This is a genomic window from Kitasatospora sp. NPDC058478 (genome assembly GCF_042720345.1).
Lineage (GTDB): Bacteria > Actinomycetota > Actinomycetes > Streptomycetales > Streptomycetaceae > Kitasatospora.
Window position 1 is genome coordinate 118,888 of the sequence record NZ_JBHXML010000001.1, and the last position, 57,671, is coordinate 176,558.

Here is a 57,671-nt window from a genome sequence, read left to right on the forward strand (position 1 = left end):
TGGAAGTCCTGGCACGGCCCCCTGACCGAACTCGGCCGGCGCGACCCGGTGGTCCGGGCCCGCCTGCTGGAGCTGATGCCCGACCCGGCCGGCACCGACGCCGCCGTGAACGACACCGCCTGGCTCGTCCTGCTCGCCGAGACCGGGGCCGAGCAGCTGCTCACCGGCCCGCGCGCCGAGGGCGCCGAGCCCGCCGCCGCGTGGCTGCAGCGCTGGTGCCACCACCTCGGGCGCGGCTGGCGCTCCCGGCCCAGCTGCGCCGCCACCGTCGCCCTGGCCGGCCGGATGGCCGAGCGGCTGCGGGCCGACGGTGTCCCGGTGGACCTGTACACCGGCGTCCACAGCAGCCAGACCCAACTCGACCTGCTGGACCGGCTGCTCGCCGACGGCGTGCCCGTCGCCGACCCGTCGGCCACCCTCCGCTTCGACCTCAAGGACTGGGTCGACCAGTGCGGCCCCGACAGCGCCGGCCTCGCGGCCGTCGCCGCCGACCCGCGGTTCCGGCCCGTCCTGCGCGCCGCGACCCCGCCCGCCTGGGAGACCGCCGTCAAGCGGCAGGTGCCCGCCCTGCCGCTGCTGCGCCGCCTGTTCGAGGAGTGGGCCGAACTCCGGACCGACGAGCTGACCGCCGCCCGAGGCCTGGCCGGCGCCGCCGACCTGGTGAGCTCGCTGAGCCCGTACCGCACCGCCGTGCGGGCCGTCGCCCCGGCCGCCGCCGAGCGGATCGCCGCCCTCGACGTCACCGCCCTGCTCGCCGGGGCGCTCGGCGCCGGCATCCTCGACGAACTCGGCTGGCCGGCCCTGGAAGAGGCCCTGGCCAAGCTCGCCGACCCGGCCGACCCCGCCAAGCCCGTGGACCCTGCGGACCTTGCCGGCCCCGACTCCGCCGTCCCCGACTCCGCCGGACCGGACTCCGAGTCGCCCGACACCCCCGGCCTCAACGGCGGGCGCCTCACCGGCCTGATCGTCGAGGACGCCTGGCCGCACCTGATCCTCGCCCGCCACGACCAGGCCGTCGTGGTCGGCCCGCAGGGCGTCCTGCTGGAGCACACCCTGCGCCTGCCCCCGGCGAAGGAACGCTGGAACCAGCCCCGGCTGCGCTTCGTCGACGGCGAACTCCTCGTCGCCTGGCACCAGGACGGAAAGCAGCACGCCTACTGGTCCAGCCAGCCCGGCGAGGTCGTCGAACTCACCGGCGAGACCATCACCGGCTACCACTACGGCGACCGGGATCCCGAGCCCCCCTCCCTCCCGCTGCCCGGCGGCGGCCGCACCACCGGCGAACGCCCGCTGCACCTCGGCGACACCCGGATGCCCGCCGAACACCGCGTCCTCGGCGACGGTACCGGCCACTGGACAGTGCGCTACGGCCAGGACGGCGCCGTCCTGCGCGAACTCGACCCGCACACCGGCGCCCTCGGCCGCGCCGCCGAACCACCGGTGATCGCCGCCACCGCGGCCGCCGGCCGACTGACCCTCACGCGCGCCCGACTGCTGCCGCTCCAGCCCGGCCTGGAGCAGACGCCGCTCGGCACCGACGGCACCGTGCTCGGCAGCTGGGTCCGGGTCGACCTCGACCGTGCCGTCACCACCACCACCGCCGACGGGCAGGTCATCGTCCTGCCGATCACCGACGGCCACCCGGACCACGTCCCGGTCGGCCGCCTCACCCTCCCCGGCCAGGCGCAACCGGTCGTCACCGAGGCGCAGCGCGACGGCCTCGCCCTCACCCTGCCCGACCTGGCCGTCGAGACCGACCGCACCGTCGACCTGCGCCCCTGCCGCCCGGGGGACTTCGCCGCCGCCGGCACCGCGCTCGTCCCCCCGCTCGACCACTGGCACGCCCTGCGGCCCCGCGACGAGGCGGGCTCACGCGTCCTGCGGGCCGTCGACACCGAGCAGGCGGCCCGCCTGATCGACGCCGCCTGGCCGACCGACAGCCGGCCCGTGCCCGAGGACGAGCAGCGCTGGATCACCGCCCAGGGCGTCCGACGCCCGCTGGCCCAGTCCGGTGGCGCCCGCCGCGTCCTGCCCGTTCAGGCGGTCGGCACCGTCCTGCCCGGCATCAGCCACCCGCTGCTGCTCGCCGGGGTCGCCGGGCTCGCCCGCACCGCCGCCGACCTGCTCGACCGGATCGCCCGGTTCGTCCCGCAGCCGGAGGCCGAGAAGCCGTCCAAGGCCGAGGCCGCCGAGTACCGGCCCGAGCACGGCCGCGACCACGAACTGCGCGAGGCCGTCACCACCCTCCTGCCCGACGTCGCCTGCTTCGGCCCCAACTGGGGCGGCGGAGACCGGTGGCGGGTGCTCAACAACCTGCGCGCCGTCACCGCCGTCCTGGCAGACCCGCCGGCCGCCACCGGCGAGGGCTGGAGCACCCCGGCCACCGTCACCCTGCAATACGGCGGCACCCACCACGGCTGGCTGCACCTGCTCGGCCGTCTCGACACCCTCGCCTACGCGGTGGCCGCCCCGCTCACCGAACCGGCCCACCGCTCCAGCCTCGTGCTGCTCCTCGGCGAACTGACCGAGGGAGTGCTCGCCGACCGCGGCGCCACCCTGCGCGAGATCGTCCTCGGCGAACCCGCCGACCGCGCCAACCGCCACCAGCCCGCCGTCCCCCGCGAGGGGCAGGTGCTGCGCCACGGCGACCGCACCGTCGTCATCCTCGGCCACCGCCGGCACCACGAGGGCACCGAGCAGTGGTACGCCGTCGACCACGACCCGAGCGGCGCGTTCGGGCCCGTCGCCCACTTCACCACCGTCAAGGAACGCGGCACCGAGGAGCGGGTCGGCGCCGCCTGGATCGCCGCGTTCCGGCAGGCGGCCGCGCTGCACGGAGGCGCCCCCTGGCAGCTCGACCGCGCCACCGCCTTCGGCGGGCTCACCGGGATCGGCGCCGCCCGCGCCGCCCTGCTGCTCAGCCCGCCGCCCGGGCTCTTCCAGTGGCACAGCGCCGTGCTGCCCGCCGACCGGCTCGCCGAGTACGGCCTCAAGTCCACCGAGGCCAAGGCCGCTCGGGACTGGCTGCGCGGCCGCGACCGGGACGCCCTCGCCGACGTCTGGGGCGCCCTGCTGCCCGCCGACCCGAAGACCCTCTGGACGGAGGGCCCCGACCTCGACGCCGGCGCCGCCGCCTGGATCCGGCACTTCGGCCGGCTCGTCACCCTCCCCGAGGCCGCCCAGGCCACCGTCAAGGGCGCGCAGATCGAACACATCGAGGCGGTGCTCAACCCCGCACAGACCCCCTGGCTGACCGGCACCACGGCCTTCCGGCTCAGCGACGGCGGCGGGTCCACCCCCCAGCTGCTCGCAGAGGACCAGAGCGCCGCACCCGCCTCCGGCGACCTCGGCCGCGCCGTCGACGCCCTGCGCTGGCTCGCCTACCACCTGCCCGCCGACAGCCCGCTGCGCCCGCTGCTGCCCGCGGCCGCCGCCGCGCTGCGAAGCCGCCTCGCCGACCCCGACCTGCTGCTCGACTTCCACCTCGTCCACACCACCAAGGGCGCCTCGATGTCGGCCGTCCTGCGCACCCACTTCGGCCTGCCGGCCGCGGGCGGAGCCGACCCGAACGGACTGGTCGACTGCGGCCCGGCCCTCGTCCTGACGCCCTACCACGACGAGTACGAGCGGGTCTGGCTGCGCCCGTCCGGGCTCACCGGCCCCGACGACCCGGTGCTCGAACTGCTCGGCGGGCTGGGGGCCAGCTACTGGCTGGAAACCGAGCGGGGCGCCATCGAGGCCGTCCTGCGCGGCGAAGTGGAGCGCCTGGCAGCCGCCACCACCGAGGCGGTGGTGGCCGCCGACGGCCAGACCTGGCTACAGCACCCGCAGCTCACCGTCCCCGACCTGGTCGCCGAGGCGGCCCGGGCCCACGGCCTCGGCGAGGACGCCGCGGTGCTCTACCTCCAACTGCTGGCCCTGCCCGACCCCACCGACCGCAACGTCGCCCGCTGGACGGGCTGGAAGCCGGCCAGGCTCAAGCGCGCCCGCGTCGAACTCGCCGCCACCGACCTGGTGCTGGAGGCCAAGCGGGCCCGGGCCGGCCGCACCCTCTTCCTGCCCGGCGGCTGGCAGGAGGCCAAGGCCCCCGCCCTGCCCGCCGAGACGTGGAAGGCCGCCCTCTACGAACTGCCCACCCACCGCGTCCCGCTGCCCCACCTGCCCGTCCCGGAGCTGTTCGCCCGGGCCTGGCAGCGGACCCTCGACGGCGACGCCCCCGGCTACGAAGAGCTCCAGACCAGCAAGCGCAGGAAGGCCCGCCGATGAGCACCACGCCGATGAGCGCCACGCCGACGAACAGCACACCGACGGGCAGCACACCGACAGGCAACCCGAAGGCGAGCGCCGACACCGCCCCCGCGAGCCGGCAGATCATCCCGCCCGAGGAGAAGCACGCCGCCGAACTGGAGTTCCTGGCCGCGTACGACAGCGGCCCGCGCCCGCCCGGCTGGCGGCTCACCCCGCGCGCCGTCGTCACCTTCGTCATGGGCAGCGACGGCGAGAAGCTCAAGGCCGGCCGCCGCGGCCTCGCCATCGAGCAGAAGTTCGTCGGCGAGCGCGCCCTCGTCGAACGCTGCGTCGTCACCCTCGCCGGGGAGCGCGGCCTGCTGCTCGTCGGCGAGCCCGGCACCGCCAAGTCCATGCTCTCCGAACTGCTCGCCGCCGCCGTCTGCGGCACCAGCGCGCTCACCGTCCAGGGCACCGCCGGTACCACCGAGGACCAGCTCAAGTACGGCTGGAACTACGCCCTCCTGCTCGCCAAGGGGCCCAGCCGGGCTGCCCTGGTGCCCTCCCCGGTGCTCACCGCGATGACCACCGGGGCGGTGGCCCGCGTCGAGGAGGTGACCCGCTGCCTGCCCGAGGTGCAGGACGCGCTGGTCTCCCTGCTCTCCGAACGGCGGCTCTCCGTCCCCGAGTTGGCCAGCACCCCGGACGGACAGCTGCACGCCGCCGCCGGCTTCACCCTGATCGCCACCGCCAACCTGAGGGACAAGGGCGTCAGCGAGATGTCCGCGGCGCTCAAGCGGCGGTTCAACTTCGAGACGGTCGGCCCGATCGCCAGCCTCGCCGCCGAGGTCGAACTCGTCCGCCGGCAGTCGACCGTCGCCGTCGCCCGCGCCGGAGCCCCCTACGCGGTGGACGACGCCGTCCTGGAAGCCCTCGTCACCGCCTTCCGTGACCTGCGCACCGGCCGTTCCACCGAAGGCTGGGACGTCGAGCGCCCGTCCACCGTGATGAGCACGGCAGAAGCCGTCTCGGTCGCCACCGCGCTCGGGGTCACCGCCGCCTACCTGCCCGACGGCGGCGACCTGCTCGGCCGCCTCCCCGGCCAACTCATCGGTGTCGTCCGCAAGGACGACCCGGCCGACGCGGCACGGCTGCTCGGCTACTGGGACGGGCCGGTCCGCCGGCGCGCCGAACAGGGCGCCGGCACCTGGCGCACCCTGTGGGACCTCCGCTCGGCCCTGGAGGCATGAGGCGATGACCAGCACGGTGACGCCCGCCCCGGCCGGCCCCGATCACCAGGCCGGCCGCGACCACCAGGACGGCCCCGTCCGTCCGCTCCGCCCCGGCCACCTGGACGGCCTGGACGACCCGCGCCCGGCCGTCCGGGCCGAGGCCGAGCGGCTGGCCGCCTCCGGCACCGGCCGGCCCGGGCCCTACCTGATCGGCGTGCGGCACCACGCGCCGTCGCTCAGCGCGGTCCTCCCCGCGCTGCTCGACGCCGTCAAGCCCGAGGTGGTGCTGGTCGAACTCCCCGCCGAGTTCCAGCCCTGGCTCGGCTGGCTGGCGGACGAGGACACCCAGGCCCCCGTCGCCCTCGCGGCCGCCCCGGCCGGCCGCGAGGGCGGCCGGGGCCCCGCCGCCGACTCCGGCCCGGGCCGACTCGCCTTCTACCCGTTCGCCGACTTCTCCCCGGAGCTGGTCGCCCTGCGCTGGGCCCGGCGCAACGGCGTCGAGACACTCGCCTGCGACCTCCCGCTCGCCCACCGCACCACGCCCCACGAGGAACAACAGCCCGCCCCTGGGGCCCCCGGCGCCCCCGGTGTCGCCGACGCGCTGCGCCACCGCCTCACCGGGCGCGATTCCGACGACGACCTGTGGGACCGCCTCGTCGAGACCGCAGCCCCCGGCTCCACCCCCGACGCCGTCCGGCGCGCCGCCCTGCTGGTCGGCTGGGCGCTGCGCCGCGACGCCGAGACCGGCCCCGGCGTCGACCCGTACGACCTGCGGCGCGAAGCCTGGATGCGTGCCCGGATCCGGGCCGCGGCGGCCGACGGGCGCCGGGTCGCCGCCGTCGTCGGCGCCTTCCACGCGCCCGCCCTGCTCGACGGGCCCGCCGCCACCGAGGAACCGCCGCACCCGGACCACCTCGGGCACGCCCTCTCCCTGATCCCCTACACCTACCCGCTGCTCGACGCCCGCTCCGGCTATCCGGCGGGCATCCGCGATCCCGAGTGGCAGCACACCGTCCTCGACGCCGGCGGCGACCCCGACCGCCTCACCCGGGCCCTCACCACCACCGCCGTCCGGATCTGCGAAGCACTGCGCAGCCAGGACCACCCCTCCGGCCCGGCCGACGCCCGCGAGATCGTCCGCCTCGCCGGAGACCTCGCCCGCCTGCGCGGCCACGCCGCCCCCGGCCGCGGCGAACTCGTCGAAGCCGTCCAGACCGTCCTCGCCCAAGGCGAACCCCTCGGCCGCGGCCGGGCCGTCGCCCGCGCCCTCGAACGCGTCCTGGTCGGCACCCGAACCGGCCGCGCCACCCCCGCGGCCCCGCGCAGCGGGCTCGCCCCCGCCGTCGAAGCCCTCCTCGCCGACCTCGGCCTCCCCGGCCCCGCCGACCCCGAGCCCCGCGAACTCCGCCTCGATCCGCTGCGCACCCCCCTCGACCGCCGCCGCGAGATCCTCCTCCACCGCCTCACCGCCTGCGGGGTCCCCTACGCCGACCCCGTCACCACCACCGGCGCGGGCGGCACCGAAGCCATCGGCACGCGCTGGCGCCTCCACTGGACCCCGGCCGCTGCCGCGATGCTCACCGTCGCGGGCGCCCGAGGCGTCACCCCCGCGCAGGCCGCCGAAGGCACCCTGCGCGAACGCCTCCGCCGTGAACAGCAGGCCGACGGCCCCACCGCCCGCGAGGTCCTCCAAGGCCTCACCGACGCGGCCGCCTGCGGCCTTCCGGCCCTCGCGGACACCCGCCTCACCCAACTCGCCACCGTCCTCCCGTCCTCCGGCACCCTCCCCGAACTCCTCGACGCCCTGGCCCTCCTCGACCGCCTCGCCGCCGGCCACCTCCCGGGCTACCCCCCACTCGACACCCCCGACACCCGAGACACCCCCGGCGCCCCCGGGGCTCTCGCGCCGTCGCCCGACCTGGGCGCCGCCCCCGGCGGGTCCGCCGAGCCCGGCCGGCAGGAGCCGGCGCACCTCGCCGCGTTCCCCGACGGCTCCGCGCCGTTGCCCGGTGCGGGCGGGGCGTCGGCCGGGCCGGCGGGGCGGTTGGGGGCGGTGGGCGAGGTGTTGACCGTGGCAGCCGTGCGGCAGTTGGAGGGGTTGGGCGGGTCGGACGATCCGGCGGATGCGCGGGCGCTGGTGGAGCTGGCGCGGCGGGCGGATCTGGACGGCGGGTTGCGGCTGGGGCACGTGCTGGCCGAACTCGCGGACCGGGGGAGTCCGTTGGTGCGAGGCGCAGCCGGAGCGGTGCGGGTGCTGCTGGGGCGGGAGCGGGCGGAGACGCTGGGCGGGCGGGCGGCTTCGTGGGTGGACGGGGCGACCGGCCCGGAGGCCCGGCACGCGCTCGGGCGGGGGCTGGTCGGCCTGCTGACGGCGGCGGAGGGCCTGTTCGCCACCGCGCCGGAGGCGCTGGAGCCCGTGCTGGAGCGGATCACCTCGCTGCCCGACGCCGCCTTCCTGGACCGGCTGCCGGCGTTGCGCGGGGGCTTCGACACGCTCAGCCCGGCCGCCCGGGACCGGTTGCTGGTCCTGGTCGAGGAGCGCCTGGGCACCCGGCTCGCAGGCCTGCCCGAGGAGGTCCCGCCGGCGGTGGTGGCCGGCTGGGTCCGCGCGGATCTGGCCGCCCGCGCGGCGCTGGCCCGGCGTGGCCTGCTGCCAGCGCCCGGGGGCGATCCGGCGCCCGAGCCACCGCACCGCGTCGAGCCGCTCCCTTCCGTGCCCGTCGCCACGCGGCACGCCCTCGCCCCGGCCGAGCGCTGGCGGCTGCTCCTCGGCCGCCCCGGCAGCGGTGGCCTGAGCGGGCGGTGCGCCCGACTCGCCACCGCCCTGGACGAGTTGTACGGCAGCGGGCGAGGCGAGGGCTCCGGCCCGGGCCTGGACGGGCGGTCCGGGCGGGGCGGCCGCGAGGCGCCCTTCCCGGGGGTGCGGGAGTGGGCCGAGGAACTGTCGGCGCTGTTCGGGCCGCGAGTCCGGGAGGAGGTGCTGGCGGCCGCTGTGGCGCAGGGTCGGACGGACGTCCTGGAGGCGATCGAGCCGGGTGCCGTCCGCCCGTCGGTCGACTTGCTGCGCACGGTGTTGGAGCACGCGGGCGGCCTGCCGGAGGCGAGGGTGGCGCGGCTGCGTCCGCTGGTGCGGCGTCTGGTGGACGAGTTGACGCGCGCGTTGGCGACCAGGCTGCGTCCGGCGCTGACCGGGATCAGCGTGCCGCGGCCGACGCGTCGGCCGGGTGGCGGACTGGACCTGGACCGGACCATTCGCGCCAATCTCGCCACGGCCCGCCCGTCGGGGGACGGCGGCACACTCATCGTGCCCGAGCGTCCGGTGTTCCGGACCAGGGCCCGGCAGGCGGCCGACTGGCGGCTGATCCTGGTCGTGGACGTCTCCGGGTCGATGGAGGCGTCGACGGTCTGGGCGGCGCTGACGGCGTCGATCCTGGCCGGGGTGCCTTCGCTGAGCACCCACTTCGTGGCGTTCTCCACCGAGATCGTCGACCTGACCGAGCGGGTGGAGGATCCGCTGAGTGTGCTGCTGGAGGTGCGGATCGGTGGTGGCACCAGCATCGCGGGCGGGCTGCGGTATGCGCGGAAGCTGGTGACGGTGCCGTCCCGGACGCTGGTCGTGGTGGTCAGCGACTTCGAGGAGGGCGGCCCGGTGGGCGGGTTGCTGGCCCAGACCCGGGCACTGGTGGATTCCGGTGTGCACCTGCTCGGCTGCGCCGCGCTGGACGACACGGGGACGGCCCGCTATTCGAAGGCGGTCGCGGGCCAGTTGGTCGCGGCCGGTATGCCCGTGGCGGCGTTGAGTCCGCTGGAACTGGCCCGCTGGGTGGGGGAGAAGGTGCGATGAGCGTGGCGGAGCGGACGAGCGGCTGGCCGGCGGTCCGGCCGGAGGTGGTCGCGGAGGTGGTGGCCGGGTTGAGCGCCCGGTTGCAGAAGCGGCTGGACGGCGCGGCGGCGAAGCTGGCGGAGCGGCCGGTGACCCGTTGCGGTGACGAGTGGCGGGTGGAGGTGGACGAGGAGACGGCGCTCGTGCTGCACGCCCCGGGCGCGGTGGTCGCGGATGCGGCCGGCGTCCGCTGCGGCTGCCTGCTGGCCCCGGCCTGCGTGCACCGGGCCGCTGCGGTCATGCTCTGCCCGTTGGCCGAGCTGGCCGATCTGGCGGAGGAGCCCGAGGAGCCCGAGGAGGTCGCGCCGACCGAGGCGGCCCCAGCGCCCTCGGAGGAGCCGCAGGAGCGACGGGAGCCACGGGAGTCACAGAAGTCACAGGAGGCGCAGCCCGAGGCCGGGCCCACCCCGGTGGAGGTGGCGGCGGCCCGCCACCTCCACCGGGCCGGGTGCGCCGTGCTGGCCGCCGGGGTGAGCGGCGCGGGGGCGGTCGCGCAGGCCGAGTTGCTGCGGGCGGCCCACCGGGCGCGGCTGGCGGGGTTGTACCGCCCGGCGGCTGCGGCGGTCGTGGTGGTGACGAGGGTGCGCGCGGCCCGGTCCGGGGCGCCGGAGCACCGGCTGGCGGACCTGGTGGCCGGTCTGCGCGAGCTGCTGGACCTCACCACCGCCCTGAGCACCGGCTCCGGCCCGGTCGCCGAGCTGCGCGGCACCGCCCGCCAGGCGTACGGCGAGGAGGGCGGTTTGCGGTTGTACGGGCTGTTCACCGAGCCGGTGCTGACGGCCACGCATGCGGGGGTGGTGAGTTGGGCGGTGGACGCCGGGGGCCGGCTCAGCACGGTGGCCGAGGTGATGCCGCACGGTGACGTGGCGGCCGCCGCCCCGCAGGCGGTCGGGGCGGGCAACCGGACGGTCCGGCTGGGGGAGGCCCCGCTCAGCCACCGGGAGTTCAGCCGTGCCGGGCTGGCCGTCCAGGGCGCCACCCGGTCCGCCGCCGGGCGGCTGGGCGCGGGTGCTTCCGTCCGGGCGGTCCGGGCGGCGGGCGCGGCGTGGACGGCGGAGCCGGTGGCCGCGCTCTGGGCCGAACCGGTGGCCGCCCAGGTGGCGCGGGCGCTCGCGGCGGAGTCGCTGCCGTACGAGGGCCGCCCGGCCGGGAGCGACCTGCTGTTCCTGGACGTGACTCTGCTGGGCCCGGCTCCGGTCGGCCCGGGCGGGTCGCCGAGGCTGCTGGCGCGCTGCGAGGGCGGTGCTGATGGCGCCGACGGCGGCTTGGAGGTCGGTCTGTGCACGGGGCACGAGCACCCGGGGCTGGCCTTCCGGGCGAACCTCGCACTGCTCGCCACCGCGCCCGGCCTGCGGCTGCGGGTGATCGGCCGTCTGGAGCGATCGGACCGTCCGGAGCTTCGCCTGCTCGCGATCGGCACACCCCCGGAGCCCTCGACGGCCCCCGAGGCCCCCGGCCTTCCCTCGCTCGCCGTCCCCGCGGACCGGGCCGACCGGGTCAATCTCGGCCTCGAACGCCTCCAGACCGCCGACCTCCAGACCGCCACCCCCACCGATGCCGTGCCCGGTTTTCCGGTCGGTCTCCCGAGCGATGCCCCGTACGGGCCGCCCGTCCACGTGCTCGGCCGCCGGGTCGAGCAGGCGGTCACCACCGGGCGCCATGCCCTGGCCCCGAGCGCGGCCACGGCGGCCGCCGACGGGAGCCTGCTGCGCGCCGCCGGGCTGGTGACGGCCGCCGAGCTCCTGGACGCCCTGCGGGCCGCCGCGGCCGACCGGCGCCGCGACGTGTTCGGCCGGGTTGTCCCGGACGACCACGACGCCTTCGCCGGGTCCTGGCTGGCGGCCGCCTCCTACACGGAGGAACTGGCCGCCGCGCTCTGCGCCGCCGCCTGGGCCGGGGAGCCCGCCATGGACCGGCATCGAGGGGAGGTATAAGGAAAACTATTTGCACAGACAGCTAATCCGCGCCGGCTGGCATACTTGTCCCAGGGAAGACGTCACGAGACGTGCAGGGAAGTGGAAGGGAAGGCGAGCGATGGGTATCCGCGACGACGCGGCCGAGGTCCGGGCCCGTGGCTGGCGGACTCTCGCCGCGCTGCACGGGCTGATCGACGCGGCGCTGGAGAAGGCGTTGCAGGCGGAGCACCGGCTCTCGGTGGTCGAGTACACGGTGCTGGACGCCCTGTCGCGGCAGGACGGGTGGCACATGCGGATGCAGCAGCTGGCCCGCGCCGCGGCGCTGAGCAGCAGCGCGACGACCCGCCTGGTGACCAGGCTGGAGGACCGTGGGCTGCTCAGCCGCTACCTCTGCGCCGACGACCGGCGCGGGATCTACACCGAGCTGACGCCGGAGGGCCGCACCCTGCTGACGGCCGCCCGCCCGGTGCACGACGCCACCCTGGAGGCGACCCTGGCGCAGGCCGCCGAGGTGCCGGAGCTGGCGCCGCTGGTCCACGCCCTCTCCGGACTCGACGACCCGGCCGCCGGCCGCACCCCGACCAACGCCTGAACCTCGACCAACGCCTGAACCCCGACCCCGGCCCCGACCCCGACCCCGACATCAAGTCCGGCGCCACCCCCGGCGACCCCGCACGGCCCGGACGCTCAACGCCGCCCGGCGGACAGGGCGTTGCGGTGCACCTGGTCGAGCAGGGCGAGCAGCAGTTCCTTGCTGGACGCCCGCTCCCGCACGTCGCAGAGCACGATCGGGACCTCGGGGCCGAGGTCGAGGGCGCGCCGGACGTCCTCGGGGCTGGCGTCGCGGCGGCCGTGGAAGCAGTTGACGCCGATCGCGAACGGGATGCCGCGCTGCTCGAAGAAGTCCACGGCGGCGAAGCTGGATTCGAGCCGCCGGGTGTCGGCGAGGACGATCGCCCCGAGGGCGCCGAGCGCGAGGTCGTCCCACATGAACCAGAACCGGAACTGGCCGGGTGTGCCGAACAGGTAGAGCACCAGGTCCTCGCGGACGGTGATCCGCCCGAAGTCCATCGCCACGGTGGTGGTGGACTTGCCCTGGACGCCGTCGAGGCTGTCGACCCCGATGCTGGCGCGGGTCATCCGCTCCTCGGTCTGCAGCGGTTCGATCTCGCTGACCGAGCCGACCATGGTGGTCTTGCCGACGCCGAAGCCGCCGGCGACGAGGATCTTGACCGCGCCCGGCACCAGGCTCTGGGTCGTCAATTCGGGTCTCCTGGAGTGGGACTGAGAGGTGCGGGGCGGTCGGGTCCGCCGGGTCAGAGCCGGCGGACGCCCTCGATCACGGCCTGGATCAGCGAGATGTCCGGCGCCTCGGCGAGCTGGACCGGGGCGCGGGTGAGGATCAGCCGGGCCTCGGCGAGGTCGTCGAGCAGCACCTTGACGACGCTGACGGGCAGGTCGAGGGTGGCCGCGATCTCGGCCACGGCCAGCGGGCGTTCGCGGCACAGGTCGAGGATCGCGGCCGGTTCGGGCGTGAGCCGGCTGGTGTCGGTACGCGGGTCGGAGGTGACCACCAGGGTGATCAGCGCGAATCCGTCACGGACCGGGCCGGTGCGCCCGTTGGTGATCGCGTAGGGGCGGACCAGATGGCCTGCGTCCTTGTCGTAGAACCAGGCCTCCTCGGCGTCGGCGGTCACGCACCGCCACCCGCGCCGGCCTGGCCTGCGTCGCTGCGCGGTGCCGCGGTGAGGTACTGGCCGACCTGCTTGACCAGCATGTTGATCTCGTAGGCCATCAGCCCGGCGTCCACCTGCTCGCTGGTGAGGACGGCGAGCCGGGCGCCCTGCCCGGCGGTGGTGACGAACAGGAACAGCTGATCCATCTCGACCACGGTCTGCCGGACCCGGCCGCCGTTGAAGCGGTGGCCGGCGCCGCGGGCGAGGCTCTGCAGACCGGAGGCGACGGCGGAGAGGTGTTCGGCGTCGGCCCGGTCGAGGCCCTGGGACGTGCCGACCAGCAGGCCGTCCTCGGAGAGGACGATGGCGTGCCGGGTCTCGGGTACCCGCGCCACCAGCTGGTCCAGCAGCCAGTTGAGGTCGCGCTGGGTGTCGGTGTGCTGCGTCATCACTGCTGTTCCTTGGCTTCCTGAACGGCGGAGGCCTCCCAGGCGGCGGAAGGTGCGGCCGGGAGGTGGGGCGCGGCGGGCGCCTGGGGGGCGGTGGGGGTGGTCGGCGCGTCGGGGTCGGCCGCGCGGGCGGTCCGGGTGCCGCGCTGGATGGCGGCCATGGTGGTGCGGGAGCGCTGTGGCGACGGTTCGTCGGCCCTGGCGGCCCGGGTTCCTCCGGTGGCCCCGGTTTGTCCGGCGGCTCCGGTGGCTCCGTGCCAGGGCCCGGCCGGGGGCGGCGGGCCGACCACGGGGGGCAGCATGGCGCCGGGAGCGTGGGCCTCGCGGAGCTGCTCGGCGAGGCTGGCGTTGCGGACCCGCTGCGGCAGGACCCGCGGGGTGCGCAGTTCGCCGTTTGGGCCGTGGTCCGAGTGCTCCTCCTGGGCGGGTCCGTGCGCGGGCGCAGGAGGCTCGGCGGTGGCACCGTCGAAGGGCCCGGTCGTGGGCCCGGCCGTGGTTCCGGCCGTGGTTCCGGCCGGCACGTCCGCAGCACGGCCGTCGGCCGGCGGCCCACCGGGCGGGATGTCGGACGGGACCTCGTACGGGCGCGGGAAGACGGGCCGGGGGACGACCACGGCCCCGGGCAGACCGGGTATCTCGGCGCCGACCGGCAGACCGCCGTTGGCCGGGCCGGGGGCGGTTCCCTCGGCCGGGCCGCCGTCCAGGGGGTACTGGGCGAGCAGTTCGCCGATGATCACACCGCTGCCACCCGCACCAGGAACACCGGGCACCCCGGGACCACCAGGCACCACCAGGCCACTGGCCACACCACCAACCCCGGGCCCGCCGGGCGCACCCGGTTCGGCCCCGGGCGCCGGAGCGCCCGGCCCGGTGCCGATCAGCCCGCCGAGCGCGCCGGTCGGCCCCCCGTCCGGACCGCCGGGGTCGTTGCCGCCCGCCGCCCGCACGGGCTCGGGTACAGGGGTCCGGGTGACCCGCGCGCCGGACGGCAGTCCGGCCATGGCGGCCGGCTGGTCGGCCTGCTCCAGCAGCACCGACGGCACCAGCACCACGGCCCGGGTGCCGCCGTAGGGCGAGGGCCGCAGGGTGACCTGGATGTCGTGCCGGGCGGCCAGCCGCGCGACGACGAACAGGCCGAGGCGCAGGTCGTCGCCGAGGGCGGAGACGTCCAGCTCGGGCGGGTTGGCCAGGTAGTCGTTGAGCCGCTCGTACTCGTCCTCGCCCATGCCGAGGCCGCGGTCCTCGACCTCGACCGCCAGGCCCTTGGGGACTTCCTGCGCGGAGACCTGCACCTGGGTGTACGGCGGGGAGAAGGTGGTGCCGTTCTCGATGAGTTCGGCGATCAGGTGGATGACGTCGGCGACGGCCTGTCCGCTGAGTGAGGCGCGCGGCACGCCCTGGACGACGACGCGGGCGTAGTTCTCGGTCTCGGAGACGGCGCTGCGCAGCACGTTGACCATGGGCACGGCGTTGCGCCAGCGCCGGGCGGGCAGGGCGCCGCCGAGGATGACGAGGTTCTCGGCGTTGCGCCGCATCCGGGTGGCGAGGTGGTCGACCGCGAACAGTTCGCGCAGCAGCTCGGGTTCCTCGTGCTCGCGCTCCAGGGCGTCGAGCATGCTGATCTGTCGGTGGATCAGGATCTGGGTGCGGCGGGCGATGTTGAGGAAGACCTTCTTCGTCCCCTCGCGGCCCTGGGCCTGGTGGATGATGGCGGCGACGGCGGCCTGGCGGACGGCGGCGAGGCCGTCGGAGGTCTGCTGGACCTCGTCGCCGGTCCGGCGGGACGGTGACCAGGCGGGCGGTGTGGGCACGGGCTCCCCGGCGCGCAGCCGTCCGACGACCTCGGGGATCTCGTCCTGGGCGAGCGAGAGGGTGTCGGTGCGCAGTGCGCCGAGGCGGGCGGACAGGGCCCGCGCGGTCCGGATGCCGTGGGCCAGGCTGATCAGCAGGACCAGGGCGACGACGGCGCTTCCGGCGATCAGGGCGGTGCGGTGTTCGGTGCCGCGCAGCAGGTAGGCGGCGTAGCCCCAGGCGGCGGCGAGGCCCAGGCTGGGCACCAGTACGAGGGCGAGGAGCGAGCTGCGGAGCGAGCCGGACCGGCCGGCGCGGTGGGCCGTGCGGGGGGCCGATATGCCTGGCATCTGATTCCTTGTTGCAGGGCCGAGTCGCTGGGCCGAACGGCGGGCCGGCCTGTACGCGGTCCGGCCGGGGCTTCAGGGCGCCACGGCCGGGGTGGCCGGACGGGGTGACGCGGTGTCATCGTCCGGGCGGGGGTGCAGCACGGCCGCCGACGGCAGGAACGCTATCAGTCCCAGGTGCCCTCATCGCAACATCAACTGACGATCTGTGGACGGGTGGTGACGATGGTGGAGGAGTCCGGGGGGAGTGTCCGCCGGCGGAAAGTCGCAGCTCACGTCGGTCGCGGGTGGCACGTGGACGGCGCGCGGACGGCTCTCCGGGGGCCGGGAGAACCTCCCGGAGAGTCGTCAGGAACAGGTCAAGTCGCCGCCGTGCCGAACGTCCGCCCTCTCGGTTCGGGTGCCCGGCCCCGAGGGTGCCCGGCCCCGAGGGTGCCCGGCCCCGAGGGTGCCCGGTCCCGAGGGTGCGCAGTACCGATTCAGCCCGCCAGCGGTATCGGTACCACCTGCCCGCCCCCGATGGCCTGCAGCTCCACCGCGGCCTCCCGCTGGGACAGTTCGCTCCACGCCCAGCTCGCCAGGTCGGACAGCTCCGCCGACCACTGCTTGCCGTAGGTGCCGGAGGCGACCTGCCCGAGCCGCAGCCGCTGGACGTCCGAGGTCCCGGCCGGCGGGTAGACGTGGGTGGCGTCGCGCAGGTAGCGCTCGATGCTGAACTCGGCTTGCAGGCCCCGGGCGGCGTGGATCTCCATGGCGTTGCGCGCGGAGTCCAGCGCGTACTCGGTGTTGATGAGTTTGGCGTTCATCAGCTCGGCGTCGCAGGCCTTGCCGTGGTCGAGCAGGTGCGAGGCGTGGTAGGCGGCCAACTTGGCCGTCATCAGCCTGGACTGCATCTCGCCGAGCTTCAGCGCGATGTTGGGCAGTCGGTTGATCGGCTTGCCGTAGAGCACCCGCTCCTCGGCGAAGCGCGCGGTGTCCTGGACGATCGCGGTGTGGATCCCGAGCGCGACGGCGGCGAGGTTGAGCCGGCCGTAGAGGGTGGAGGAGGAGTAGGCGACGTCCAGGCCCTGGCCCTCCAGGCCCAGCCGGTTGCCGACGGGGATGCGGCAGTCCTCGAAGACGATCTCGCCGAAACTGAAGCCGTGCAGGCCGCTCTGCGAGCCGAGTTCGCCGACGCGGAAGCCGGGGCGCCCGCTCTCGACCAGGAACGCGGACAGGCCCCTGCTGCCCTCGCCGGTGCGGAAGACCACGCCGTGCACGTCGCCGATGTGGGAGTTGCCGACGAACCACTTGCGGCCGTTGAGCACGTACTGGTCGCCCTCGCGGCGGGCGGTGCCGGACATGCCGAGCACGTGGCCGCCGCACTCCGGTTCCGTGACGGCGATGGTCGGCAGCGACTCGCCGGAGGCGAACCTCGGCAGCCACTTGCGCCGTTGGGCGTCCGAGCCGAAGTGGATGACCTTGGCGACTCCGAGCTGTGAGGCCTGCGCCATCGCACCCATGGCGCCGCTGATCCGGGCGAGTTCCTCCACGATGATGGTCTTGGCGAGGTGCCCCAGTCCCAGTCCGCCGAATTCGCGCGGAATGGTCACCCCGATCCAGCCCCGCCGGGCGATCTCCCGCGACAGTTCGAACTCGACGGTCCGTTCGGCCTCCATTCGGGCCACGTGCGGGCGTACCTCCTTCTCCGCGAACTCCCGGACCTCCGCTCGGAGACTCTCGTGGCGCTCGTCGGTGAAGTAGTCCATCGCCATGCTGGGGTCCTCTCTTGTCAGTGGATGTGCCGTGCCTCCGTCCGTGCTGTCGAAGTCGCTCCAGCCGCTCCCCGGGAATGAGTGGGGGTTCGAGGTGGTGGCGGCCGACTGCCCCTTTGCAATCGGTGCATGCGGAACTCGGGGCGTCCTCCCCGGGGTTGGGAATGCCGCCCGTGTCTTCGGCAGGGCTCATTGTCGTATGGGCCTCCTGTGCTGACCCAGAGTCGATCTTGGATTGGCGGAAATCGGCCCGTCCTTACGCTGAGGAGTTTTGCCATGGCTCTGAGTGGGAAGTGATCTTGCCCCGCCGTGGCAACCTGCTGAGCGGCCGCTCACATGCGGCTTTGACTGTCCATCAGCAACGGTGATGAGCCGGACCGGGAGCACCGAACCGCCCGGATGTCTGATTACATGTGCGCCATGACTGATGTGATGAGCACTCAAGGCCAGTTCCCGGGTGCCGCCGGGGAGTCCGAGCGGACCCGCAGGCTGCGCAGCCTTGGTCTCAACGAACCGTCCGCGGACGAGGCCTTCGACCGCTTCGCCCACCTGGCCGCCAGCATCACCCGCGCTCCCATCGCGATGGTCAACTTCATCAACGACGAGCGCCAGATGTTCCGGGGGCTCTACATTCCGCCAAACTCGAACGACGTCGCGGTCGATGAAGGCGCTTCCTGGGCCGATCGGGGCATCGCCTTCGACCTTCCCACCCGTCAGATGCCGCTGAGTCACGGCTTCTGCCCGCATGTCGTCGCCCAGCGGTCCCCCCTCGCGCTCGACGACATCCTCGCCTACCCCCGGTTCTCCGGAAACCCGGTCGTCGACGAACTGGGCGTGCGCGCCTACCTCGGCGCCCCGCTCGTCGACGACACCAACACCGTCATCGGCACCGTCTGCGTCCTCGACCGGGAACCCCGGCAGTGGGGGCGCGAGCGGCTGCGCGACATCCAGCACCTCGCCGAGGCACTGCTCTCCGAGATCCGGCTGCGCGACAACCTGCTCGCCCAGCAGCAGGAGATGTTCGCCGCCTTCGACGGCTCCCCGTTCCCCATCATGCTGACCGACGGCCCCGGTCAGGAGATCCGCTACGCCAACGCCCAGCACGCCGACACCTTCGGCGCCCCGGTGGCGTACGGCGCGATCGGCCTGGCCTACCCGCAGCTCGGCGCCGCCGGCCTCCAGCAGGTCATCGTCGAGGCCTACCACACCGGGCGCAGCACCGTCCTCAACGACGTCCGGATCCAGTCAGGCCGCCCCGACGTCCAGCGCGGCCAGCAGATCTTCAGTTTCACCTGCACCCCGCTGCGGGCCGCGCGCACCGGCCAGGTCAACGGTGTCCTCACCGTCGGCATGGACGTCACCGCGCAGTCCCGCACGGAGGAGGAACTCGGCACGCTGGCCGCCCTGCTGGTCGACCGGCTCCAACAGAACGGTGCCACCCCCGTCGGCCGCCCGGGCATCGCCGGGGAGTCCGGTCTCGTCCTGCCGAGCTGAGCCGCCGACCCGCCGTCCGCGTGCGGCGTCGCCGTCCCCCTCCGCACCACTGCTCGTCGATCCGTACCACCGCGCACCACCCACCACCGTGGCGGGGCGCCTCTCACCCCCGAGGAGAGGCTCCCCGCCACGGTGCCGTCCGGGGGCGGGCCCGAGCGGGTGAACCGTCCCCGCCCGCGCCCCGGCCGCGTCCCGCCCGGCGGCCGCCGATGGTAGGCATGGGCCGCATGGACTGGTTCGCCGCCCCCGACTACTGGTTGAGCCGACTGCTCGTCCAACGCCTGCTCGCAGGCCTCTACCTGATCGGATTCCTCGCCGCCGCCGCACAGTTCCGCGCCCTCATCGGCAGCGACGGCATGCTGCCGGTGCCCCGCTTCACCGCCCGGGTCCCGTTCCGCCACTCGCCCGGACTGTTCCACCTCCACTACAGCGACCGCTTCTTCGCCGCCGTCGCCTGGAGCGGCGCCGCGCTCGCCGCCGCCGTGACCGCCGGACTCGGTGACGCCGTCCCGCTCTGGGCGTCCGTCCTGCTGTGGGCGGTGCTCTGGGGGCTCTACCTCTCGATCGTCAACGTCGGACAGACCTGGTACTCCTTCGGCTGGGAGTCGCTGCTGCTCGAAGCGGGCTTCCTCGCCGCCTTCCTCGGCAACGCCGACACCGCCCCGCCCACCCTGGTGCTCTGGCTGATGCGCTGGCTGGCCTTCCGGGTCGAGTTCGGCGCCGGACTGATCAAACTGCGCGGCGACCGCTGCTGGCGCGACCTCACCTGCCTGCGCTACCACCACGAGACCCAGCCCATGCCCGGACCGCTCAGCTGGTTCTTCCACCACCTGCCCGACCCGCTGCACCGCGTCGAGGTCGCCGCCAACCACTTCGTCCAACTCGTCGTCCCCGTCGGCCTCCTCCTCCCGCAGCCGGTCGCGAGCTACGCCGCCTGCACCGTCGTCGCCACCCAGCTGTGGCTGATCGCCTCGGGCAACTTCGCCTGGCTCAACTGGCTCACCATCACGCTCGCCCTCGCCGCCGTCGACCCGGCCCGCGTCGGACTGCCCGTCCACGCCCGCGTCCACCCCGCCACGCCCGTCTGGTTCGAGGCGCTGGTGATCGCCCTGACCGCGGCCGTCGCCGTCCTGAGCTACTGGCCGGTCCGCAACCTCATCTCCCGCCGCCAGGCCATGAACCGCTCCTTCAACCGGCTGCACCTCGTCAACACCTACGGCGCCTTCGGCAGCATCAGCCGCATCCGCCAGGAAGTCGTCGTCGAAGGCACCGACGAACCGACCCTCACCCCGCACACCGTCTGGCACGAGTACGGCTTCAAGGGCAAACCCGGCGACGTGCGCCGTCTCCCGCGCCAGTACGCCCCCTACCACCTGCGGCTCGACTGGCTGATGTGGTTCGCCGGCATCTCACCCGCCTACGCCCGCCCCTGGTTCCTGCCCTTCATCGCCCGCCTGCTCGCCGGCGACCCCGCGACCCTTCGCCTGCTGCGCCACAACCCCTTTCCCGGCACCCCGCCGACCCACGTCCGGGCGACCCTCTACCTCTACCGGTTCACCAGTTGGCGCGAACTGCGGGAAACCGGCGCATGGTGGCACCGCACCGCGCTCCACGAGTACCTCGCGCCGGTCGACCTCACCACCCTCGGCCGCGCCGGATACCGCCCACCCCTCGGCCGACGGCTCCGCACCGTCCCGCTGGACCGGCCGCGGCGGCCCGGGGCCCGCCCGGAGAGCCCGCCCGCCCGGCCCGACGGCCGTGGGCCCCAGTACCCGTCCGGCCCAACGCCCCACCACCCGTGCGGCCCTCCCGGGTAGCGGCCAGGCGGGGGGTATGGCACACGACACCCGCCCGTCGGGCGGTGGGTGCGTGCAAGGCTCGAACGGGCACCCGTATTCTGGGCGTCCACAACCGGCGGCCCGCCCGCGCGCCCCCCAGCCCCGCCCCCGGGGCACCCCGCGCAACCGGTCCGCCGCCCCCTCGCCGCCAGCCCCGCCGTCGTCGCCCAGAACCGGACCTCACATGACAGTGCTTCACTCGCGCAACGCCGACGCAGCCGACCCGGCGGACGTCGCCGACGCCGCAGACGTCAAGGACCCCCAGGACGCCAAGGCCACCACGGCGGAGACCGACCTCCGCGAGGACCTCGGCCGCTACGCCGAACTCGGGGCCTTCACCCTCACCGCCGACACCCACGCCTGGTACGCGGCCGTCGACACCGTCGCCACCCCCGAGGACGCCCGGGCCGCCTCCACCGCCCTCGCCGAACTGCGCGGCCGCGACCTCCGCCAGACCTGGGACGCCGTCACCGTCCTCGCCGCCGACGCCAAGCTCGACGAACCCGACACCGTCGCCAAGGCCGCACTCCTCGTCGAGATGCTCCAGCGCGTCCACCGCACCTCCGCCACCCTCACCACCGCCGCCTACGACGCCGACCTCGGCGCCCTCGCCGCCGCCACCGCCGACGGCACCTGGCGCCGCGAGAACGGCGTCAAGCTCTCCTGGCTGCGCGCCCGCTCCCTGCGCAAGCAGGCCACGGCCCTCGCCACCGACCGCCGCATCCGCCGCGAAGACCTGCACGAGGCACTCGCCTCCGCCGAGGTCGAGCGCCGCGCCTGGGCCGCCCTCGCCCCCGCCGGCACCCTGCCGGTCGTCCCCGCCGACGGCGCCCTGGTCGAGCGCACCGCCCAGGCCTTCGAGGCGATCAACACCGGACTGCGCGGCCTCGCCCGGATGCTCCCCGACCACGACCTCGACGGGCTGGCCTTCGCCGAGCTCGTCGACCTCGTCGAGCGGCTCGCCGCCGACGAGGGCACGCTCTACCGCCTGCCCACCATCCGCGGGCTGCGCACCACCCTTGAGGAGGCCGGCCTCGGCGACCTGCTCACCGAACTCGCCGCCGCCCGGGCCGACCGCCGCGCCGCCGAAGCCGCGTTCGCCGCCCGCCAGGCCCTGGCCGGCGGCCAGCGCGACGGGCTCGCGGGGGAGGGCAGCGCCGTCGAGGCTCCGGTTCCGACTCCGACTCCGGCTTCGGTCGAGGAGACGGTGACCGACGCGGACGCGGACTCGGGCGACGCCGAGGCTGTGGCCGTGGTCAAGACGGCCGAGGCAGCCGAGGAAGAGGCGACGGAGGAAGCCCCGTCCGCTGTCGTGGTCTCCCTCCCGGCGCCGTCCCCGGCCGCCGACGACCTGGTGGCCGCCGCGACCGCCGCCCTGGCGGAGGCCGCGGAAACCACGGAGCCCGAGGCCGTCGTCGAGGTTCCCGCTGTCGAGGTCGAGGTCGAGGTCGAGGTCGAGGTCGAGGTCGAGGTCGAGGTCGAGGTCGAGGTCGAGGTCGAGGTCGAGGTCGAAGCCAAGGCCGAGGTCGAGCTTGCGGAGGAGGCGCCGGTCCTGGAGGACGCGCCCGCCGTCGAGCCGGAGACGACCGAGGAGGCTGCGGAGCCCGAGACGGTCGCCGAGGTCGCCGCGGTCGAGGCTCCCGTGGCAGAGGCGGACGAGCCGGCGGCTGAGGTCGAGCCGATCGCTGAGCCCGCCGCTGTCGTCCTGGAGTCGGTTGAAGTGACCGAGGCCATTGAGGACGTGGAGCCGGTGGCTGAGGTCGAGGCCGTCGAGGAGGCGCCTGCCGTCGTCGTGGAGCCGGTGGCTGAGGTGGAGCCGGCTGCGGAGCCTGAGACGGTCGCCGAGGTCGCCGCGGTCGAGGCTCCCGTGGCAGAGGCGGACGAGCCGGTGGCTGAGGTCGAGCCGATCGCTGAGCCCACAGTTGTCGTGGAGCCGGTGGCTGAGGTTGAGGCCGTCGAGGAGGCGCCTGCCGTCGTCGTGGAGCCGGTGGCTGAGGTGGAGCCGGCTGCGGAGCCCGAGACGGTCGCCGAGGTCGCCGCGGTCGAGACTCCCGTGGCAGAGGCGGACGAGCCGGCGGCTGAGGTCGAGCCGATCGCTGAGCCCACAGTTGTCGTGGAGCCGGTGGTCGAGGTTGAGGCCGTCGAGGAGGCGCCCGCCGCTGTCGTCGTGGAGTCGGTCGAAGCGACTGAGGCCATTGAGGACGTGCAGCCGGTGGTCGAGGCCGAGCCGGTTGTTGAGCCCGCCGTCGTCGTCGTGGAGCCGGTGGCTGAGGTCGAGGTCGTCGAGTCCGCGCCCGCCGTCGAGTCCGCGCCCGCCGTCGAGTCCGCGCCCGTCGCCGCCGGTCGGCCCGAGAAGCCGGACTTCACGCCCGGCCGGCCCGTGACCGCCTACTCGGCCGACGAGCTGCTCGCCGTCGTCCGGTGGGTGGACGGTGACGGTGTGGAGCGTACGGAGGAGGAACTGCTGCGGGCGGCGATGAAGGAGCTGGGCTTCGCCCGCCTCGGGCCGCGGATCAAGGAGGCGCTGGGCGCCGCCGTCACCGCCGCGCGGGGCTGACGTACGAGCGGGGAACATCGGTGAAGGGCCCGGGACGCGGGATCGCGTTCCGGGCCCTTCCGCTGTCCCGCGCGGGTTCGGGGGTTTGTCAGCCCGTCTTGGTCCACGGCTGGCCGGTCATCAGCGCCTTGACGTTGGCCACGTACCCCGGGTTGGGGATGACCAGGCTGCCGACGACCTGGCCGGTGGCCGGGTCGGTGACGGTGTTGTAGTGCACATTGCCCGCCCCGGCGTTGTACGCGGAGATGACGAGGTCGAGCAGCGGCGTCTTGCCGGTGGCCGGGTCGGGGGAGAGGTCGTACTTGCCGTCGAAGGAGGAGTCGCCGTAGTAGGCGACCAGCCAGTCGAGCAGCTGGGTGCCGAGCTGGACGTTCCCGGGGAGGGTCTTCGCGTCGGAGTTGGTGCCGAACTTGCTGTTCATCCAGCTGATCGTGTTCGGCATGATCTGCATGGTGCCGATCCCGCCGTCGCAGGCGAGGATGCCCGACTGCCAGCCGCTCTCCTGCCAGGCGATCGCCTTGACCAGGTTGACGGGCAGCGGCGGGAGCTTGTCGGTGCCGCCGCTGCTGAGGTTGAGCGTGCGGGCCTGGCCGGCGGCGGTGGCGAGGGCCGCGCCGACGGCTTCCTTGGGCTCGTCGGGTTGGGGCTTGCTGGGCTGGCAGCTGCTCTGCAGCGGCGGGACGTGCGGGGTCGGCGGCGCGGGCGGCGGCGGGGGAGCGACCGGGCCGGGCTTGGCGACCGGCACGGGGGCCACGACGGCGGGCTTGGCGACCGGGGGCGGCGTGGCGGGCGCGGCGGGCGGGCTGCTCGGGGCGCCGGGCTTGGTGCCGGCGGCGGTCGGGGCCGGGGTTGTCGGGGCGGGCTTGCTGGACTTGCTCGCGGACGGGTTCGGGCTGTGGGAGGCGCTGGCCGTCGGGGAGGCGGTCGGCGTCGGGGTGGCGGTCGCGGACGGGCTCGCACTCGGCGTCTCGGTCGGTGTCCCGGTGGCGGCGACCGCCGTGGTGTCCGGCGCGCTGTTCTGGTGGTTGTCGGCGTGCTTGCTGCCGCAGCCGGCCAGGACGGCCGTCGAGACCGCTGCGGCCGACACCATGACCAGTGCTCTCCGGGATGCGCTCACTGCCACTGTGGTTCCCCCCACTCGTCACCGGCGGGCCCGGTGAGTGGCGGTCATCCTACGATGTGATGTTCATGCCCCCTGTGAACGGGTGGTCCAACGCGTGCGCGAGGACCGTCGGCGCCGTCACCAGGGACGGTCCGTACCAGGTCAGGTGGCGTCCGCTGACCAGCGCCGCCGGGACGCCGGGGAACGCCTCGGGGCCGTCCTGTGCCGTGAAGCGGTACGGATCGTCCGGGAGGACCACCAACTCGGGTCGGCAGGCGAGCAGTTCGGGCAGCGGAACGGCCGGGTAGCGCTCGGCGTGTCCGGCGTGGACGAGCCGGAGGCCGAGGCGGCGCAGCAGGTCCCCGGCGAAGGTGTCGCGGCCCAGGACCATCCACGGGCGGCGCCAGACCGGAACGATCGCCCGCGGGCCGTCCGGCGGGCGCCGGACCGGGGCCCACGCTGCCTCGGCCTGGTCCAGCCAGTCCGGGCGCGGGAGCGCGCAGGCGGCGGTGAGCAGCCGGTCGAGCGAGCGGAACGCGTCGTCCAGGGTGCGGATGTCGGTGACCCAGACCGGCATGCCGGCCGCCCGCAGCGCGTCCAGGTCGGGGCGCCGGTTCTCCTCGTCGTTGGCGAGGACGAGGTCCGGGGCGAGGGCGAGGATGCCGGGCACGTCCGGGTTCTTGGTGCCGCCGATCCTGGTGACCGCCAGGTCGGCCGGATGGCTGCACCAGTCGGTGGCGCCGACCAGCAGCCCGGGTGCGGTGGCGGCGACCGCCTCGGTCAGCGACGGCACCAGCGACACCACCCGGCGCGGCGGGCGCGGGCCGAACCGGACGGGCAGGTCGAGGTCGTCCCGCAGGACGGTGGGATCGGCCATCTGGCCACCCTACGCCGGGGGTCCGCGGACGGGCATCGGACGGGCGGCACGGGCATCGGACGGGCGATGGTCGGGCGGCGAACGGGTGGCGGATGGCGGGCGGGCGGACGGCGGGTGAACGGGTGCCGGGCGGTGCGGAAATCCCCGGGAACCCCCCGGACGGTCCGGCCGACTACCTGGTCCGGGTTCGCAGGACGGGCCCCTAGGGCGTGTCTGACAATTCCCACCGGGCGCGCGACGCCGGGCATCCCGCCTGGACGCACCGGCGAAACGTCCAAGTACGGCCCAGTACGAGGACGCTTCGCCGGCGCGCCCAGCCGGGCGCCCAACGCCGCGCGCTGATCCGCCGCGAATTGTCAGACACGCCCTGGCACGATCACCGACCAGGAGAATTGTCATGCGCCCTCGCGTTGTCTGCGGAATCGCGGCCGCCGTCGCCCTGTTCGCCACGGCCTGCGGAAGCGGCGCCGGAAGCGGTGCCGGAAACGGCGGCGGGGGAGGCGGAGAGCGCGGCGCGGCCGGCGCCGCCCAGACCGCCCCGGCCGGCGGCTACCCCGTCAAGGTGGCCGACTGCGCGGACCGGGAGACCACCATCGCCAAGGCCCCCGCCAAGATCGTCACCAGCAATGCCGCCGCCCTGGAGATACTGCTCCAACTCGGCGCGGGCGACCGGGTGATCGGCACCGGCTTCCCTCCCGGCAAGGGCACCCTCCCGCCGGCCCTGGCCGAACAGGGCGCCAAGGTGCCGGTGCTCGGCGACAAGACGATCCCCAAGGAGAAGCTGCTCGGCTCCGGCGCCGACCTCTACGTCGACACCTTCGGCGCGATGCCGATGATGGGCGGCGGCGCCACCGGGCCCAGCGAGGAGGAGTTCGCGGCGGCCGGCATCCAGCACGTCTACCTCCTCTCGACCGCCTGCGCCGGCACCCCCGAGGCCGCCAAGGCGCCGCGCACCGACCTGTCCGGGGTCGAGAACGACATCCGCCGCCTCGGCGCGGTCACCGGCACGGCCGCCCGCGCGGAGGAACTCGTCACCGGGATGGAGAAGCAGGTCGGCGAGGTGCGCACCGCCCTCGCCGGCGTCGCGCAGGCGCAGCGGCCCGGCTACTTCGTCTTCGACTTCGACGCCGGCACCAAGCAGCCGGTGGCGGTCTGCGGCCGGCAGGTCGCCAACGCGGTGATCACCCAGGCCGGCGCCCGCAACGTGTTCGCCGACTGCGACGCCGACTTCAAGCCCGGCTCCTGGGAGGACGTCGTCGCCAAGAACCCGGACTGGATCCAGCTCGCCGTCCGCAACCGGGGCAGCGAGGAGGCCACCCGCAAGGCCTTCGACGACGCCGAGGCGTTCCTGCGCGGCTTCCCCGCGACCCAGGGCCTGAAGGCCGTCCAGGAGGGCCACTTCGTGCGGCTCGGCTCCGAGGTCACCACCATCGCGGGCGTGCGCAACGCCGACGCCGTCCGGCAGATCGCCGCCACCGTCCACCCCGACCTCGTCAAGAACGGGCAGTAGACGGTGACGTCGGCCGTCTCCGCCGAACGGCGCGAGGAGCCCCGCCCGGCCCGCACCCTGCGGGCCGGGCCGCTGGCCGTCGCGCTGACCGCCGCCCTGGTGCTCGCGCTGACCGCCGCCGTGTCGTTCGGCGCGGTGGACATCCCGCCCGGCGAGGTCTGGTCGGTGGTCGCCCACCACCTCACCGGGCGGGCCCCCGAACCCGGCACCCGCGACCTCATCGTCTGGCAACTGCGCGTCCCGCGCGCCCTGCTGGCGGCGACGGTCGGGGCCGGGCTCGGCCTGGTCGGCACGGCCGTGCAGGCCCTGGTCCGCAACCCGCTCGCCGACCCCTACCTGCTCGGCATCTCCTCCGGCGCCTCCCTCGGGGCGGTCGCGGCGATCGTCCTCGGCACCTCGCTCGGCCTCGACCTCGCCTTCGGCAGCGCGCTCGGCCTCACCGTCTCCCTTGCGGCCTTCGCCGGCGCGCTCGCCGCGTTCTCCCTGGTCTGGCTGGCGGCCCGGCGCGGCGGCGGCTTCTCCCCGCTGCGCCTGGTCCTCGCGGGCATCGCCATCGCCCAGTTCCTCGGCGGCATCACCAGCTACCTCGTCCTGCAGACCCGCGACGAGCAGCAGACCCGTGGCGTGCTGTTCTGGCTGATGGGCAGTCTCGGCGGCGCCGTCTGGGCCCAACTCGCCGTCCCCGCCGTCGCAGTGGCGCTCGGTCTGGCCCTGCTCCAGGCCCGTGCCCGCGGGCTCAACGCGATGCTCATGGGCGACGAGACGGCCGCCGGGCTCGGCGTGGACGTCACCCGGCTGCGCCGGGAGGTCTTCGTCGTCACCAGCGTGCTGACCGGCGTGCTGGTCGCGGTCTCCGGCGCGATCGGCTTCGTCGGACTGATGGTGCCGCACGTCTGCCGCCTGCTCATCGGCGGCGACCACCGGCGCCTGCTGCCGCTGTCCGCGCTCACCGGCGCACTGCTGCTGGTCGTGGTCGACACCGTGGCCCGCACCGCGCTGGACGGCCAGGAACTGCCGATCGGCGTGGTCACCGCCGTCCTCGGCGCCCCCACCCTGCTCTACCTGCTGGACCGACGACTGGAGCGCACGTGAGGATCGCCGTCGAGGACCTGAGCGTCACCCTGTCCGGGCGGGCGGTGGTGGCCGGCGTCCACCTGGTCGCCGAGGAGGGGGAGATCGCCGGCCTGGTCGGGCCCAACGGCAGCGGCAAGTCCAGCCTGCTGCGCACCGTCTACCGGCACCTGCGGCCGAGCGCCGGGCGGGTGCTGCTGGCCGGGCGCGACCTGGCCGGGCTGCGCCCCGCGCAGTCCGCCCGGCACATCGCCGCGCTGCCGCAGGAGCGGGGCGGGGACTTCGAGTTGAGCGTCCGCGAAGTGGTCGCGATGGGCCGCACCCCCTACAAGCGGTCGTTCGCCGGCGACGACGCCGAGGACCACCGGATCACCGCCGACGCGCTGGTACGGGTCGGCATGGCGGACGCCGCCGACCGCCGCTTCGCCCAACTGTCCGGGGGCGAACGGCAACGGGTGCTGCTGGCCCGCGCGCTCGCCCAGCAGCCGGACGTCCTGGTGCTGGACGAGCCGACCAACCACCTGGACGTCCGGCACCAGGTCGAACTCCTCGCCCTGCTGCGGGACCAGCGCCGCACCACCCTGGTCGCGCTGCACGACCTCAACGCGGCCGCCTCCGTCTGCGACCGGCTGCACGTCCTGCACCGCGGCGCCCTGGTGGCCTCCGGGGCGCCGCGCGAGGTGCTGACCGCGGAGCTGCTGGCCGAGGTGTTCGGCGTCCGGGCGGCAGTGGTCGAACACCCGCTCACCGGTGACCCGTTGATCGCCTTCGACCACCGCACGCCGGCCGCCCCGACCCCGGCCGTCCCGACCGCCCCGGCTCCGGTGGAGGGTGCCGGGGCCGGGGCGGATGCTGGAGGGGCGGGGGTCGCCGGGTTGGACGCCGCCGGGGTGGAGCCTGCGCGTCAGAGCGCCTCGTAGTGGCTCGGCCGGCCGTCGAGTTCGACCAGCCGGCCGCGCTGCGCGGCGTCCTCGCTGCGCAGCAACTCCCAGTCCCCGTCGGCGCGGTGGAGTACCGAGGAGTGCCAGGGCGTCATCCAGGCGTCGGCGGCCTCCAGCAGCCGGATGCCGAACTTCGGTGCGCCCGCCGGTTGCGGGTGGATGGACAGCCGGACCGACCGGGGGTGCTGCTCGGCGATCAACTCGCCCCAGGCGCGGCTGCGCTGGATCACCCCGTACGCGCGGCGGCGGCAGTCGCGCTGCAGGGCGGAGCGGGTGCCGGTGAAGCCGACGGTGTCGTCGGTCAGGAAGCGGGTGATGCCGCGGTAGAGCCGCAGGGTCTCCTCGTCCGTCAGCACCTGCTCGCGCAACTCCTCGACGCTCGGCGCGTACTGGGCGTGCACCCGGGCGCGCTTGTCGTCGTACGGCAGGTCGCCGAGGACGTCCCGCAGGTCGAAGGTGGCGAGGTGGGCGAGTTCCTCGCGGGCGATCATCGCCGTCAACTCGTCGGAGTACTCGTCGATGTGGTCGTCGGGGACGTGGACGAGGTCGCCGAAGATGTGCCCGTCCGAGCAGATCAGGATCCGCGCGCCGGGCTCGTAGTACCCGCCGATCTCCGCGCAGAGCCCGTCGAGGAAGGTGAGCGACAGCCGTTCGCCCTCGTCGGGCAGGTGGCTGAGCACCTTCGCGGGGTTCGGCGACTTGCAGGGGAAGCCGGGCAGGGTGAAGAGGATCGGGTCGCCGGCGGTGATGAAGTCCGTCAACTGGGCCAGCTGGAACGGGAAATGCTCGGGCTTGGCGTCCAGTCCCGGGTCGGAGGCGCGGCGGTGCGGCAGCAGCAGGCCGAGGATCCGTGCGGCGAGCCGCGCGGCGTCCTGCTGGTCGGTGCCGCCCCCGGTGTTCGCGGGCTCCGGCGCGGGCTCCGGTGCGGGCGTGGGCGCAGGTGCGGTGTGGTGGTGGCGGGTGGAAACGGTGCCGGCGGGCGGCATGGTGGTCCTCCGTGGAAGGTGGTGCGGGCGTGGAGCGGACGCCGGGCCGACGTCGGGCGGACGTCGGCGGGCGGGCGCGGCCGCGGGGTGTTCGCAGGGCGGCCGGGGGCCCCGGCTCAGGCGCGCCGGTCGTAGTCGACGGGCAGCCGGTTGACCCCGCGCGCCAGGACGGCGGGGATCCAGGCGAGGGAGTCCAGGCCCTCGTCGGCGGCCTCGGACGGGCGCAGCCCGGGCAGCCGGGTGAGCAGGGTGGCGACGGCGGTCTGGAGTTCGGCCCGGGCCAGGGCGGCGCCGGGGCAGTAGTGGATGCCGTGGCCGAAGGCGAGATGGGCGTTGGGCGTGCGGTCGAGGTCGAGGCGGTCCGCGTCCGGGAACCGCGTCTCGTCCCGGTTGGCGGCGCACAGCGAGACGATCACCGAGTCGCCGGCCGGGACGGTGGTCCCGAACAGGTCTCCGTCCTCGGCGAGGAAGCGCCAGGTGGTGAGCTCGAACGCGGCGTCGTGGCGCAGCAGTTCCTCCACCGCGCGGGCCAACAGGCCGGGGTCGTGGGCAGGCCCCTCGGAGAGGGAGTCGCGCAGCCGGGCGAGCTGGTCGGGGTGGCGCAGCAGCGTGATCAGCATGGTGGTGATCTGGTTGGTGACCGGCTCCTGGCCCGCGACCAACAGCTGGAACACCATGGAGTCCAGCTCCTCGCGGCTCAACTCGCCCGCGTCGTGGGCGGCGACGAGCCGGCCCAGCAGGTCGGCGTCCGTCGTGGCCGGGTCGTGCCGGTCGTGATCATCGACGTCGTGATCATCGGCGGGGTTCCCGGCGCGCTTGTGGGCGACCACGTCGGCGATGTACGTCTGGAGGCCGCGCAGCCGCGCCTCGTACGCCGGACGGCCCGGATCGTGCGGGCCGACGGGCTGCACGACCTTGCCCCAGTCGCGGTCGAATCGCACCGCCAACTCGGCCGGCAGGCCGATCACTTCGGCGAGCACCCGGAACGGGAAGTGCGCCGCGAAGCCGGCCACCAGGTCGGCGCCGCCGGTCTCGGGCAGTTCGTCGACCAGCGCGTCGGCCAGCTCCTGGAAGCGCGGGCGCAACGACTCCACCCGGCGCGGCGCGAAGGCGTCCAGGACGAGCCGGCGCATCGTGGTGTGCTTGGGCGGGTCCTGGTGCAGCAGGTGGACCTGCAACTGGGAGTGCTGCGGCTCGGGCATGATCGACGCCAGCTTGTGCCAGTTCTCGTTGCCCAGCGCGTGGTTCTTGCCGAACCTGGGGTCGTTGAGGGTCTCGTGGGCGGCCTGGTAGCCGGTGACCAGCCAGGCGTGGATGCCGCTCGGGAACTCCACCCGGTGCACCGGCCCGGCCTCGCGCATCCGCCGGTAGAGCGGGTACGGGTCGCTCTTGTACGCGGGGCCGTACAGCGGTACTGGGTCCGGGAGTTGGTCGTACCCGTACGGGCAGCGCGGTTCGTCCGCCGGGTGGGCCGGCGCCGGATCGTGGACGGTGTCGGTCATCTGCGGTGTTCCTCCGGTGGTGCGGGCATGGCGGGGTGCGGGCTCTCGGGTATGGGCTCTGGGGTACGGGCTCTGGGCATGCGGGCGTTGGGAGTTGGGGAGGCGCGGTCCGGCGGGCTCAGGTCCGTGGGCGGCGGTGCAGGGCGAGCAGGGCCACGGCCGTCGCCGCGACCAGGGCGGCCAGGGCGATGCCCGTCCGGGTGCCGGTGGTGGCGCGGTCGCCGGCCAGCGCGGCGGCGCCGGCCAGGGCCGGGCCGAGGGCGAAGCCCAGGCTGCGGGCCAGTTGGACGGCGGAGCCCGCGGTGGCGAGCTTCCCGGGGGGCGAGGCGGTCATCACCAGGGCCTGGGTGGGGCCGCCGTTGAGGCCCATCCCGACACCGGCCAGGGCGAGCCGCCAGGCGATGTCGGCGGCGGACCAGCCGGTGTCCAGCGGGACGAGCAGCGCCAGGCCGAGGGTGGTGACGGCGGCGCCGGCGAGCGCGGTCGGGCGGGCGCCCCAGCGGTCGGCCAGCCGTCCGCCGACCCGGCCGGCCAGCACCATGCCGAGCGGGAAGGCCAGCATGGTGAGCGCGGTGGCGGTGGCGCTCTCGCCACCCGGACCGCGCAGGTGCTGGGCGAGCAGGTAGTGGCAGGCCGCGAAGCCGGCGGCGAGGGCCAGCACCGACGCGTTGACCCCGACGGTTCCGGCGGCCCGCAGCACCTCGGCGACCGGCCTGCCCCCGGGGCGGCGCAGCCAGACCAGCACCAGAGGGGCGGCGGGCAGCGCCAGCAGCAGCCACAGCGGCGCCTCCGGGGCCAGGGTCAGCGCGAGCAGCACGGCGGCGACGGCCGCGCCTATCAGGGCGGCGTCGCCGAGCGACGCCCGGTCGGGCGGGCGCAGGCGGCCCCGCCGCGGGGCGTACCGGCGCACGATCAGCACGGCGGCCAGGCAGACGGGCAGCTTGATCAGGAAGACCGCCCGCCAGCCGAAGTGGTCCAGCAGCAGGCCGCCGATGACCGGCCCGGTGACGGCGCCGAGCGGGCCGAGCGTCGCCGGGATGCTCATCGCCCGTCCGCGCGATTCGGGGCGGACGGAGGTGGCGGCCAGCACCGGCATCAGGACGAACAGCACCGCGCCGAAGGCGCCCTGGAGCAGTCGGGCGGCGATCAGCCAGCCCGCCCAGGGGGCGAGGGAGGCCAGCACGCTGCACGCGGCGAAGCAGCTGACGGTGAGCAGCAGCGCCGAGCGGGTGCCCACCTGGTCCAGCCAGCGCCCGGCGGGCAAGAGGAGTGCCACCAGCGGGAGTTGGTAGCCGAGGGTGGCCCACTGGGCGACCCCGGCGGACACGTGCAGGCTGGCCGAGATGTCGGTGAGGGCCAGGTTGACCACGTTCATGTCGAGCATCGCGACGAACGAGAGCAGCCCGGCGGCCACGACCAGGATCCACCGGTCTGCCGGTTCTGCCTGACTGTTCATCAACGTGGCGGCGGTCAGCGGCTGTTGCGCTGCCATGAAGTCCCTCCGTTGCCCGACTGCTGTCCCGGACACCGCCTCGGCGGCGGGGTCCGGTACAGCAGTCGGAGGCGCGGGGGCTCCAGTTCCGAACATGTGAAGGAATTTTCGGACGGACGGACGGACGGACGGACGGACGGACGGACGGACGGACAGACGGACAGACGGACAGACGGGCAGGCGGGCGGGCGGGGGTGGCGGGCGGCGGACAGATGACGACCGACAACTAACAACTAACAGATAACAGATTTCGAAATCTGTTATCTGTTAGTTGTCATCTGTTACCCGGCGCCGGCCTCCTGCCGTCCGTCCGCTCAGCAGGCCGCTGCGAGTTCCCCGCCCTCGGCCGCGCGGAGCCGGGCTATCAGTTCCTCCCGGGCGCGGGCGACGCGGGAGCGCACGGTGCCGATCGGGCAGCCGGCGACCTCGGCCGCCTCGGCGTAGCTCAGGCCGACCATCTGGGTGAGGACGAAGGCCTCCCGCCGCTGGGCGGGCACCCGGTCGAGCAGGTCCCCGAGCGCGACGCCGTCCTCGAACCCGGCCGCCGGTTCGGCTCCCTGTCGCTCCGCCGCCTCCTGCCAGTCCGGCAGCGCCGCGCAGCGCGGTCGGGCGGCGGCCGTCCGGTACCGGTCGATCACCGTGCGCCGGGCGATCGACAGCAGCCAGGTGCGGGCCGAGGAGCGGCCGGCGAACGCGGGCAGGCCGCGCAGCGCGCGCAGGAAGGTCTCCTGTGCGAGGTCGTCGGCGGACTGGACGTCGGTGAGGTGGGCGACGAACCGCCAGACGTCCCGCTGGGTGGCGCGGACGAAGGCCTCGACGTCCGGGGCCCGGCCCGCGCGGGCGGTCAGCGCGAGCGCGGTGAGCTGCTCGTCATCCACGGTGGCCTCCCACCCGGCCGGTCTCGCCGTGAGGGCAGTGCGGGACCATGGTCGTATGAGATGCGCGCAGTTCCGTACCGCCCTGTCGGCCCGGCTCGACGGCGAACCGACCGGACTGTCGGGTGGCCGGTTGGACGGGCACGTCGCGCGCTGCGCCGGTTGCCGTGCGTGGCTGGAGCGGGCCGAGCAACTGCGCGGCCGCGTCCGGGCGAGCGCCGCCGCCGGTCCGTCGGACGAGTGGTCGGCCCGTTTGCTGGACGGACTCGGCGTGCGGGGGCTCGGGGGCGGTCAGGCTCCGGACGGGCCGGAGGCCGTGGAGCGGTAGGACGGTGGCGCCGGTCCAAGCCGGTGCGCCGTCGTAGTCAGGCATGCGAAGGTCCTGAGGGGAGGGCTGGGAGCGGCGCCACCCGAGGCGGCGCCGCCGGCGTCCATGGGACTTCCGCGCGGCCCGCAGCGCCTCCACGGAGGAGACGGCGGGCAGGCGCGGGCCCGGGCCCTGGCGGCACGGCGGCGAAAGCACGGCCGAGCGGCAGGGCGACCTGCCCGCCGAGCGAACCCCGTGGGCCCTACGGTCCCCGGCGGCGGTGGGCTGCCGGGGGCGGTAGGCGCAGGAGTGGGGACGGCGGGCGCGTCAGCAGGCGAGGGCGAGCGCCGGCGGGCCGCGCCGGACCACGGCATGGGTGAGCAGCACCGACCGGGATGGCCGGGTCCGGCCGCCGGTGGGTCGGGGTGCAGCCGGCGGGCGGTAGCCGAAGGGGCGCGCGAACAGAGCCAGCAGCGGGAGCACCAGCACTCCCGCGACCACGGTGCCGAGCGCGCCGAGCAGGTCGAAGAGCCGGACCAGCGCGGCGTCACCGCGCCACAGCAGCAGCGCGCAGGCCAGCGCGGCGAGCGCGTGGGCGGCGATCATCCCGAAGGACATCCCGTGCGCCATGTCGTGTGCCATGCCGTGTGCCGTCCCGGAGGGCATCCCGTGTGCGGCGGATGCTCCGGACAGGCTCGACGTACCCGGCATGCCGGGCATCCCCGCCATCCCGGCCGCGTCCAGCGCCGTCCCATCGGCCGCAGCCGAAGCCGCAGCCGAAGCCGAAGCCGAAGCGGACGCGGACCCGGAGACCGACGCGGACGTGGATACCGATACCGGGGCGGAAACCACACCCGCCGCCGTCCCGTGGTGCATGCCCGCCATGGTGTGCAGGCCGTTGGCGGCGGGCGGGACGTCCGGGTCGAGGCCCGCCATCCGGGCCAGCTCGACGGGGGAGAGCCCGCCGGGGATCCGCTCGGGGTTGCAGAGCAGCAGCGCGGCCCAGTCCGTGGTGGCGAGCCGGCCGAGACCGCCGCCTCCCCGGCCGAGCGCTGCGGCCTGTTCGAACAGCAGGTGCAGCGCGCTCTGGGCCGCGACCATCCAGGCGCTGATCGCGCCGAGCCCGCGCCGTTTGCCGGCGAGCAGCCAGGTCAGACCGAGGACGGCCCCGAACGCGCCGATCAGCACCGGTGGTGAGACCCCGGCTCCGGCCATGGCGACGTGCGCCGCGGCGGCCAGCGCCACGCACAGCGCGGCGAAGACCACGGCGCGCAGCAGGCGGATCCGGTCGGTCATCACGATGGCACTCATCGTCGCACCCGCCCCGCCCGGCCCGGACCGCACCCTCCGGTATTGGCCGGTTCCACCCCGTGAGACCATGCCCGGCCCCGTGCCTCCGTGTGTCGAGAGTCCGGCCCGGCCGCCGCACCAACCCGTTCGTACGACCATCGACGCGGTTTGACATCACCCCCCGCTTGCTCACTAAATGTGCACACCCCGGTACCGATAGTGGCTGCCGGGTGGACGCCGAACGCGAAGCAGGAGGCCCGGCCATGGAGACCTCGACCGGCTTGGCGGCCCCCGCCGCCGACCTCGCCGACCCCCGCTTCTGGCAGCTGCCCGCCCCCGCCCGCGCGGCCGCCTTCGCCGAACTGCGCCGACGCCCCGCGCCGGTGTTCTTCGGCGATCCCGCCACCGGCCGGGGCTTCCACGCGCTGGTCCGCCACGCCGACGTGGTCGAGGCCAGCCGGACCCCCGCGGTGTTCCTCAGCGGCCCCGGCGTCACCACCCCGGAACCGCCCCGCTGGGTTCGGCTGGTGTTCGGCGACTCGATGGTCAACCTCGACGACCCCCGGCACGCCCAACTGCGCAGGATCGTCTCGCGAGCCTTCACCCCCCGGCTGCTCGGCCAGGTCGAGGAGGACATCCGCCGCGTCGCCACCCGCCTGGTCGACGACGTCGAGCGGCGGCGGCCGGAGGACTTCGTCACCTCCGTGGCCGCCGAGCTCCCCTTCCAGGTGATCTGCACCATGATGGGGATCCCGGAACATCCGCGCCGAATGATCCTGGACCAGGTCAACCACGCCTCCGAGAACATCGGCGTGGCCCGCCCGCTGCGCCGCCGGATCCGGATGCCCGGGCGCGGGCTGCTGGCGCTGGCCCGCATGCAGGGCATGGTCGCCTCGATCGGTCGTGAGCGCCGCCGCCGGCCCACCGAGGACCTGATCTCCGCCCTGGTCACCGCCGACGTGGACGGCCGCCGGCTCACCGGACGCGAACTCGGCGCGTTCTTCTCCCTGCTGCTGGTCGCCGGTGTGGAGACGACCCGCAACGCGCTCGCCCACGGCCTGCACCTGCTGACCGCGCACCCGGAGCAGCGCGCCCTGCTGCTCGCGGACCTCGACAGGGGGCTCGGCGGTGCGGTCGACGAGATCATCCGCCACGCCACGCCGATCATCCACTTCCGCCGGACCCTCGCCGTCGACCACGAGCTCGGCGGCCCCGGGGGCCCGCTGCTGCGTGCGGGGGAGAAGGTCGCCCTGTTCTTCGGCTCGGCCAACCGGGACGAGACGGTCTTCCCCGACCCGGACGCGTTCGACATCACCCGCACGCCCAACCCCCACCTCGGCTTCGGCGGCGGAGGGCCGCACTACTGCATCGGGGCGCACCTGGCCCGGCAGGAGATGAAGGTGCTGTTCCGCGAGCTGTTCGCCCGGCTGCCCGAGGTGCGGTCGGTCGGCGAGCCGGACATCGTGCCGTCCAACTTCGACCACCGGGTCCGGTCGCTGCGCTTCATGTTCTGAACTCTCCGAGTCCTCTGAGCCCTCTGAACTCTCCGAGCCTCCGAACCTCCGAGCCCTCCCAGTCTCCGGACCCCCTGAACTGTGCCTGGCCCGGCCGTTGGCCCTATCCGACCGGTTCCCAGACCGCGTGGTCGTGCGCGAACAGAATCCGGCGCGGCCCGTACTCCGCCACCCGGTCCAGCCAGGCCCGGTAACCGGGCAGCGGCGCGGCCACGCCCTCGCGCGACGCCCGCCGGGCGAGCACCGCCTGGCCGTACTCGGACGCGAAGTCGTAGGCCTGCCCGGCCAGCATCACCGCGCCGCCGCCGGGCCGCTCGACCACCAGTGACTGGTGGCCGCCGGTGTGCCCGGGCGTGGGCAGCACCCGTACGCCCGGCCAGACCTCCGTCTCGCCGTCCAGTTCGCGGTAGTCGGCGCCGGGGAAGTCGACCAGCGCGTCGATGGTGTACGCGCCGCGCCGGGCGGCGGCCAGTTCGGCCGCCTGGACGAGGACGGGCGTGCCGGCGAGCAGCGGATTGCCGCCGCAGTGGTCGAAGTGGAGGTGGCAGTTGACCACCAGGTCGATGTCGGCGCAGGCGACGCCGACGGCCGCGAGCGCCTCCGTCAGCGGGCGGCGGACCGGGCGGTAGTGTGCTTCGGTCTCGGGCTCGCCTGCGCCGATCCCGGTGTCGAACAGCAGCAGCCCCTCCGGGCGGCGGACCAGGTACGCGAGGACCGGCTCCACCCGCGGCTCCGGGCCGCCCACCTCGGACGCAGGCCGGACGAAGTACCCGAGATCGAGGCGGCGGACCGCGTGCATGGAGCTCCCCTTGTCGCGCTGTCCCCCGTACGGGCGGCCGCGGCGGCCCCCGTTCGCAGCCTACCCGCCGATCGGCAGCCCCCGGTCGGCCTTCACCTGCTTCATCGTCAGATGCGAGTTGACCTGCGCGATCCCCGGAAGTCCCGAGAGCACGTCGGTGATGAAGCGCTCGTACGCGGCGATGTCGGCCACCGCGATGCGCAGCAGGTAGTCGGGTTCCCCGAAGAGGCGGTGCGCCTCCACCACTTCCGGCAGCTCCGCCACCCGGCGTTCGAACTCGGCGACCGTCACCTGATCCTCGTGACGCATGGTGATCGTGACGAAGGGTTGGAAACCGCGTCCGACCGCCGTGCCGTCCAGGAGCGCTCGGTAGCCGCGGATCACGCCGTCCTGCTCCAGTTGTCGGACCCGGCGCAGGCAGGGGGAGGGGGTGAGGTCCACCCGGGCGGCCAGGTCGGCGTTGGTCAGGCGGCCGTCCTGCTGGAGCTCGCGGAGGATTCTGCGGTCGATTCGGTCCATGGCGCAACATTCTGCCAAAAGGCGGGCCGGACCAGCAGGAAGTGGCCATCGCGTGCCAGGGCTATCCGGCTACCTTCAGTGACCGAACGCACCGGACAGGTGCCGCGAGGATCACCGGACCAACGGCCGGGACCCGCCCGAACGAGCACGACAGGTCACCGCCACCCATGGACACCCACGCCCTCCTCCTCTTCCTCGGAGTCGACCTGCTGCTGGTCTGCACACCGGGGCCCGACTGGCTCTACATCGCCGCCCGAGGCCTCGGCCAGGGTCGGCGCGCCGCCTTCATCGCGGTCGGCGGCGTCTGCGCCGGCTACGCCGTCCACACCCTGCTCTCCAGCGCCGGCCTGGCCGCCGCGCTGCGTGCCGTCCCCGCCGCCCTGCCCGTCCTGCGCCTCACCGGCGCCGCGTACCTGCTGGTGCTGGCCGTCACCATGCTGCTCGCGCTGCGCAAGGGCGGCGGCGCCACGGCCCTCACCGCGCCCAAGCCGCAGCCCACCGCGACCGTGCTGCGCCAGAGCATGCTGACCGCCCTGCTCAACCCCAAGGGGCTGCTGCTCTACCTCTCCCTGGTGCCGCAGTTCGTCGAGCCGGGCGCCGCGCTGCCGGTCGGCGGGCAGGTGCTCGCCCTCGGCTCGCTCAACGTGCTGGCCTGCGCCGTCGTGTACGGGCTGGTCGCGCACGCCAGCGGACGCCTGGGCGGCCGGCTCGGCGGCACCCCGCGTGCGGCGCGCCGGATGACCCTGGTCTCGGCGGTGCTGCTGATGCTGGTGGCGGGCGTCACGGCGAGCGCCTGAGAACGGGAGCACAATGCCGGGCATGACAGAGCGTCCGACCTTCCCCGGCACCTGGCCCGCCGATCAGCCCGCGTCCACCGATCAGTCTGCGTCTGGCGATCAGCCCGCGTCCACCGAACAGCCCGCCGCCGGAGGGGAACCTGCGGACCGGCCCACCGCCGACCTCTGGGCCGCCCTCGGCGGATCGGCCGAGCTGCTGGGGCGGGTCTCCTTCCACGGCCCCGGCGACGTCCTGGCCTCCGGCCTGCCGGTGCGCAGGCTCGCCCGGGCCACCGTGGCCGCCTGCTCGCTGGCCGCCGCCGAACTTGCCGCCCACCGCGCCGGCGGCCCGGTCCCCGCCGTCCGGGTGAACCAGGGCGCCGTCGCCACGGCCTTCGTCAGCGAACGCCACCTGACCGTCGACGGCCGCACGCCCGTCAGCTTCGCCCCGCACTCCGGCTTCTGGCGCGCCGCCGACGGCTGGGTCCGCACCCACGCCAACTACCCGCACCACCGCACCCGACTGCTCGCCGCCCTCGGCCTGCCCGCCGACGCCGGGCCCGAAATGCTCGCCAAGCTGCTGGGCGAACTGCCGGCGGAGCAGGTCCAGGAGCGGGCGTTCGAAGCGGGGGCGCTCGCCGTAGCCGTCGCGCCGGTGAGTGCCACCGCGCACCCCCTGGTGGAGAGCCGGGTGACCGGCACCGCGTCCGTCCGCCCGCTCGGCGACGCCGGCCCCGAGCGGCCCGCCGCCGGGATCCGCGTCCTCGACCTCACCCGGGTCATCGCCGGCCCGGTCGCCACCCGCACCCTCGCCCTGCTGGGCGCCGACGTCCTGCGCGTCGACCCGCCCCACCTCCCCGAGGCCGACGACGCCCACGCCGACACCGGCTTCGGCAAGCGCTCCACCCGCCTCGACCTCACCGATCCCGCCGACCGCGCCGTCTTCGACGGCCTGCTCGCCACCGCCGACGTCCTCGTCACCGGCTACCGCCCCGGAGCCCTCGACGCGTACGGCCTCGCCCCCGACGCACTGTCGGCCCGCCACCCCGGCCTGATCGTCGCGCAGCTCTGCGCCTGGGGCTGGACCGGCCCCTGGGCCGGCCGGCGCGGCTTCGACAGCCTCGTCCAGGCCGGCGTCGGCATCGCCGCCCACGAGGCCGGCCCCGACGGCCGCCCGGGCGTACTGCCCGCCCAGGCCCTCGACCACGGCACCGGCTACCTCGTCGCCGCCGCCGTCCTGCGCGCCCTCACCGAGCAGCGCACCGGCCGGCCCGGCGGCCGCCACCTGCGGTTCTCCCTCGCCGGTACGGCCTCGTGGCTGCTGCACGGCATCCCGCCCGAGGCGCCCGCCCCTGCTGCCCCGGCGGACAGCGCTCCGGCGGACGGTGCTCCGGACACCGGGGCGTACGACCCGGCCCGGTGGCTCGCCGAGACCGACTCCGCCTACGGACGGCTGCGCCACGCCCTGCCGCCCATCGCCTACACCGGCGCGCCCACCGACTGGTCCCGCCCGCCGGGGCGCTGGGGGACGGACGCGCCGGTCTGGCTCTGAGGACGCCGCGCAACCGCCGCCCCGGCCAGCGATGTCACAGGCAGCTGGCAGCATCGACGCATGACTGCACACGCCACCGACTACACCTGGTTCGAGCAGCGCTACCCCATCCCCGGGGCGGCCCACTGCCTGACGCTGGTCGAGGGGATCACCGCCGACGAACTGCTGCGCCGCTTCGGCGCCCTGCCCGGTCGGGAGGTCACCGGCCTGGACGCCGTGGTCGCCGCCTGGGAGACCTTCGACGACGGGGAGGACGAGGAGGCGGAGGCCCGGATCGAGCCGGAGGACGACCGGCTGCTCGTCGCCGTCACCGAACTCGACGGGTGGGCCGTCGTCGTCGAGGTCTTCGGCTACCTCGGCAGCCTGCCCGACGTCATCCGCCGCCTCGCCGACGGCACCCGGCTGGTCTCGCACTTCCGGAACGCCGTCGCGGTGGACCACTTCAACTGGTGGGAGCAGGGCAGCTGCCGGCTCCAGTTCGAGCCGCTGTTCCCCACCCAGCGGCACGGTTCGGACGCCGACGCCCCCGGTGTCCCCGCGCTTCTGACGGCCTGCGGCTTCCAGCTCGACGGGGAGGGTCACGACCTGCACACCGAGGCCGCGTTCGCGCTGGCCGAGCGGCTGACGGACGTCCGGCTCACACCGGAACGGCTGGAGGCCGCCACGTTCCGGATCGGCTACGCGCCGACGCGCTAGCTGTTCTGTCCCGTGAGGTTGGAGATGCGGAGTGAGACCCGTGGAGCCAGACCCTTGAAGTCAGGCCGTGGAGTCAGGCCCGTGGAGTCAGACCCCCGCCGGGATCTGCTTGGCCCGGCCGCGCATCTGGAGGGCCGTCACGATCTCGATCAGTCCGAGGATCACCAGCCAACAGCCGGCCAGGACGGCCAACGCGGCGATCGAACCGACCGGCCAGACCAGCAGCAGCACACCGGCCACCGTGTTGGCCACGCCTGCGAAGGCCTGCCAGCCACGGGCCGGCATCGCCGGGTCGGAGACCGCGGCGGCGAGCTGGGTGATGCCCCGGAACAGCCAGCCGATGCCGATCCAGATCGCCAGCAGGAGCAGCGACTGCGCCGCGCTTCGGAAGCAGAGCAGCCCCAGCAGGACGCAGATCGCCCCGCTGATGAAGGCCAGCACCCGCAGTGCGGTGGTCGCGTGGGTGCCGAACGCGGCGATCAGCTGCACGATGCCGATGACCAGCAGGTAAAGGCCGAACAGCACGCCCACCACCAGCAGGGTCTCCTTCGGCCAGACGAAGACGACGATTCCGAGGGCCAGCGAGACGATTCCGGCGAGCAGCAGGACCTGCCAGGCGGCCTTGGCGAGTTGGCCGAGCGGACCCTGGACCGGGGAACCGTCGGGGGTGATGATCGGGGAAACCACGGTGGTGTACTCCTCGGGGCCGGGGACGGGCAGGGGCCGAACCCCAGCCTGGCCGGGCCACCGTCGACCGGCGCGTCGGGTACGGCCGTTCGGGGGACGGAGACAAGGGAGGGGGGAGAGGAAGCGGAGGGGGACGGAAGGGGGATGGGAGAGGGCGTGCGGAGGAGACGAATGTTCGATGGAGTGGCTCCGGTGGCCTTCCGGTCGCCGGAACGACGCCGTCCGGCCACCTGCCGTCGATATCATCCGGCGGTATGACTTCTGAAGGGTGGGGGACCCGTTCGGTAGAGCCGGTCAGTCAGCACTACATCGTCTGCGGGGGCAACGCACTGGCCCACCGGCTGGTCCTGGAACTCGTCGAGCACTACGAGGTCCCGGTCGTCGTCCTGGTCGCCGATCGCACCCGCGACCACGCGCCGCAGATCGAGCAACTCCCCGGCGTCGCCGCCGTCGTCGAGTACGCCAGCATCACCGACGAGGCGCTGCGCGAGGTGTCGATCGACACCGCCCGCGGCCTCGCCCTCGTCGAGGGCAGCGACCAGGACAACATCCACGCCGCGCTCAGCGCCCAAGGCCACAACCCGGACATCCGGATCGTGCTCCGGATGTTCAACCAGCGCCTCGGTGAGAACATCGAACGGCTGCTCAGGAACGGTGCCGCGCTCTCCGGTTCCGCCACCGCCGCACCCGCCTTCGCCGCGGCGGCGCTCGGGCGGCCCAACTCGGTCGAGATCGGCGGACGCTTCCTGCACATCGCCTTCGACGAGGCCATCACCTCCGACCGGATCTGCGTGGTCGCCGACCACATCGACCGCCAGGACCTCAGCAAGATCCGCCTGCTGCCCGAACAGCGCGGCGACTCGGCCGACTTCGTCCGGCTCGCCAGCGAGTTCGGCGACGACGGGCCGGTCCGCCCCGGTGGCGTCCGCCGCGAAGCGGAACCGGAGCCGGCGCCCGAGGAGGAGCCGGACGGCGTGGCCGCCCTCCAAGCGCTGCGCATCGAACCCAGGGAACCGATCAGCTGGGCGCGGCGGGCGCGTTGGCGGCTGCTCGACATGATGCGCTTCTTCACCAGCGCCCGGATGCGGCTGGTGCTGCTCACCGCCCTCGCCGCGGTGCTGATGGCCTTCGGCGTGCTCTGGTACCTGAACCGGAACTTCGGCTGGACCCTCTACATCTCGCTGCTCGACCTCGCGGGCGCCGCCCAGCCCGACCAACTCGCCGACATCGCCGCCGGGACCGGGACGGGCGGACTGTGGCAGCGGGTGGCGCAGGTGGTGATCACCATCTGCGGGATCACCTTCGCCCCGGTCGCCACCGCCATCGCGGTCGAGGTGCTCGGCTCCGGGCGGCGCGGGCAGCCCCGCAACCCCGGGGCCGGCACCCGGGACCACGTGATCGTCGTCGGCCTCGGCAACGTCGGCACCCGGGTCGCGGCCCAACTGCACGAACTGGGCGTGCCGGTGGTCTGCATGGAGCGTGACCCGCAGGCCCGGGGCATCGCCGCCGCCCGGGCGCTCGGCATCCCGGTGGTCCTGGGCGACGGCCCGTTCGAGGAGCAGTTGCGTCGCGCCCGGTTGAAGCACAGCCGGGCGCTGGTCGCGGTCAGCGGCGACGACGCCACCAACCTGGAGGCGGCCCTGGAGGCGCGCCACGGGAATCCCGAAGTCCGTGTGGTGGTGCGGCTGTTCGACGACAACTTCGCCGGGCACTTCTACGCGACGCTGGACAACGCGGCCTCGCGTTCGGTCTCGTACCTGGCCGCACCCGCCTTCGCCGCCGCCCTGATGGGGCGCGAGGTGCGCGGGATGCTGTCGGTGTTCCGGCACGTGCTGCTGATCGCCGAGTTGACGGTCGAGGACGGCAGCGGGCTGATCGGCATGAACCGGCACGACCTGGAGGACCCGGGCGGCGTCCGGGTGATCGCCGTCCGGTTCGCCCGCAGTGCGCAGTTGCAGTGGAACTTTCCCGACCGCACCCGGCGCCTCACCCCGGGCGACCAGATCGTGGTCGCCGCCACCCGTAGCGGGCTCGCCCGGCTCAACACGGCGCTGGTGGACGAGGTGTGACGGCGGCTGACGCACAACAGCTGACAGATAACAGCTAACAGATTTCAGATGACGAAATCTGTTAGCTGTTATCTGTTACTTGTCAGCTGTTACCTGTCAGCCGTCAGCCGTAAGCCGTAAGCGGCCAGGTCACCGGTTGGTGAAGGACGGCGGGCGCTTCTCCGCGAATGCCGCCATGCCCTCCTTCTGGTCCGCCGTGGCGAACGCCGCGTGGAACAGCCGACGCTCGAAGCGGACGCCCTCGGCGAGGGTCGTCTCGAAGGCGCGGTTGACGCTCTCCTTGAGCATGACCGCCGCCGGGGTGGACATCGCCGCGACGGTCTCGGCCACCGTCAGGGCCTCGGCCAGCAGCTGGTCCGCCGGGACGATCCGGGAGACCAGGCCGGCCCGCTCGGCCTCCTCGGCGCCCATCATCCGGCCGGTCAGGCACAGTTCCATCGCCTTCGCCTTGCCGACCGCCCGGGTCAGCCGCTGCGAACCGCCGATGCCCGGGATCACGCCGAGCTTGATCTCCGGCTGCCCGAACTTCGCAGTGTCCGCCGCCAGCAGGATGTCGCACAGCATCGCCAGCTCGCAGCCGCCGCCCAGCGCGAACCCGGCCACCGCCGCCACGACCGGCTTGCGCAGCGCGCCGAGCCGGTCCCAGGGGCCCAGCCAGTCGTCCAGGTAGACGTCCGGGAACCGGTTGCCCTGCATCTCCTTGATGTCGGCGCCGGCCGCGAACGCCTTCTCCGAGCCGGTGATCACCAGACAGCCGATCTCCGGGTCCCGGTCGAAGGCGGTCGCGGCCGCGACCACCTCGTTCATCAGCTGGGTGTTCAGCGCGTTGAGCGCCTTCGGCCGGTTGAGCGTGATCAGCCCCACCCGGCCCTTGCGCTCGACCAGGATCGTCTCGTAGGTCTCGGTCTCGGTCATCGCCGTTGACTCCCATTCCGCTGCTCGGCGCCGCGCGGGCGCGCCCTGACCATCCAACGATCTACGACGCGCCCCGCCTCGCGCCAGTCTTGGTATGCGAGATGGTCGTCACGGGCCCGGCTCCCCGCTGCGGAGCCGGGGCCCAGGGCTCCGGACACGGGGCTCCGGACGCGGGGCGTCAGGGGTCAGAAGCGGACCCCGTAGCGCTCGGCCGCCTGCCGGACGGTCTCCGCCTTGACCTCGCCCCGGCGCGCCAGCGCGGCCAGCGCCGCCACCGCGACCGACTGGGCGTCCACGCCGAAGTGCCGCCGCGCCGCGTCCCGGCTGTCGGAGAGGCCGAAGCCGTCCGTGCCCAGCGACGTCCAGTCCTGCTCCACCCACGGGCGGATCTGGTCCGGTACCGCGCGCATCCAGTCGCTGACCGCCAGCACCGGCCCGGGCGCCCCTGCCAGTGCCCGCGTCACGTAGGGGACGCGCGCCGCCGCGCCCGTACCGGCCGCCGCCTGCGCCAGGTTGGCCGCGTCGCAGTCCAGCGCCTCCCGGCGCAGCTCCGTCCAGGAGGGTGCCGACCAGACGTCCGCCGCCACGCCCCAGTCCTCGCCGAGCAGTTGCTGGGCGGCGAGCGCCCAGCGCACGGCGGTGCCCGAGGCGAGCAGCTGGAGCCGCGGCGCGTCGCCGCCCGGCGAGGGCTCCGCCGGGCGGTAGCGGTAGAGCCCGCGCAGGATGCCGTCGGTGACGTCAGCGACGTCAGCGACGGCAGTAACGTCGGTGACGTCCGTGCCGGTCGGCAGCGGCGGCTGTGGCAGCGGCTCGTTGTAGACGGTCAGGTAGTAGAACACGTCCTCGCCGTGCGGGTGTTGGGGGCTGCTGCCGTACATCCGGCGCAGGCCCTCGCGGACGATCACCGCGACCTCGTACCCGAAGGCGGGGTCGTAGGACAGTGCCGCCGGGTTGGTGGAGGCAATCAACTGCGAGTGGCCGTCGGCGTGTTGCAGGCCCTCGCCGGTCATCGTGGTGCGTCCGGCGGTGGCGCCGATCAGGAAGCCTCGGCCCAACTGGTCGGCCAGAGCCCACATCTGGTCGGCGGTGCGCTGCCAGCCGAACATCGAGTAGAAGATGTAGAACGGGATCACCGGCTCGCCATGGGTGGCGTACGCGGTCGCGGCGGCGGTCAGCGAGGCCATCGAACCGGCCTCCGTGATGCCCTCGTTGAGGATCTGGCCGGTCGCCGACTCCTTGTAGTGGAGCAGCTGGTCGCGGTCGACCGGGTCGTAGGTCTGCCCCAGCGGCGAGTAGATGCCGGCGCTCGGGAAGAGCGACTCCATGCCGAAGGTGCGTGCCTCGTCCGGGACGATCGGCACCCAGCGGTGGCCGGTGGCCTTGTCCCGCATCAGGTCCTTGACCAGCCGGACGAACGCCATGGTGGTCGCGATCTCCTGCGTGCCGGAGCCCTTGAGCAGCGTCTCGAAGGGTTTCGCGGGCAGCTCGGGCAGCGGGGTGAAGCGCACCCGGCGGGCGGGCGCGGGGCCGCCCAGCGCGGCGCGCCGCTCCCGGAGGTAGCGGGCCTCCGGGGAGTCCGGGCCCGGGTGCGCGTACGGGACCAGCTCGCCGGTCAGGGCGCTGTCGGGAATGGGGAGTTCGAGCAGGTCGCGCATCGCCCGGAACTCCGCTCCGGAGAGCTTCTTCATCTGGTGGTTGGCGTTGCGGGCCTCGAAGCCGGGGCCGAGCGTCCAGCCCTTGACCGTCTGCACCAGCACCACCGTGGGGGCGCCCCGGTGCTCCAGCGCCGCCCGGTAGGCGGCGTACACCTTGCGCGGTTCGTGTCCGGCCCGGGAGGTCGCGACGATCTCCAACAGCCGCTGGTCGTCCACGATTTCGGCGATCGCCTGGAGTTCGGGCGCGGCCTGGAACAGGTGCTCGCGGACGTAGCGGGCGTCGGAGGCGGCGTAGGTCTGGAACTGTCCGTCCGGCACCGCGCCGAGCCGGCGCACCAGCGCGCCCGTGGTGTCGCGGGCCAGGAGGTCGTCCCAGGCTTCGCCCCACAGCGACTTGACGACGTTCCAGCCGGCGGCGCGGAACTGGCGCTCCAGCTCCTGGACGATCTTGCCGTTGCCGCGCACCGGTCCGTCCAGGCGCTGGAGGTTGCAGTTGACCACGAAGGTGAGGTTGTCCAGCCCCTCGCGGGCGGCGAGGGCGAGCGCGGCGGTCGACTCCGGCTCGTCCATCTCCCCGTCGCCGAGGAACGCCCAGACGTGCGAGCCGGAGGTGTCCTTGATGCCGCGCGCGGTCAAGTACCGGTTGAACCGGGCCTGGTGGATGGCCGACAGCGGTCCGAGGCCCATGGACACGGTCGGGAACTCCCAGAACCACGGCAGTCGGCGCGGGTGCGGGTACGAGGGCAGGCCGTCGCCGCCGGCCTCCTGCCGGAAGCGGTCCAACTGGGCCTCGCCGATGCGCCCTTCGAGGAAGGCGCGGGCGTAGACGCCGGGCGCGGCGTGGCCCTGGACGTACAGCTGGTCGCCGGAGCCGTCGGCCTCCTTGCCGCGGAAGAAGTGCTGGAAGCCGACCTCGTACAGCCAGGCGGCGGACGCGTACGTGGCCATGTGCCCGCCGAGGCCGCCGCGGTGGTTGCCCCTGGTCACCATGGCGGCGGCGTTCCAGCGGTTCCAGGCGGTGATCCGCCGCTCCATCGCCTCGTCGCCGGGGAACTCGGGCTCGGCGCCGGTCGGGATGGTGTTGACGTACGGGGTGTCCAGGAGCGGTGGGACGTCGAGCCGGCGCAGTTCGGCGTGTTCGACGAGGCGGCGCAGCAGGTGGGCGGCGCGGTGCGCTCCGCCGAAGTCGCGGGCGGCGTCCAGGGAGGCGCGCCACTCCGCGACCTCTTCGGGGTCGTGGTCGGGAAGCTGGTCGAGCTGGGACACGGATGGTTCCCCTTTGCCGGTGCTTCAGAGTGCCGATTCCGGGATGCGGAATAGCATTTCTCTCCATGGAAGGTCTCTATGGACGGTAGGGAGTGGTCCGGCGGCGCGTCAACCGCTACTGGAGGGTAATGTGAGCGATGATCGATCATCTTTGTGCGAACCATAATGCCGCACCGGGACCCCGCCCGGATCCGCTCAGGCGGAGCGGTCGGCGTACTCCAGGACGTGTTCCGCCAACAGCCGCCCGACCTCCGGATCCCGCCGCCGGAAGGCGTCGATCAGCGGAGCGTGGTCGGCCGCGTTCTCGTGCAGCTCCGGGCGGACCCGGTGCAGCGACAGCACCGTCCACACCTCCACGCCCAGCCCCTCCCAGGTTCGCAGCAGTGCCCCGTTGGCGGCGGCGGCCACGATCTCGCGGTGGAAGGCCACGCCGTGCCGGGCCTGCCCGAGCGCGTCACCCGCCCCGGCCGCCGCCGCCATCCGTTCCGCGTGCCGCTCCAGGGCAGCGGTGTCCCCGGCCAGGCGGACGACCGCCGCCTCGGCGGCCAGCCGCTCCAGGGCGGCCCGCACCTGGTAGACCTCGCGCAGTTCGGCCGGGCTGATCTCGCGCACCCGCACGCCCCGGTTGGGCTCGGCGTCGAGCAGCCCGAGCGACTGCAGTGAGCGCAGCGCCTCGCGCACCGGCGCCTGGCTGACGTTCAACTCGGCGGCCAGGCGCCGTTCCACGATCCGGTCGCCGGGCTGCCAGCGCCCGTTCAGCAGGCCCTCCAGCAGCAGTCCGCGCACCTGCTCGCCGAGCGGCACCCGGGACAGCGGGTCGGCGTCCCCGGCGGGCGGCAGCGGGATCGGGCGGGTCATGCGGGCTCCTTGATCGTGGTTCATGACGCGTGGTTCATCACTCGTGGTTCATGGCGCGTGGTGATGCGGGGCCGCAGCGCAGCCCGGTCACGCCAGGCCCAACTCGTCGCCCACGCGCGGGGCGAGGAAGCGGGCGACGTCCGCCTCCCCGACCTCGGCGAGCGAGGCCGGGGACCAGCGCGGGGTGCGGTCCTTGTCGATCACCTGGGCGCGGATGCCCTCGACCAGGTCAGGCCCGCTCAGCGCGGCGCAGGAGACGCGGTACTCCTGGTCGAGCACGGCCTCCAGGGAGGGGAGCGTGCGGGCCCGGCGCAGTGCGGCGAGGGTCACCGTGACGGCCGTGGGGGAGTTGCCGAGGACCAGCTCCGCGGCCTCCTTCGCCTCCGCCACGCCGGAGTTCAGCAGTCGTTCGACGATCTCCTCGACGGTGTCGGCCGCGTAGCAGGCGTCGATCCAGCCGCGCTGCTCCGCGAGCGCGGACCCCGGCGCGGGCTCGGCGTGCGAGGCGACGGCGGCGGCGGGGTCGGGGCTCTCGGCCAGGGCGTCGAGCAGCGCCGAGATCCGTGTCGAGGGGACGAAGTGGTCGGCGAACCCGCACAGCAGCGCGTCACCGGGGCCCATCGAGGCCGAGGTGAGTCCGAGGTGGGTGCCCAACTCGCCCGGGGCGAGCGCGAGCAGTCGACTGCCGCCGACGTCCGGGACCAGCCCGATCCGGGTCTCGGGCATCGCGACGGTGGAACGTTCGGTGACGATCCGGAGCGCGCCGTGGGCGGACAGGCCGATGCCGCCGCCCATGGTGATGCCGTCCATCACCGCGACGTACGGCTTCGGGTAGTGGGCGATCAGCGCGTTCAGCCGGTACTCGTCGCGGAAGAAGGCCCGGGTGCCGGCTCCGCCGGCCCTGGCGTCGTCGTGCAGTGCGCGGAGGTCGGCCCCGGCGCAGAGGCCGCGCTCGCCGGCGCCGGTCAGGACGACGGTGCGCACCCGGTCGTCCGCGGCCCACTCGGTCAGCGTCGTGTGGACGGTGGTGATCATGCCGTGGGTCAGCGAGTTGAGCGCCCGCGGCCGGTTCAGCACGATCCGCCCGGCCCCGCCGTCCAGGGAGACCTGGACCTCCGCCACCTCTGCGTTCATCGGGTCCGTTCCCGTCGTTCGGTCGTTCGGTCGTTCCTCGGTCTTGACGACTCCTGCCGTCCACCGTACCGGGGCGGCGCGGAGCCGTGATCACCCGACCGGGCGGCGGGCCGTCCTCACGGCGGACCGGCGGACCGTCCTCACGGCCGACCGGCCGGCTGGGCCCGGTTCGGGTCCCTACGGCCAGGCGCGCAGGGCGAGTTCGGCGGTCCGGGCCAGGTCGGCGGCGGTGGCGCCGTCCCGGGCCTGCTGCGACATGCCCTGGATGACCGCGCCGAAGTAGCCGGCCAGCGCGTGCGGGTCGGCGTCGGGCGGGAGTTCGCCGTCCGCCTGAGCCGTGCGCAGCCTGGTCTCGAAGACGTGGAGGTTGCGGTTGCGCAGGTCGCGCAGGTGGGCCTGGACCTCGGCGTCCTGCGGGGAGACGTTGGTGGCGGCGCTGATCACCAGGCAGCCGGCCGGGTGCGAGGGGTCGGGGTAGATGGCCGCCGCCTCCCGCAGGATCCGGGCGAAGGCCGCGTACGCGCTGGTCTCCTCGCGCAGGGCGGCCCCCGCGAACGCGCCGACGGGGGAGTGCCCGTAGTGGCGGACGACCTCCTCGAAGAGCGAGCGCTTGTCGCCGAACGCGGCGTAGAGGCTGCCGGGTCGGATGCCCATGGCGGTGGTCAGGTCGGTGACGGAGGTGGCCTCGTAGCCGCGCTCCCAGAACAGCCGGGTCGCCGCCGTCAGCGCCTCGTCCCGGTCGAAGGTCGGCGGTCGTCCGCGCCGGGGCCGCGTCGGGTTCTCGGTCATGCCGGAATTTTAGAACACCCGCTCAACAAGTGTGTTAGCTTCTTTCTTGAGTGAGCACTCAACAAATGTGGTGGGCGAAGCAGGAAGGGGCTCAGTCATGGGCACGCAGGCACTCAAGGGCAAGACCGCGCTGGTCACCGGGGGTAGCAGGGGGATCGGCCGGGCGATCGCCCGCAGGCTCGGCCGCGACGGCGCCACCGTCGCCGTCGGCTACGCCCGCGATCAGGAGGCGGCGGGCGAGGTCGTCGCGGGCATCCGCGCCGACGGCGGCCGGGCCTTCGCGCTGCACGCCGAACTCGGCCGGCACGGGGACGCGGCCGCGCTGTGGGAGGCGTTCGATGCCGGGATCGGCGCGCACGCGCCCGACGGCGGCGTCGACATCATCGTGAACAACGCCGGGATCGGGCGCAGTGCCGACCTCGCCGCGCTCACCGAGGAGGGCTTCGACGAGGTCTTCGCCGTCAACGTCCGCGCGCCGTTCTTCGTCGTCCAGCACGGCCTGCACCGGCTGCGCGACGGCGGCCGGATCATCAACGTCTCCAGTGGCGCGGCCCGCCTCGCCATGCCGGAGATCATCGCCTACGGCGCGACCAAGGGGGCGCTCGACACCTTCACCCTCAACCTCGCCAAGCAGCTCGGCCCGCGCGGGATCACCGCCAACTCGGTCGCGCCGGGTGTCGTCGACACCGACGTCAACGCCGGCTGGCTGCGCGGCAACGCGGAGGCGGAGGCCCATGCGGCCTCGCTCGCGGCCCTCGGCCGGGTCGGGCAGCCGGAGGACATCGCGGACATCGTCGCCTTCCTCGCCTCCGACGACGCCCGCTGGGTCACCGGCCGGGTCATCGACGCCACCGGAGGGGCGGGCCTGTAGTCGCGGCGCGTTCGGCGCGCGGGGGGAGTCCGTGGAGGGGCGGGGGTAACAGATAACAGCTGACAGATGATGAAATCTGTCAGCTGTTATCTGTCGTCTGTTATCTGTTCGCCGTCAGTTGTCGGCCGGCGGCTGCGGGCCCGCTACGGCCGGACCCGCCCCGTCACCTCGCCGAACCCGATGACGGCGCCCTCCGGCCCCGGCGCGGTGGCGGTGATGGTGACCTCGTCGCCGTCCTCCAGGAACGTCCGGGTGGTGCCGTCCGGGAGCTTCAGCGGCTCCTCGCCGTTCCACGTCAGCTCGATCAGCGCGCCGCGGGTTTCCGGCTCCGGCCCGCTGACGGTGCCCGAGGCGAACAGGTCGCCGGTGCGCAGCGAGGCACCGTTGACCGTCATGTGGGTGAGCTGCTGCTGCGCCGTCCAGTACATCGAGGCGAACGGCGGCCGGGACACCAGGTGCCCGTTCAGTCGGACTTCCAGCGCCAGGTCCAGTCCCCATGGCTCGCCGTCGCGGTCGTCCAGGTAGGCCAGCGGCTCGACGTCGCGCTCGGGCGGCGCGACCCGGGCGTGCTGCAGGGCGTCCAGCGGGACGATCCACGGGGAGACGGAGGTGGTGAAGGACTTGCCGAGGAACGGGCCGAGCGGCACGTACTCCCAGGCCTGGATGTCACGCGCGGACCAGTCGTTGACCAGGCAGACGCCGAACACGTGCTCGCGGAAGTCGTCCAGGACGACCGGTCGGCCCAGCTCGGACGGGGTGCCGACGACGAAGCCGACCTCCGCCTCGATGTCCAGCCGCCGGGTCGGCCCGAACGACGGCGCCGGGTCGGCGGGCGCCTTGCGCTGCCCGTGGGGCCGCACCACCGGGGTGCCGGAGACGACCACCGTGCCGGCCCGCCCGTGGTAACCGATGGGCAGGTGCTTCCAGTTGGGGGTGAGCGGCTCCGAGCCCGGGCGGAAGATCCGGCCCAGGTTGGTGGCGTGGTGCTCGGAGGCGTAGAAGTCGACGTAGTCGGCGACCTCGAACGGCAGGTGCAGCTGGACCTCGCCCGCCGGCAGCAGCGCAGGCGACAGCGCCTCGCGGTAGGACTCGTCCGTCAGCCATCGGGTGAGGTCGGCCCGGACCTGCGTCCAGGTCGAACGCCCTGCCGCCAGCAGTGGGTTGAGCGAGTCCGCGGCCAGCAGCACGGACGGCGCCCCGGCGGCCCGGGCGGCCGCCGCGGCGTCCAGCACGAAGTCCCCGACGCGCACGCCGATCCGGCGCCGGCCGGGCTGGTCGGCGGCGGTGAACACGCCGTACGGCAGGTTGTGCACGCCGAACGGCGAGTCCTGGGCGCTGGCGAGCCAGCTGCGGGGGGTGGTGCTCAACGGTCCTCCTGTGGCTGTGACGTGGACGGCAGCAGGCCGAGCGCGGCCAGGTCGTCCAGGGGCTCGGCGATGCTGCACGTGCCGAACGCGGTGAACGAGTTCCGGATCACCGTGATCTGACGATCGGTCAGTACATGGGCGGCCTTGGCCAGCACCGAGCCGTCGCGCTCCGCCAGTACCGCCGCTGCTGCGGCCCGGTCGGTCTCCTGCGCGGCCAGCAGCACGTTGAGGAAACCGTGGTGCTCGAAGCCGGTGGCCGGGTCGGTGTGCCGGACGGCGTTGTGCAGTCCGGCGGTGCACTTGTACGGCAGCCCGCGCAGGGCGCAGCCGGTGAGGAAGGCGGCCAGCTCCTCCTCGTCCGGGAACGCCTCGGCCACCACCCCGCCGGTGCGGAACTTCGCCCGGTAGGGGCTGTCGACGAGCACGTCCAGCACCTCGTCCAGGCCGTCGCCGCGCAGGAGTTCGCGCGGCAGCTCGACGGCGGCCGGGACGTTCGGCGGCAGCAGCCGGTCCAGGGCGGCGACCGCCTCGGCGGCGTCCCGGACGGCGAGTTCGACGCCGGCCACCTCGAAGGGTGCGGCGGCGGCGAGCGCCGGGCCGAGCTCGGCACTGCCCCCCGGCAGTACGAGCCCGACCCTGAGCGGCGCGCCGCCCGAAGCCGCCGCGGCCAACTCGCCCAGCCGGCCCGCCCCGCACAGGAGCGGGCCGACCGCCTCGGCGTACCAGGCCGCGCGGTGCCCGCGGTGCGCGGGCACCGCCTCGGCGACCGGCAGGTTCCCCGGGGGGAACACCGCGGCGTCGTCGAAGAGCCCGTGGAACAGCTCGGGGATCGCCCCGGGGCCCGTCCGGTTGGTCACGGCGGACGAGGCGGCGCTCATCGCCCGGGCCCCCGACCGGCCCAGGTCCAGGCGTAGTTGCCGTCCTCGCCGGCCCGGCCGCCCTCGCCGAGCTCCAGCGGGCGGAACGTGTCCACCATGACGGCGAGTTCGTCGAAGAACTCCACGCCGATGCTGCGCTCGTACGCGCCCGGCTGCGGCCCGTGGGTGTGCCCGCCGGGGTGCAGCGAGATCGAGCCCTGGCCGATGCCCGAGCCCTTGCGGGCCGCGTAGTCGCCGCCGCAGTAGAACATGACCTCGTCGCTGTCCACGTTGGCGTGGTAGTACGGCACCGGGATCGACAGCGGGTGGTAATCCACCTTGCGGGGAACGAAGTTGCAGATCACGAAGCCGTTGCCCTCGAACACCTGGTGGGCCGGCGGCGGCTGGTGGACCCGGCCGGTGATCGGTTCGAAGTCTCGGATGTTGAAGGCGTACGGGTACAGGCAGCCGTCCCAGCCGACCACGTCGAAGGGGTGGTGCGGCACGGTGTAGCGGGTGCCCGAGACACCGTTCGGGCCGCGGTGCTTGACCAGCACGTCGACGTCTCCGGAGGCGTCCCCGGCGGCATCCCCGTCGGCGTCGACGACCAGCGGGCCGACCGGGCCGCGGAAGTCCCGCTCGCAGTACGGCGCGTGCTCCAGCAGCTGCCCGTACTTGGAGAGGTAGCGCTTGGCCGGGGTGATGTGGCTGTTCGCCTCGATGCAGTACGCGCGCAGCGGTTCGTCCCCGGCCGGCACCCAGCGGTGGGTGGTGGCGCGCGGGATGATCACGTAGTCGCCCTGGCCGACCTCGATCGAGCCGAAGACCGTCTCGACCGTGCCGGAGCCGGACTCCACGTACACGCACTCGTCACCGAGCCCGTTGCGGTACAGCTCGCTCGGGGTCCCGGCGGCGACGTACGAGATCCGCACGTCGCCGTTGCCGAGGACCAGGCGGCGGCTGCCGACGACGTCCGCGGACTTCCATTCCTGGTCCGCGAACAGCTCGTGCAGCTTGAGGTGGCGGGGGAGCAGGGGGTGGTTGGGCACCGTGGACTGGTCCGGCAGCTCCCACGGCACCGCGTTCACCACGGCCGAGGGGATGCCCCGGTGGTAGAGCAGCGAGGAGTCCGACGAGAACCCCTCCTCGCCCATCAACTCCTCGTAGTACAGCCCGCCTTCGGGTGTGCGGTGCTGGGTGTGCCGCTTGGGCGGGATGCTGCCCAGCTGCCGGTAGTACGCCATCTCCCTGCTCCTCCTCGACCGTGCTCAGCCGACCGTCCTCACGGTACGCCCGACCGTGCTCAGAGTTCCCCGGTGCTCAGAGCTTCTCAGCACTCAGAGCTGCTCAGCACCCGGGGTTCCCCCGTGTTCAGGACTCCCCGTGCTCAGGGCTCCCCAGCACTCACAGGTTGCCGCGGGCGTCCTGCTCGCGCTCGATCGCCTCGAACAGCGCCTTGAAGTTGCCCTTGCCGAAGCCCAGCGAACCGTGCCGCTCGATGAACTCGTAGAAGACGGTGGGGCGGTCGCCGATCGGCTTGGTGAAGATCTGCAGCAGGTAGCCGTCCTCGTCGCGGTCGACCAGGATGCCGCGCGACTTCAGCTCGTTGATGTCCACCCGCACCTTGCCGATCCGGGCGCGCAGCTCCGGGTCGTCGTAGTACGAGTCGGGGGTGTTGAGGAACTCCACGCCGCGCGAGCGCAGCACGTCGACGGTGGTGAGGATGTCATTGGTGGCGAGCGCCATGTGCTGGCAGCCGGGGCCGGTGTAGAACTCCAGGTACTCGTCGATCTGCGACCGCTTCTTGGCGATGGCCGGCTCGTTGAGCGGGAACTTCACCCGGTGGTTGCCGCTGGCGACGACCTTGGACATCAGGGCGGAGTAGTCGGTGGCGATGTCGTCGCCGACGAACTCGGCCATGTTCACGAAGCCCATGACCCGGTTGTAGAACGAAACCCACTCGTCCATCCGGCCCAGCTCGACGTTGCCGACGGCGTGGTCGAGGGCCTGGAACAGGCGCTTGGGCGAGCCCTCCGGGTGCTGGACCTTGCTCTGCGCGGTGATGTACCCCGGCAGGTAGGGGCCGTGGTAGCGGGAGCGGTCGATCAGGGTGTGGCGGGTCTCGCCGTAGGTGGCGATGGCCGCGCGGCGCACGGTGCCGTTCTCGTCGGAGACGTCGTTCGGCTCCTCCAGGACGGTCGCGCCGGTGGCGCGGGCGTGCGCGATGCACTTGTCGACGTCCGGGACCTCCAGGGCCAGGTCGACGACGCCGTCGCCGTGGCGGCGGTGGTGGTCCAGCAGCGGGCTGTCCGGCAGCACCCCGCCCTTGATCACGAAGCGGCAGGAGCCGGAGCGGAGCACGAAGGCCTTGCGGTCGCGACGGCCGGTCTCCGGGCCGGAGTAGGCGACCAGCTCCATGCCGAACACGGCCTGGTAGAACTGGGCCGTCTGGGTGGCGTTGCCGACCACGAAGACGACCGCGTCCTGCGCGGTGACGGGGAACGGGTCGGTGGCCGGGTCGTGCTCGACGAGGCCGACGAGGCGGCGCAGCTGGTCGGCGTCGAGGCCGGCCTCGCGCTCCTCGGGGGTCAGCTCAAGGGCGTGGGACTGCGGGGTCATCGGTCGTTCCTCCACTTTTGGCCTCGGCTCTGAGGCGTCCGCTTGAGGCGGCCGCGCCGCGAACGGGTGGGCGGTGCGGCTGGCGGAGAGCTTGCTCCTGTCCGGGTGGCTGGGCAACAGGTCGGGATTTCACTGTTCAATGTGTACAAGCTGATCAGGAAATCCCGCATTCGGCTGCGCAAAATGTGCTGCCGATCGGGGCCGGTTCACGGGGTTCGCGACACCGGCTCCTGGACGGTCCCGGGCGGTGCGAGGTGGCGCAGGAACCAGGCCCCGGCGAGCTCGGCGACCTGGTCCAACGTGCCCGGCTCCTCGAACAGATGGCCCGCACCCGGCACCACCGCCAGTTCGCTCACGCAGTGCAGCCGGGCCCGGGCCCGCCGGTTCAGGTCGATCACGGTGGTGTCCAGGCCGCCGACCACGAGCAGCGTCGGGGCGCTCACCCGGCCCAGGACGTCGGGACCGGCGAGGTCGGGGCGCCCGCCGCGGGAGACCACCGCGCCGACGGCGGGCCCGAGCGCGGTGGCGGTGTGCAGGACGGCGGCGGTGTGCAGCGCGGCCGCGGCACCGGTGCTGGCGCCGAAGAGGCCGAGCGGCAGGCCGCGGGTCTCCTCCAGCCGGCCCAGCTCCTCGGCGACGGCGGTCAGCCGGTCACCGAGCAGACCGACGTCGAACACCTTGCGGCGATCCGGCTCCTCCGCCTCGGTGAGCAGGTCGAACAGCAGCGTGGCCAGCCCGGAGCGGTTCAGGTACCGGGCGACGTGCCGGTTGCGCGGGCTGCGCCGGCCGCTGCCGCTGCCGTGCGCGAAGAGCACGATGCCGCTCGGTGCGGCGGGGACGGTCAGCCGGCCGGCGAGGCGCACACCGGCGGCGCGCAGGACCAGCTCGCGGTCCACGCCCACCGGCCCTGGCGCGCGCCCGCCCGCGGCCTCGGCGAGCAGCCGCAGGACCTCCTCGTCGCCGGTCTGCGCGAAGTCCCCGTAGAACTCGCCGATCGAGAAGAACGGCGACGGCGTACCGACGCAGACCAGCTCGTCGGCGACCTCGGACAGGCGCTCCGTCCAGTCCGCCGGGGCCACCGGGACGGCGAGCACCACCCGGGCCGCGCCCCGGGCCCGGACGATCCGGCAGGCGGCCCGGGCGGTGGAGCCGGTGGCGACGCCGTCGTCCACCACGATCACCGTGCGGCCGCGCAGGTCGGCGGGCGGGCGGCCGCCCCGGTAGCGGCGGGCCCGGCGCTCCAACTCGGTGCGCTCGCGCCGCTCCACGGCGGCCAGCTGGTCGTCGCCGACCCCGGCCAGCCGGATGACCTGCTCGTTCAGCACCCGGACGCCGTCCTCGCCGATCGCCCCCATGCCCAGCTCGGGTTGGTAGGGCACGCCGAGCTTGCGGATCACGCAGATGTCCAGCGGCGCGCCGAGCGCGGCCGCCACCTCGGCGGCCACCGGAACCCCGCCCCTGGGCAGGGCCACCACCACGGTGTCGGCGCCGCCCAAGTGGCCCACGCGGGCGGCCAGCCGCCGGCCCGCGTCGGTCCGGTCGGTGAAGTGGGTCCCGGTGCCGTGCATGACGCGCCCTCCGTGTTCCACGGTACGTCCGGGCGGCGTCGGG

At 74.2% G+C, this 57,671-nt stretch carries 43 protein-coding genes (1 of these 43 running past the window's edge); 18 read left to right on the forward strand and 25 right to left on the reverse strand.

Going from position 1 to position 57,671, the window contains the following annotated elements; translation table 11 throughout:
- The 5 genes from ACFWPT_RS00520 to ACFWPT_RS00540 all read left to right on the forward strand — a co-directional run.
- Positions 1-4,266: the 3' portion of a hypothetical protein gene (locus ACFWPT_RS00520; protein ID WP_380478388.1), read on the forward strand. The gene continues 903 nt to the left of window position 1, outside the view; the window shows 4,266 of its 5,169 coding nt (coding positions 904-5,169); its start codon lies off the left edge, out of view; it ends in the stop codon at positions 4,264-4,266.
- A complete protein-coding gene (locus ACFWPT_RS00525; protein ID WP_380478390.1) occupies positions 4,263-5,477 on the forward strand; it encodes an AAA family ATPase in 1,215 nt (404 codons plus the stop codon). The genes ACFWPT_RS00520 and ACFWPT_RS00525 overlap by 4 nt, the downstream gene beginning before the upstream one ends.
- A gap of 4 nt (positions 5,478-5,481) precedes the next feature.
- Positions 5,482-9,303: a DUF5682 family protein gene (locus ACFWPT_RS00530; RefSeq protein WP_380478392.1), complete on the forward strand. Its 3,822-nt coding sequence runs from the start codon at positions 5,482-5,484 to the stop codon at positions 9,301-9,303.
- A gap of 2 nt (positions 9,304-9,305) precedes the next feature.
- Positions 9,306-11,276 (forward strand): hypothetical protein, encoded by a 1,971-nt coding sequence (locus ACFWPT_RS00535; RefSeq protein ID WP_380478394.1) that lies wholly within the window; start codon positions 9,306-9,308, stop codon positions 11,274-11,276.
- Positions 11,277-11,376: 100 nt separating this feature from the next.
- Positions 11,377-11,850: a MarR family winged helix-turn-helix transcriptional regulator gene (locus ACFWPT_RS00540; RefSeq protein ID WP_380478396.1), complete on the forward strand. Its 474-nt coding sequence runs from the start codon at positions 11,377-11,379 to the stop codon at positions 11,848-11,850.
- 95 nt (positions 11,851-11,945) lie between these two features.
- Here ACFWPT_RS00540 and ACFWPT_RS00545 read toward each other — a convergent pair whose 3' ends face one another.
- The 5 genes from ACFWPT_RS00545 to ACFWPT_RS00565 form a co-directional block, all read right to left on the reverse strand.
- Positions 11,946-12,521, reverse strand: coding sequence for an ATP/GTP-binding protein (locus tag ACFWPT_RS00545; RefSeq protein WP_063349857.1), 576 nt, complete (start codon positions 12,519-12,521; stop codon positions 11,946-11,948).
- 53 nt (positions 12,522-12,574) lie between these two features.
- On the reverse strand, positions 12,575-12,955 hold the full coding sequence (locus tag ACFWPT_RS00550) for a DUF742 domain-containing protein (RefSeq protein WP_063349858.1): 381 nt from the start codon (positions 12,953-12,955) through the stop codon (positions 12,575-12,577).
- Complete coding sequence (locus ACFWPT_RS00555; RefSeq protein WP_350874986.1) at positions 12,952-13,383, reverse strand: roadblock/LC7 domain-containing protein; 432 nt, start codon at positions 13,381-13,383, stop codon at positions 12,952-12,954. Before ACFWPT_RS00555 ends, ACFWPT_RS00550 begins: the two co-directional genes overlap by 4 nt.
- The gene (locus ACFWPT_RS00560; protein ID WP_380478398.1) at positions 13,383-15,524 is read right to left on the reverse strand and encodes a sensor histidine kinase; all 2,142 of its coding nucleotides are present in this window, start codon (positions 15,522-15,524) and stop codon (positions 13,383-13,385) included. Before ACFWPT_RS00560 ends, ACFWPT_RS00555 begins: the two co-directional genes overlap by 1 nt.
- Positions 15,525-16,000: 476 nt before the next feature.
- Positions 16,001-17,275 carry an acyl-CoA dehydrogenase family protein gene (locus ACFWPT_RS00565; protein WP_380478400.1) on the reverse strand — a complete coding sequence of 425 codons (1,275 nt, stop codon included), beginning with the start codon at positions 17,273-17,275 and terminating at the stop codon, positions 16,001-16,003.
- A 420-nt stretch (positions 17,276-17,695) separates the two neighbouring features.
- Here ACFWPT_RS00565 and ACFWPT_RS00570 point away from each other — a divergent pair, with 420 nt between their 5' ends.
- From ACFWPT_RS00570 to ACFWPT_RS00580, 3 genes are all read left to right on the forward strand, one after another.
- Positions 17,696-18,769: a GAF domain-containing protein gene (locus ACFWPT_RS00570; protein ID WP_380336013.1), complete on the forward strand. Its 1,074-nt coding sequence runs from the start codon at positions 17,696-17,698 to the stop codon at positions 18,767-18,769.
- A gap of 227 nt (positions 18,770-18,996) precedes the next feature.
- Positions 18,997-20,586, forward strand: coding sequence for a lipase maturation factor family protein (locus ACFWPT_RS00575; RefSeq protein ID WP_380478402.1), 1,590 nt, complete (start codon positions 18,997-18,999; stop codon positions 20,584-20,586).
- 205 nt (positions 20,587-20,791) lie between these two features.
- On the forward strand, positions 20,792-23,164 hold the full coding sequence (locus ACFWPT_RS00580; RefSeq protein WP_380478404.1) for a hypothetical protein: 2,373 nt from the start codon (positions 20,792-20,794) through the stop codon (positions 23,162-23,164).
- 88 nt (positions 23,165-23,252) lie between these two features.
- Here ACFWPT_RS00580 and ACFWPT_RS00585 read toward each other — a convergent pair whose 3' ends face one another.
- Together ACFWPT_RS00585 and ACFWPT_RS00590 are read right to left on the reverse strand one after the other, a co-directional pair.
- Positions 23,253-24,254 (reverse strand): transglycosylase SLT domain-containing protein, encoded by a 1,002-nt coding sequence (locus tag ACFWPT_RS00585; protein ID WP_380478406.1) that lies wholly within the window; start codon positions 24,252-24,254, stop codon positions 23,253-23,255.
- Between the two features lie 82 nt (positions 24,255-24,336).
- Positions 24,337-25,143, reverse strand: a complete 807-nt coding sequence (locus ACFWPT_RS00590; protein WP_380478408.1) for a helical backbone metal receptor — start codon at positions 25,141-25,143, stop codon at positions 24,337-24,339.
- Positions 25,144-25,540: 397 nt separating this feature from the next.
- On the opposite strand from ACFWPT_RS00590, the gene ACFWPT_RS00595 reads away from it, so the two are divergent.
- The 3 genes from ACFWPT_RS00595 to ACFWPT_RS00605 are packed head-to-tail and all read left to right on the forward strand — an operon-like array spanning position 25,541 to position 28,644.
- The gene (locus ACFWPT_RS00595; protein ID WP_380478410.1) at positions 25,541-26,653 is read left to right on the forward strand and encodes an ABC transporter substrate-binding protein; all 1,113 of its coding nucleotides are present in this window, start codon (positions 25,541-25,543) and stop codon (positions 26,651-26,653) included.
- 3 nt (positions 26,654-26,656) lie between these two features.
- Positions 26,657-27,745, forward strand: a complete 1,089-nt coding sequence (locus ACFWPT_RS00600; protein WP_380478412.1) for a FecCD family ABC transporter permease — start codon at positions 26,657-26,659, stop codon at positions 27,743-27,745.
- The gene (locus tag ACFWPT_RS00605) at positions 27,742-28,644 is read left to right on the forward strand and encodes an ABC transporter ATP-binding protein (RefSeq protein WP_380369016.1); all 903 of its coding nucleotides are present in this window, start codon (positions 27,742-27,744) and stop codon (positions 28,642-28,644) included. The genes ACFWPT_RS00600 and ACFWPT_RS00605 overlap by 4 nt, the downstream gene beginning before the upstream one ends.
- Here ACFWPT_RS00605 and ACFWPT_RS00610 read toward each other — a convergent pair.
- The 4 genes from ACFWPT_RS00610 to ACFWPT_RS00625 all read right to left on the reverse strand — a co-directional run bounded on the left by ACFWPT_RS00610 (position 28,629) and on the right by ACFWPT_RS00625 (position 33,523).
- A complete protein-coding gene (locus ACFWPT_RS00610; protein WP_380369018.1) occupies positions 28,629-29,651 on the reverse strand; it encodes an L-tyrosine/L-tryptophan isonitrile synthase family protein in 1,023 nt (340 codons plus the stop codon). The genes ACFWPT_RS00605 and ACFWPT_RS00610 overlap by 16 nt on opposite strands.
- 116 nt (positions 29,652-29,767) lie before the next feature.
- Positions 29,768-31,153, reverse strand: a complete 1,386-nt coding sequence (locus tag ACFWPT_RS00615) for a cytochrome P450 (protein WP_380478414.1) — start codon at positions 31,151-31,153, stop codon at positions 29,768-29,770.
- Positions 31,154-31,271: 118 nt separating this feature from the next.
- On the reverse strand, positions 31,272-32,645 hold the full coding sequence (locus ACFWPT_RS00620) for an MFS transporter (protein ID WP_380478416.1): 1,374 nt from the start codon (positions 32,643-32,645) through the stop codon (positions 31,272-31,274).
- Positions 32,646-32,959: 314 nt separating this feature from the next.
- Positions 32,960-33,523 (reverse strand): sigma-70 family RNA polymerase sigma factor, encoded by a 564-nt coding sequence (locus ACFWPT_RS00625; RefSeq protein WP_079135986.1) that lies wholly within the window; start codon positions 33,521-33,523, stop codon positions 32,960-32,962.
- 55 nt (positions 33,524-33,578) lie between these two features.
- On the opposite strand from ACFWPT_RS00625, the gene ACFWPT_RS00630 reads away from it, so the two are divergent.
- Positions 33,579-33,848: a zf-HC2 domain-containing protein gene (locus ACFWPT_RS00630; RefSeq protein WP_380369027.1), complete on the forward strand. Its 270-nt coding sequence runs from the start codon at positions 33,579-33,581 to the stop codon at positions 33,846-33,848.
- 306 nt (positions 33,849-34,154) lie between these two features.
- Here the strand turns inward: ACFWPT_RS00630 and ACFWPT_RS00635 are convergent, their stop codons facing one another.
- Positions 34,155-35,138: a hypothetical protein gene (locus ACFWPT_RS00635; RefSeq protein ID WP_380478418.1), complete on the reverse strand. Its 984-nt coding sequence runs from the start codon at positions 35,136-35,138 to the stop codon at positions 34,155-34,157.
- Positions 35,139-35,380: 242 nt separating this feature from the next.
- Here ACFWPT_RS00635 and ACFWPT_RS00640 point away from each other — a divergent pair, with 242 nt between their 5' ends.
- Entirely contained in the window at positions 35,381-36,631 is a 1,251-nt protein-coding gene (locus tag ACFWPT_RS00640; RefSeq protein ID WP_380478420.1) for a cytochrome P450, read from the forward strand.
- 103 nt (positions 36,632-36,734) lie between these two features.
- Here ACFWPT_RS00640 and ACFWPT_RS00645 read toward each other — a convergent pair whose 3' ends face one another.
- Together ACFWPT_RS00645 and ACFWPT_RS00650 are read right to left on the reverse strand one after the other, a co-directional pair.
- Positions 36,735-37,430: an N-acyl homoserine lactonase family protein gene (locus ACFWPT_RS00645; protein ID WP_380478422.1), complete on the reverse strand. Its 696-nt coding sequence runs from the start codon at positions 37,428-37,430 to the stop codon at positions 36,735-36,737.
- 60 nt (positions 37,431-37,490) lie between these two features.
- Positions 37,491-37,949 (reverse strand): Lrp/AsnC family transcriptional regulator, encoded by a 459-nt coding sequence (locus tag ACFWPT_RS00650; RefSeq protein ID WP_063349872.1) that lies wholly within the window; start codon positions 37,947-37,949, stop codon positions 37,491-37,493.
- A 167-nt stretch (positions 37,950-38,116) separates the two neighbouring features.
- Here ACFWPT_RS00650 and ACFWPT_RS00655 point away from each other — a divergent pair, with 167 nt between their 5' ends.
- From ACFWPT_RS00655 to ACFWPT_RS00665, 3 genes are read left to right on the forward strand one after another with little or no spacing between them, the layout of a single operon-like run.
- Entirely contained in the window at positions 38,117-38,746 is a 630-nt protein-coding gene (locus ACFWPT_RS00655) for a LysE family translocator (RefSeq protein WP_380369040.1), read from the forward strand.
- A 22-nt stretch (positions 38,747-38,768) separates the two neighbouring features.
- A complete protein-coding gene (locus tag ACFWPT_RS00660) occupies positions 38,769-40,277 on the forward strand; it encodes a CoA transferase (RefSeq protein ID WP_380478424.1) in 1,509 nt (502 codons plus the stop codon).
- Positions 40,278-40,337: 60 nt separating this feature from the next.
- On the forward strand, positions 40,338-40,973 hold the full coding sequence (locus ACFWPT_RS00665; RefSeq protein WP_063349874.1) for a DUF6461 domain-containing protein: 636 nt from the start codon (positions 40,338-40,340) through the stop codon (positions 40,971-40,973).
- An 87-nt stretch (positions 40,974-41,060) separates the two neighbouring features.
- Here the strand turns inward: ACFWPT_RS00665 and ACFWPT_RS00670 are convergent, their stop codons facing one another.
- On the reverse strand, positions 41,061-41,660 hold the full coding sequence (locus ACFWPT_RS00670) for an HdeD family acid-resistance protein (RefSeq protein WP_063349875.1): 600 nt from the start codon (positions 41,658-41,660) through the stop codon (positions 41,061-41,063).
- A gap of 254 nt (positions 41,661-41,914) precedes the next feature.
- On the opposite strand from ACFWPT_RS00670, the gene ACFWPT_RS00675 reads away from it, so the two are divergent.
- Positions 41,915-43,729: an NAD-binding protein gene (locus tag ACFWPT_RS00675; RefSeq protein ID WP_380428117.1), complete on the forward strand. Its 1,815-nt coding sequence runs from the start codon at positions 41,915-41,917 to the stop codon at positions 43,727-43,729.
- A 129-nt stretch (positions 43,730-43,858) separates the two neighbouring features.
- Here ACFWPT_RS00675 and ACFWPT_RS00680 read toward each other — a convergent pair whose 3' ends face one another.
- From ACFWPT_RS00680 to ACFWPT_RS00700, 5 genes are all read right to left on the reverse strand, one after another.
- Positions 43,859-44,644, reverse strand: coding sequence for an enoyl-CoA hydratase (locus ACFWPT_RS00680; RefSeq protein ID WP_063349877.1), 786 nt, complete (start codon positions 44,642-44,644; stop codon positions 43,859-43,861).
- Between the two features lie 185 nt (positions 44,645-44,829).
- Positions 44,830-47,565, reverse strand: a complete 2,736-nt coding sequence (gene aceE, locus ACFWPT_RS00685) for a pyruvate dehydrogenase (acetyl-transferring), homodimeric type (RefSeq protein ID WP_380478427.1) — start codon at positions 47,563-47,565, stop codon at positions 44,830-44,832.
- 195 nt (positions 47,566-47,760) lie between these two features.
- Positions 47,761-48,423, reverse strand: a complete 663-nt coding sequence (locus tag ACFWPT_RS00690; RefSeq protein ID WP_380369053.1) for a GntR family transcriptional regulator — start codon at positions 48,421-48,423, stop codon at positions 47,761-47,763.
- An 87-nt stretch (positions 48,424-48,510) separates the two neighbouring features.
- Positions 48,511-49,557 (reverse strand): enoyl-CoA hydratase/isomerase family protein, encoded by a 1,047-nt coding sequence (locus ACFWPT_RS00695; RefSeq protein ID WP_380478429.1) that lies wholly within the window; start codon positions 49,555-49,557, stop codon positions 48,511-48,513.
- A gap of 177 nt (positions 49,558-49,734) precedes the next feature.
- Positions 49,735-50,346 (reverse strand): TetR/AcrR family transcriptional regulator, encoded by a 612-nt coding sequence (locus ACFWPT_RS00700; protein ID WP_380478431.1) that lies wholly within the window; start codon positions 50,344-50,346, stop codon positions 49,735-49,737.
- Between the two features lie 97 nt (positions 50,347-50,443).
- Here ACFWPT_RS00700 and ACFWPT_RS00705 point away from each other — a divergent pair, with 97 nt between their 5' ends.
- Positions 50,444-51,217 (forward strand): SDR family oxidoreductase, encoded by a 774-nt coding sequence (locus tag ACFWPT_RS00705; protein ID WP_380369061.1) that lies wholly within the window; start codon positions 50,444-50,446, stop codon positions 51,215-51,217.
- 143 nt (positions 51,218-51,360) lie between these two features.
- On the opposite strand, the gene fahA is transcribed toward ACFWPT_RS00705, so the two are convergent.
- The 5 genes from fahA to ACFWPT_RS00730 form a co-directional block, all read right to left on the reverse strand.
- On the reverse strand, positions 51,361-52,584 hold the full coding sequence (gene fahA, locus ACFWPT_RS00710; RefSeq protein ID WP_363366913.1) for a fumarylacetoacetase: 1,224 nt from the start codon (positions 52,582-52,584) through the stop codon (positions 51,361-51,363).
- Positions 52,581-53,462 (reverse strand): hypothetical protein, encoded by an 882-nt coding sequence (locus ACFWPT_RS00715; RefSeq protein WP_380369065.1) that lies wholly within the window; start codon positions 53,460-53,462, stop codon positions 52,581-52,583. Before ACFWPT_RS00715 ends, fahA begins: the two co-directional genes overlap by 4 nt.
- Complete coding sequence (locus ACFWPT_RS00720; RefSeq protein WP_380478433.1) at positions 53,459-54,685, reverse strand: homogentisate 1,2-dioxygenase; 1,227 nt, start codon at positions 54,683-54,685, stop codon at positions 53,459-53,461. The genes ACFWPT_RS00715 and ACFWPT_RS00720 overlap by 4 nt, the downstream gene beginning before the upstream one ends.
- 160 nt (positions 54,686-54,845) lie before the next feature.
- Positions 54,846-56,060 (reverse strand): 4-hydroxyphenylpyruvate dioxygenase, encoded by a 1,215-nt coding sequence (gene hppD / locus ACFWPT_RS00725; RefSeq protein ID WP_063349886.1) that lies wholly within the window; start codon positions 56,058-56,060, stop codon positions 54,846-54,848.
- Positions 56,061-56,266: 206 nt separating this feature from the next.
- Positions 56,267-57,628 carry a phosphoribosyltransferase family protein gene (locus ACFWPT_RS00730; protein WP_380478435.1) on the reverse strand — a complete coding sequence of 454 codons (1,362 nt, stop codon included), beginning with the start codon at positions 57,626-57,628 and terminating at the stop codon, positions 56,267-56,269.
- Positions 57,629-57,671 lie beyond the last annotated feature (43 nt).

Bases quoted from the DNA above. Each gene is read 5' to 3' on its own strand.
- ACFWPT_RS00525 (WP_380478390.1), top strand. From the start codon at position 4,263: ATGAGCACCACGCCGATGAGCGCCACGCCGACGAACAGCACACCGACG.
- ACFWPT_RS00530 (WP_380478392.1), top strand. From the start codon at position 5,482: ATGACCAGCACGGTGACGCCCGCCCCGGCCGGCCCCGATCACCAGGCC.
- ACFWPT_RS00540 (WP_380478396.1), top strand. From the start codon at position 11,377: ATGGGTATCCGCGACGACGCGGCCGAGGTCCGGGCCCGTGGCTGGCGG.
- ACFWPT_RS00555 (WP_350874986.1), bottom strand. From the start codon at position 13,383: ATGACGCAGCACACCGACACCCAGCGCGACCTCAACTGGCTGCTGGAC.
- ACFWPT_RS00560 (WP_380478398.1), bottom strand. From the start codon at position 15,524: ATGCCAGGCATATCGGCCCCCCGCACGGCCCACCGCGCCGGCCGGTCC.
- ACFWPT_RS00565 (WP_380478400.1), bottom strand. From the start codon at position 17,275: ATGGCGATGGACTACTTCACCGACGAGCGCCACGAGAGTCTCCGAGCG.
- ACFWPT_RS00570 (WP_380336013.1), top strand. From the start codon at position 17,696: ATGACTGATGTGATGAGCACTCAAGGCCAGTTCCCGGGTGCCGCCGGG.
- ACFWPT_RS00575 (WP_380478402.1), top strand. From the start codon at position 18,997: ATGGACTGGTTCGCCGCCCCCGACTACTGGTTGAGCCGACTGCTCGTC.
- ACFWPT_RS00580 (WP_380478404.1), top strand. From the start codon at position 20,792: ATGACAGTGCTTCACTCGCGCAACGCCGACGCAGCCGACCCGGCGGAC.
- ACFWPT_RS00585 (WP_380478406.1), bottom strand. From the start codon at position 24,254: ATGGTGTCGGCCGCAGCGGTCTCGACGGCCGTCCTGGCCGGCTGCGGC.
- ACFWPT_RS00590 (WP_380478408.1), bottom strand. From the start codon at position 25,143: ATGGCCGATCCCACCGTCCTGCGGGACGACCTCGACCTGCCCGTCCGG.
- ACFWPT_RS00595 (WP_380478410.1), top strand. From the start codon at position 25,541: ATGCGCCCTCGCGTTGTCTGCGGAATCGCGGCCGCCGTCGCCCTGTTC.
- ACFWPT_RS00610 (WP_380369018.1), bottom strand. From the start codon at position 29,651: ATGCCGCCCGCCGGCACCGTTTCCACCCGCCACCACCACACCGCACCT.
- ACFWPT_RS00615 (WP_380478414.1), bottom strand. From the start codon at position 31,153: ATGACCGACACCGTCCACGATCCGGCGCCGGCCCACCCGGCGGACGAA.
- ACFWPT_RS00620 (WP_380478416.1), bottom strand. From the start codon at position 32,645: ATGGCAGCGCAACAGCCGCTGACCGCCGCCACGTTGATGAACAGTCAG.
- ACFWPT_RS00630 (WP_380369027.1), top strand. From the start codon at position 33,579: ATGAGATGCGCGCAGTTCCGTACCGCCCTGTCGGCCCGGCTCGACGGC.
- ACFWPT_RS00635 (WP_380478418.1), bottom strand. From the start codon at position 35,138: ATGAGTGCCATCGTGATGACCGACCGGATCCGCCTGCTGCGCGCCGTG.
- ACFWPT_RS00640 (WP_380478420.1), top strand. From the start codon at position 35,381: ATGGAGACCTCGACCGGCTTGGCGGCCCCCGCCGCCGACCTCGCCGAC.
- ACFWPT_RS00645 (WP_380478422.1), bottom strand. From the start codon at position 37,430: ATGCACGCGGTCCGCCGCCTCGATCTCGGGTACTTCGTCCGGCCTGCG.
- ACFWPT_RS00650 (WP_063349872.1), bottom strand. From the start codon at position 37,949: ATGGACCGAATCGACCGCAGAATCCTCCGCGAGCTCCAGCAGGACGGC.
- ACFWPT_RS00655 (WP_380369040.1), top strand. From the start codon at position 38,117: ATGGACACCCACGCCCTCCTCCTCTTCCTCGGAGTCGACCTGCTGCTG.
- ACFWPT_RS00660 (WP_380478424.1), top strand. From the start codon at position 38,769: ATGACAGAGCGTCCGACCTTCCCCGGCACCTGGCCCGCCGATCAGCCC.
- ACFWPT_RS00665 (WP_063349874.1), top strand. From the start codon at position 40,338: ATGACTGCACACGCCACCGACTACACCTGGTTCGAGCAGCGCTACCCC.
- ACFWPT_RS00675 (WP_380428117.1), top strand. From the start codon at position 41,915: ATGACTTCTGAAGGGTGGGGGACCCGTTCGGTAGAGCCGGTCAGTCAG.
- ACFWPT_RS00680 (WP_063349877.1), bottom strand. From the start codon at position 44,644: ATGACCGAGACCGAGACCTACGAGACGATCCTGGTCGAGCGCAAGGGC.
- ACFWPT_RS00690 (WP_380369053.1), bottom strand. From the start codon at position 48,423: ATGACCCGCCCGATCCCGCTGCCGCCCGCCGGGGACGCCGACCCGCTG.
- ACFWPT_RS00695 (WP_380478429.1), bottom strand. From the start codon at position 49,557: ATGAACGCAGAGGTGGCGGAGGTCCAGGTCTCCCTGGACGGCGGGGCC.
- ACFWPT_RS00700 (WP_380478431.1), bottom strand. From the start codon at position 50,346: ATGACCGAGAACCCGACGCGGCCCCGGCGCGGACGACCGCCGACCTTC.
- ACFWPT_RS00705 (WP_380369061.1), top strand. From the start codon at position 50,444: ATGGGCACGCAGGCACTCAAGGGCAAGACCGCGCTGGTCACCGGGGGT.
- ACFWPT_RS00715 (WP_380369065.1), bottom strand. From the start codon at position 53,462: ATGAGCGCCGCCTCGTCCGCCGTGACCAACCGGACGGGCCCCGGGGCG.
- ACFWPT_RS00720 (WP_380478433.1), bottom strand. From the start codon at position 54,685: ATGGCGTACTACCGGCAGCTGGGCAGCATCCCGCCCAAGCGGCACACC.
- hppD (WP_063349886.1), bottom strand. From the start codon at position 56,060: ATGACCCCGCAGTCCCACGCCCTTGAGCTGACCCCCGAGGAGCGCGAG.
- ACFWPT_RS00730 (WP_380478435.1), bottom strand. From the start codon at position 57,628: ATGCACGGCACCGGGACCCACTTCACCGACCGGACCGACGCGGGCCGG.